The 57,671-nt window shown below is 58.0% G+C and carries 47 protein-coding genes (2 of these 47 only partly in view); 36 read left to right on the plus strand and 11 right to left on the minus strand.

Features of this window, described 5'->3' with window-relative positions; all coding sequences use genetic code 11:
* The 6 genes from ACYASS_RS05645 to ACYASS_RS05670 form a co-directional block, all read left to right on the plus strand.
* Positions 1–4,984 carry the 3' portion of a hemagglutinin repeat-containing protein gene (locus ACYASS_RS05645; RefSeq protein ID WP_463585387.1) on the plus strand. Its footprint begins 3,740 nt before the window's first position, so only the last 4,984 of its 8,724 coding nucleotides appear in the window; the start codon falls outside the window, past its left edge; its stop codon occupies positions 4,982–4,984.
* On the plus strand, positions 4,975–5,298 hold the full coding sequence (locus tag ACYASS_RS05650) for a hypothetical protein (protein ID WP_463585388.1): 324 nt from the start codon (positions 4,975–4,977) through the stop codon (positions 5,296–5,298). Before ACYASS_RS05645 ends, ACYASS_RS05650 begins: the two co-directional genes overlap by 10 nt.
* A 477-nt stretch (positions 5,299–5,775) precedes the next feature.
* Positions 5,776–6,270, plus strand: coding sequence for a hypothetical protein (locus ACYASS_RS05655; protein ID WP_463585389.1), 495 nt, complete (start codon positions 5,776–5,778; stop codon positions 6,268–6,270).
* Between the two features lie 762 nt (positions 6,271–7,032).
* Positions 7,033–7,461, plus strand: coding sequence for a hypothetical protein (locus ACYASS_RS05660; RefSeq protein ID WP_463585390.1), 429 nt, complete (start codon positions 7,033–7,035; stop codon positions 7,459–7,461).
* 134 nt (positions 7,462–7,595) lie between these two features.
* Entirely contained in the window at positions 7,596–7,907 is a 312-nt protein-coding gene (imm45, locus tag ACYASS_RS05665) for an Imm45 family immunity protein (protein ID WP_463585391.1), read from the plus strand.
* Positions 7,908–9,187: 1,280 nt separating this feature from the next.
* Positions 9,188–9,466 carry a DUF6124 family protein gene (locus tag ACYASS_RS05670; protein WP_463585392.1) on the plus strand — a complete coding sequence of 93 codons (279 nt, stop codon included), beginning with the start codon at positions 9,188–9,190 and terminating at the stop codon, positions 9,464–9,466.
* A 173-nt stretch (positions 9,467–9,639) separates the two neighbouring features.
* Here the strand turns inward: ACYASS_RS05670 and ACYASS_RS05675 are convergent, their stop codons facing one another.
* The 3 genes from ACYASS_RS05675 to ACYASS_RS05685 all read right to left on the minus strand — a co-directional run bounded on the left by ACYASS_RS05675 (position 9,640) and on the right by ACYASS_RS05685 (position 14,779).
* Positions 9,640–11,046, minus strand: coding sequence for an alginate export family protein (locus ACYASS_RS05675; RefSeq protein WP_463585393.1), 1,407 nt, complete (start codon positions 11,044–11,046; stop codon positions 9,640–9,642).
* Between the two features lie 24 nt (positions 11,047–11,070).
* Positions 11,071–11,970, minus strand: a complete 900-nt coding sequence (locus ACYASS_RS05680; RefSeq protein ID WP_463585394.1) for a glyoxalase — start codon at positions 11,968–11,970, stop codon at positions 11,071–11,073.
* A 385-nt stretch (positions 11,971–12,355) separates the two neighbouring features.
* Entirely contained in the window at positions 12,356–14,779 is a 2,424-nt protein-coding gene (locus tag ACYASS_RS05685) for a glucose/quinate/shikimate family membrane-bound PQQ-dependent dehydrogenase (protein ID WP_463585395.1), read from the minus strand.
* A gap of 65 nt (positions 14,780–14,844) precedes the next feature.
* Between ACYASS_RS05685 and ACYASS_RS05690 the strand changes: the two genes are divergently transcribed.
* Together ACYASS_RS05690 and ACYASS_RS05695 are read left to right on the plus strand one after the other, a co-directional pair.
* Positions 14,845–15,105: a hypothetical protein gene (locus tag ACYASS_RS05690; RefSeq protein ID WP_463585396.1), complete on the plus strand. Its 261-nt coding sequence runs from the start codon at positions 14,845–14,847 to the stop codon at positions 15,103–15,105.
* A gap of 86 nt (positions 15,106–15,191) precedes the next feature.
* On the plus strand, positions 15,192–16,205 hold the full coding sequence (locus tag ACYASS_RS05695) for a GlxA family transcriptional regulator (protein WP_122664239.1): 1,014 nt from the start codon (positions 15,192–15,194) through the stop codon (positions 16,203–16,205).
* A 426-nt stretch (positions 16,206–16,631) separates the two neighbouring features.
* Here the strand turns inward: ACYASS_RS05695 and ACYASS_RS05700 are convergent, their stop codons facing one another.
* The 7 genes from ACYASS_RS05700 to ACYASS_RS05730 all read right to left on the minus strand — a co-directional run bounded on the left by ACYASS_RS05700 (position 16,632) and on the right by ACYASS_RS05730 (position 25,539).
* A complete protein-coding gene (locus tag ACYASS_RS05700; RefSeq protein WP_463585397.1) occupies positions 16,632–17,927 on the minus strand; it encodes an NTP/NDP exchange transporter in 1,296 nt (431 codons plus the stop codon).
* 24 nt (positions 17,928–17,951) lie between these two features.
* Complete coding sequence (locus tag ACYASS_RS05705; protein ID WP_463585398.1) at positions 17,952–18,878, minus strand: aldo/keto reductase; 927 nt, start codon at positions 18,876–18,878, stop codon at positions 17,952–17,954.
* Positions 18,879–19,378: 500 nt separating this feature from the next.
* Entirely contained in the window at positions 19,379–20,200 is an 822-nt protein-coding gene (locus ACYASS_RS05710; protein WP_463585399.1) for a class I SAM-dependent methyltransferase, read from the minus strand.
* 201 nt (positions 20,201–20,401) lie between these two features.
* A complete protein-coding gene (locus ACYASS_RS05715) occupies positions 20,402–22,042 on the minus strand; it encodes a dipeptide ABC transporter ATP-binding protein (protein ID WP_463585400.1) in 1,641 nt (546 codons plus the stop codon).
* A complete protein-coding gene (locus ACYASS_RS05720) occupies positions 22,039–22,956 on the minus strand; it encodes an ABC transporter permease (protein ID WP_122664249.1) in 918 nt (305 codons plus the stop codon). Before ACYASS_RS05720 ends, ACYASS_RS05715 begins: the two co-directional genes overlap by 4 nt.
* Positions 22,957–22,960: 4 nt before the next feature.
* Positions 22,961–23,911, minus strand: coding sequence for an ABC transporter permease (locus tag ACYASS_RS05725; protein ID WP_243248834.1), 951 nt, complete (start codon positions 23,909–23,911; stop codon positions 22,961–22,963).
* A complete protein-coding gene (locus ACYASS_RS05730) occupies positions 23,908–25,539 on the minus strand; it encodes an ABC transporter substrate-binding protein (RefSeq protein ID WP_463585401.1) in 1,632 nt (543 codons plus the stop codon). Before ACYASS_RS05730 ends, ACYASS_RS05725 begins: the two co-directional genes overlap by 4 nt.
* A gap of 713 nt (positions 25,540–26,252) precedes the next feature.
* On the opposite strand from ACYASS_RS05730, the gene ACYASS_RS05735 reads away from it, so the two are divergent.
* The 22 genes from ACYASS_RS05735 to ggt all read left to right on the plus strand — a co-directional run bounded on the left by ACYASS_RS05735 (position 26,253) and on the right by ggt (position 50,825).
* Positions 26,253–27,083 (plus strand): class II aldolase/adducin family protein, encoded by an 831-nt coding sequence (locus ACYASS_RS05735; protein ID WP_463585402.1) that lies wholly within the window; start codon positions 26,253–26,255, stop codon positions 27,081–27,083.
* 4 nt (positions 27,084–27,087) lie between these two features.
* A complete protein-coding gene (locus ACYASS_RS05740) occupies positions 27,088–28,059 on the plus strand; it encodes an ABC transporter substrate-binding protein (protein ID WP_463585403.1) in 972 nt (323 codons plus the stop codon).
* A gap of 4 nt (positions 28,060–28,063) precedes the next feature.
* The gene (locus ACYASS_RS05745) at positions 28,064–30,517 is read left to right on the plus strand and encodes a TonB-dependent receptor plug domain-containing protein (protein ID WP_463585404.1); all 2,454 of its coding nucleotides are present in this window, start codon (positions 28,064–28,066) and stop codon (positions 30,515–30,517) included.
* A 14-nt stretch (positions 30,518–30,531) separates the two neighbouring features.
* Positions 30,532–31,866, plus strand: a complete 1,335-nt coding sequence (locus ACYASS_RS05750) for an LLM class flavin-dependent oxidoreductase (RefSeq protein WP_463585405.1) — start codon at positions 30,532–30,534, stop codon at positions 31,864–31,866.
* Positions 31,867–31,946: 80 nt separating this feature from the next.
* Positions 31,947–33,554, plus strand: a complete 1,608-nt coding sequence (locus ACYASS_RS05755) for an ABC transporter substrate-binding protein (RefSeq protein ID WP_463585406.1) — start codon at positions 31,947–31,949, stop codon at positions 33,552–33,554.
* A gap of 468 nt (positions 33,555–34,022) precedes the next feature.
* Positions 34,023–35,030 carry an ABC transporter permease gene (locus ACYASS_RS05760; protein WP_463585407.1) on the plus strand — a complete coding sequence of 336 codons (1,008 nt, stop codon included), beginning with the start codon at positions 34,023–34,025 and terminating at the stop codon, positions 35,028–35,030.
* Complete coding sequence (locus tag ACYASS_RS05765; RefSeq protein WP_463585408.1) at positions 35,027–35,923, plus strand: ABC transporter permease; 897 nt, start codon at positions 35,027–35,029, stop codon at positions 35,921–35,923. Before ACYASS_RS05760 ends, ACYASS_RS05765 begins: the two co-directional genes overlap by 4 nt.
* Positions 35,920–37,590: a dipeptide ABC transporter ATP-binding protein gene (locus tag ACYASS_RS05770; protein WP_463585409.1), complete on the plus strand. Its 1,671-nt coding sequence runs from the start codon at positions 35,920–35,922 to the stop codon at positions 37,588–37,590. The genes ACYASS_RS05765 and ACYASS_RS05770 overlap by 4 nt, the downstream gene beginning before the upstream one ends.
* Positions 37,591–37,917: 327 nt before the next feature.
* Entirely contained in the window at positions 37,918–38,643 is a 726-nt protein-coding gene (locus ACYASS_RS05775) for a GntR family transcriptional regulator (RefSeq protein ID WP_463585410.1), read from the plus strand.
* Complete coding sequence (locus ACYASS_RS05780) at positions 38,640–39,401, plus strand: ABC transporter ATP-binding protein (RefSeq protein WP_463585411.1); 762 nt, start codon at positions 38,640–38,642, stop codon at positions 39,399–39,401. Before ACYASS_RS05775 ends, ACYASS_RS05780 begins: the two co-directional genes overlap by 4 nt.
* Complete coding sequence (locus ACYASS_RS05785) at positions 39,398–40,174, plus strand: ABC transporter permease (RefSeq protein ID WP_463585412.1); 777 nt, start codon at positions 39,398–39,400, stop codon at positions 40,172–40,174. The genes ACYASS_RS05780 and ACYASS_RS05785 overlap by 4 nt, the downstream gene beginning before the upstream one ends.
* Positions 40,175–40,206: 32 nt before the next feature.
* Complete coding sequence (locus tag ACYASS_RS05790; RefSeq protein WP_463585413.1) at positions 40,207–41,190, plus strand: ABC transporter substrate-binding protein; 984 nt, start codon at positions 40,207–40,209, stop codon at positions 41,188–41,190.
* A 39-nt stretch (positions 41,191–41,229) separates the two neighbouring features.
* Positions 41,230–42,246, plus strand: coding sequence for a zinc-binding dehydrogenase (locus tag ACYASS_RS05795; protein ID WP_463585414.1), 1,017 nt, complete (start codon positions 41,230–41,232; stop codon positions 42,244–42,246).
* A gap of 220 nt (positions 42,247–42,466) precedes the next feature.
* Entirely contained in the window at positions 42,467–42,886 is a 420-nt protein-coding gene (locus ACYASS_RS05800) for a PaaI family thioesterase (protein WP_463585415.1), read from the plus strand.
* Positions 42,887–42,888: 2 nt separating this feature from the next.
* Entirely contained in the window at positions 42,889–43,677 is a 789-nt protein-coding gene (locus ACYASS_RS05805; RefSeq protein WP_463585416.1) for a VOC family protein, read from the plus strand.
* Positions 43,674–45,260, plus strand: a complete 1,587-nt coding sequence (locus ACYASS_RS05810) for a class I adenylate-forming enzyme family protein (protein WP_463585417.1) — start codon at positions 43,674–43,676, stop codon at positions 45,258–45,260. Before ACYASS_RS05805 ends, ACYASS_RS05810 begins: the two co-directional genes overlap by 4 nt.
* 9 nt (positions 45,261–45,269) lie before the next feature.
* Entirely contained in the window at positions 45,270–46,343 is a 1,074-nt protein-coding gene (locus ACYASS_RS05815) for an ABC transporter substrate-binding protein (protein WP_463585418.1), read from the plus strand.
* Complete coding sequence (locus ACYASS_RS05820; protein ID WP_463585419.1) at positions 46,340–47,350, plus strand: acyl-CoA thioesterase/BAAT N-terminal domain-containing protein; 1,011 nt, start codon at positions 46,340–46,342, stop codon at positions 47,348–47,350. The genes ACYASS_RS05815 and ACYASS_RS05820 overlap by 4 nt, the downstream gene beginning before the upstream one ends.
* The gene (locus ACYASS_RS05825; protein ID WP_463585420.1) at positions 47,299–47,649 is read left to right on the plus strand and encodes an acyl-CoA thioester hydrolase/BAAT C-terminal domain-containing protein; all 351 of its coding nucleotides are present in this window, start codon (positions 47,299–47,301) and stop codon (positions 47,647–47,649) included. The genes ACYASS_RS05820 and ACYASS_RS05825 overlap by 52 nt, the downstream gene beginning before the upstream one ends.
* Entirely contained in the window at positions 47,646–48,416 is a 771-nt protein-coding gene (locus ACYASS_RS05830; RefSeq protein ID WP_463585421.1) for an ABC transporter ATP-binding protein, read from the plus strand. Before ACYASS_RS05825 ends, ACYASS_RS05830 begins: the two co-directional genes overlap by 4 nt.
* Entirely contained in the window at positions 48,409–49,188 is a 780-nt protein-coding gene (locus ACYASS_RS05835; RefSeq protein WP_463585422.1) for an ABC transporter permease, read from the plus strand. Before ACYASS_RS05830 ends, ACYASS_RS05835 begins: the two co-directional genes overlap by 8 nt.
* Before the next feature lie 14 nt (positions 49,189–49,202).
* Positions 49,203–50,825 (plus strand): gamma-glutamyltransferase, encoded by a 1,623-nt coding sequence (gene ggt, locus ACYASS_RS05840; RefSeq protein ID WP_463585423.1) that lies wholly within the window; start codon positions 49,203–49,205, stop codon positions 50,823–50,825.
* 258 nt (positions 50,826–51,083) lie between these two features.
* On the opposite strand, the gene ACYASS_RS05845 is transcribed toward ggt, so the two are convergent.
* Complete coding sequence (locus tag ACYASS_RS05845; RefSeq protein WP_463585455.1) at positions 51,084–51,971, minus strand: helix-turn-helix transcriptional regulator; 888 nt, start codon at positions 51,969–51,971, stop codon at positions 51,084–51,086.
* A gap of 673 nt (positions 51,972–52,644) precedes the next feature.
* Here ACYASS_RS05845 and ACYASS_RS05850 point away from each other — a divergent pair.
* The 6 genes from ACYASS_RS05850 to ACYASS_RS05875 all read left to right on the plus strand — a co-directional run.
* Positions 52,645–53,994, plus strand: coding sequence for an MFS transporter (locus tag ACYASS_RS05850; RefSeq protein ID WP_243248841.1), 1,350 nt, complete (start codon positions 52,645–52,647; stop codon positions 53,992–53,994).
* Positions 53,995–54,101: 107 nt separating this feature from the next.
* Positions 54,102–54,803 (plus strand): fumarylacetoacetate hydrolase family protein, encoded by a 702-nt coding sequence (locus tag ACYASS_RS05855; protein ID WP_463585424.1) that lies wholly within the window; start codon positions 54,102–54,104, stop codon positions 54,801–54,803.
* Between the two features lie 170 nt (positions 54,804–54,973).
* Positions 54,974–55,738 carry an SDR family oxidoreductase gene (locus ACYASS_RS05860; protein ID WP_463585425.1) on the plus strand — a complete coding sequence of 255 codons (765 nt, stop codon included), beginning with the start codon at positions 54,974–54,976 and terminating at the stop codon, positions 55,736–55,738.
* A 31-nt stretch (positions 55,739–55,769) separates the two neighbouring features.
* A complete protein-coding gene (locus ACYASS_RS05865) occupies positions 55,770–56,726 on the plus strand; it encodes a 2-hydroxyacid dehydrogenase (RefSeq protein ID WP_463585426.1) in 957 nt (318 codons plus the stop codon).
* Positions 56,727–57,278: 552 nt separating this feature from the next.
* Complete coding sequence (locus ACYASS_RS05870) at positions 57,279–57,596, plus strand: antibiotic biosynthesis monooxygenase family protein (RefSeq protein ID WP_463585427.1); 318 nt, start codon at positions 57,279–57,281, stop codon at positions 57,594–57,596.
* Positions 57,586–57,671, plus strand: the 5' portion of a protein-coding gene (locus ACYASS_RS05875) for a LysR family transcriptional regulator (protein ID WP_243248850.1). Its footprint extends 199 nt past the window's final position; 86 of the gene's 285 nt are visible here — the first part of the coding sequence; the start codon lies at positions 57,586–57,588; the stop codon falls past the right edge of the window. The genes ACYASS_RS05870 and ACYASS_RS05875 overlap by 11 nt, the downstream gene beginning before the upstream one ends.

The following is a 57,671-nucleotide window of genomic DNA, read 5'->3' on the forward strand; positions in this document are numbered from 1 at the left end:
GTTCACCCAGAGCCGTAATCCCGCAGGGCAGTACCTGATTGAAAGCAATCCGTCGCTGACCGACACCGACCAGTTCATGAGTTCGGACTACCTGCTCAAGATCCTCGGTTACGACCCGACCGCCGCTGATCGCCGCCTGGGCGATGGCCGTTACGAGTCCCGCCTGATCGCCGATGCCGTGCGCGCCCAGACCGGCCAGCGCTTCCTGGCCGACAGCATCAGCAGCGACTACGAACAATTTCAGTACCTGATGGACAACGCCGTCGCCAGCAAAGACGCCCTTGGCCTGAGCTTCGGCGTCGGCCTGACATCGGAGCAGGTTGCAGCGCTGACCCACGACATCGTCTGGATGGAAGAACGCGTCGTCGAAGGCGAAACCGTGCTCACGCCGGTCCTCTATCTGGCCAAAGTCGACTCACGCAACCTGCGCGGCGGCAGCCTGGTGCAAGGCCGCAACATCGAAATGATCACCGGCGGCGACCTGAAAAACGTCGGCACCCTGCGCGCCAGCGAAGACATGACGCTGCTCAGCGGCGGCAGCATCTACCAGGGCGGCCTGACCCAGGCCAACAACAACCTGACGATGCTCGCCACCAACAGCATTCGTAACGCGCTGGCCGGTGAAATCCGTGGCGACAAAATCAACCTCACCACCCTGACCGGCGACATCACCAACGACCGTACCGCGACCCAACTGCAAGTCGGTGCCGGCAGTATCACCGCCGTCGACGCAGGCAGCAGCATCGCTGCCGGTTCAGAACTGACCATCAATTCTGCCAACGACCTGACCAACAAAGGCCAGATCAGCAGCGGGGGCAACGCCGCCCTGACCGCAGGCCACGACATCAACCTGCTGGCCGTACAAGACCGCACCGTCACCAACAACGCTCTGCGACGCGGCATGCGCACCGAAGAAACCATCACTCAGTTGGGCTCAAGTGTTACTGCAAAAGGCGACCTGACGCTCAAGGCGGGCAACGACATCAATGCGCTGGCGAGCAAGGCGAGTGCAGGGCAGGACTTGGCAGTGGATGCTGGGCGCAACTTGATACTGGCCTCCGCTGCGAACGAACAGCACTCGGATAGCAAGACCAAAAAAGTGACGACGCAGGAGGATCATATTCGTCAGGTGTCGAGCGCACTTACTGCGGGTGGCGACGTCAATCTCAAGGCGGGCTCAGATCTGGCAATCATTGCCAGTACTGTCAAAGCTGCTGGAGATGTAAATCTGGATGCTGGGCAAGATGTCTATATTGCTTCGGCACAAAACGAGGACCACTCTTATTACAAGAAAAAGAAGAAGGGGTCTTTTGGGCGCGGCAGCACGCTTGAGACCGAGAGCTATGACAGTACTAACGTCGCCTCAGTCATTGATGCCGGTCAAAACCTGACGATCAATGCCAGTCAGGACTCGTCCGGAACTTTAAGTATCAATGGTGGCCGCGACGTTATGGTTGTTGGCAGCCAACTCAGGGCCGGCAACGATATGTTGTTGGGCGCTACTGGTGATGTTTCGGTGGTGTCAGGTATCGAAGAGCATGGCACCTACAGCAAAAAGACCAAGTCAGGTCTGTTCGGCGCGAACAAAAGTGGCAAGAGTCAGTTGCAAACTTCTGAATCACAGGTCAGCAGTCAGCTTCTGGCAGGCAACGATGCGGTGATCGCCGCAGGTCGAGACGTGCAATTAAGCGCCAGTGCGCTACAGGCAAGCCAGGATGCCGAACTCCACGCAGGACTGCTAGACGACACAGGTGATATCAATCTCACTTACGCGAGCAATACCACTTACAGCCGCTCAGAGTCGTACAAAAATAAGTTGGGGCTTTCGTTCAGCGGGAACTCTGACGGCATAGGGATGAATGTCGGGTCAGCCAAGCGTGCTGGCAATGCAACTGCAACTTCCACGGCTGTCGGGAGCCAGGTGATTGCTGGAAACAACGCTACCATGGACTCCGCGCGTGACATCAATATTGTCGCCAGTTCGGTAGATGCCCAGCAGGCTACTTCACTGATTGCCGGGCGCGACGTTAACCTCCTTGCCGGTGTAGAAAGCAGTCAGACGGCGAACTGGCAATCGAAGAAAACGACGGGAGTATCCTTGACATGGGACCGTAACGGGTTTACCGGGTTTGCCGGTAATACCACCGTTCGTGATACCGAGGTACAGGGAAGCCAAACCGCAGCTGCCAGCTATGTTGCAGGCGCGAACGTCAACGTGGATGCCGTAAGGGACGTTAGCATCCAAGGTTCCGATATCTACGCCGACAGCAATATTTTGCTAAAAGCCGGTCGTGATATTCGAATTGACGCGGCGGCTGAAACCGATGTTCAAAGCAACAGCCACAGCGTAACCAGCAATGGGATTTCTTCTACCGTAAACCACAACTTCGGCGACACCGTGGATGCGGTTAAAAATATTGGCAAAGGTGATGACCTCGTCAGCAAGGTTTCAAGCGTTCTGAAGGCTGTTGACTCACTGGATCAGTTCTTCCGAGGTGCAACATTTGACGGTAGTGCGGGTAACAAGCAGCAGACCGAAGGCCTGACTAATTACGCAGTCAGTAGTAAGGGGTCAGCACTCAACGCTGGCAACGATGTTTCGATGGTGGCTGGTAATGATGTCAACGTGCGAGGCAGTTCGCTTCAGGCTGGTCGGGATATTAATGTCAGCGGGCGTGACATCACTCTAGACGTCGCCAAGGGCTCGCAAGTTTCTGTTGGTGAGCAGAAGCAAAGCAAAGGCGGCATTGTTGGCGGCACCAGTGGCGGATTTAAGGTTGGCATTGGCGCCAGCAATGGTATTGCCACTCAAGACTCTGACCAGGGCACTTCGGGCGAAACCCAGCTGTATGCCGGACGCAACGTTAATCTGGACGCCACTAACGATCTCAATCTGATTGGTACTCGGATTGAAGCCGAGCGCAATATCAATCTGAAGGCCGGTAATGATCTGACTATCCGGGCTGCTCAGAATGACTCCTCAAGTAATGACGACCGTCACAGTGGTGGTGGCGAAGTAGGGCTTGCGGTCGGACAAGGCGGCGTTGGTGTGTACGCCAGTGTAAATATAGGTCGCGGCAGTCTGGACCGCGATGCCGAGAAACAACAAGAAGCTTACCTCTACGCCGGAAATACGCTCGGCTTTGAAAGCGGCCGGGATACCACCATTGCGGGTGCCACATTGCGCGGTGATGACGTGACCGGAAAGGTCGGGCGTAACCTGACTGTTTCCTCTGTGCCAGATACCGGGGAGGTAAGTGGCAAAGAATTCGACGTCAGCGCGACCGTCACCGTGGGGCCTGCTGGAGGCAGTGCTAGCGGCTCGGCGGGATATGGGCGAACTAACGGCAGCACCAACTGGGTAGGCAATCAAACCTCGATCACTGCCAAGGACCGGCTGGACATTCGAACTGAGCAGCACACGCAGCTTGATGGTTCAGTGCTTGCCTCTGACAACGGAAACCTCAAGCTGGATACCGGCACGCTCGGTTTTAGCGACATTGCAGGGAAAGATAACGAGCACGGCTATTACCTGAATCTCGGTGGTACCTATGGTTGGGGAGGCGGCGGTACCACAACGCAGGATTCCACTCAGGTCGGAAAAGGTGAAGCCGGAAAGAACGGTTGGAGCGTTCAGGGTTATAACTACGAAAAAGATCGAGATCAGATCGTCCGCGCTACCGTTGGGAGCGGTGACATCGCTGTCCGTGATGACGCCAAGACCGGTAGTGATTCAACGGCAGGTCTCAACCGGGATTTAAGCAAAGCGTACGAGATCACCAGGGATGATGAGCACAGGACGGATTTGTACGTCACGGATTCATCTATCAACTCGGTGCTTCATCCACTTGCGACCGCGGAAGCTTGGGGGAAGGCCGCACTTAATTACGACGAAATCACAAAAAGCCGTGTTGTTGAAGTCAAGACGTCGGCCGAGAAAATCTGGAACGAGATACAAGCACAAGTAGTTAGTCTTGATGACATCCCCGCCTCTGCACGAAAAGCTATGGGGGATGAACGGGCGTTGGCGATTGGGAAAAATTTTGTACGTGCAGGACTGGATCCTGCCCTGATGGAAAAATTGCCAACTCAGGTTGCATCAGAACTCAACAGCTGGGCAGACGTCGCGAAGAAGTTTGATAGTAAGGCTACGGATTGCGGTGCAGGAGGGTGTGCGGCTGGCGGTTCTGGCCTGACGTCTCAAAGCACTCCATCCGCTGGCGGTTCTCAGGGGGCAGGCGATGGTGCAGCGACAGCAATAGATCCAACAAGCATCACTGCTCCACTGCCTTTGATTACGGAGATGCTGGATCACACCATCCAACTGAAAAAATACCTCAACACATTACCCGTGGAGCAAGCGCAGCTTGCGCTCTTGGCTGCGCAAGCGGTCATGGGGCCTTTCAAAGCAGTTCTCAGTGTCGCAATTAATGCCGCAGTATCAGCTTATGCGAAAGAAAAGGTTGATGCTCTCAAGGAAGAGTTGGCAATAGTCGTTACAGCTAAGCTGACCGAGTCGGAGCGAAGGGAAATTCAGGACGCCCATGACGCTGCCAAGACGGAGTATGCCAAGTCGGATTCGAGCGTCTTCCAGCTCAATGGTGATGCGCAGGTCTTGGCGGTTGAGTTTCTTATCGATGTTGCGAGTGGCGGGCTGCAGTCGCTCGGAGGTAAAGTAGCTGGGCGGATGGTGAGCGTTGTCGGTGCAAAAGGAATTTCAATTACGATTGAGCCAAAGATTGCCGAGCAAATGGGTAAGCGGGGTTGGACGGAAAGCTCCATACAGTCTGTAATCGATAAACCAATCAAAACGGTTGTGACGAAAGATACTCGTTTTGATACTGTGTCAGGAAGCCGCCTAAATGATCCCGCTACTGGGTATATCGCTAAGGACGGTTCTTATGTGGTGAGGAATGATCGCACGGGAGCGATTGTCCAAGTCTCCAATAAAAATGACCCTGGGTGGGTTGCGCCATGGGACTGATTGCAGTTGAAGTATCCGTAGAGGATTTACCTATCACTCCTACATTGATGTGGAGTGGCACTCCTTTGTTTGATGTTGGCGATGGAATTAGGCTGATCAACTACTGCAAAAATAACGATATTGCAGTTCTTGGTATTGAAGGTTTTGAAATCAAGGGAAGCAAGAGAATTCCAGACATGGATTGTATCGTTGACTTTTCCTCGTCATTAAATGAAATAAATTTCGCAGTGAAGTCGATAGAGGCGAGTCGGATAATTATTGAAAGTATGATTGGTAGTGGCATTTTTATGGAATTTGTGCTCGTTAGAGTTTAGATGGTGCAAAAGCGACAGGAAGCGGGGCGAAGTTTGCCGACCACGCCAAGCTTGATGACCATTTTGCACGTCATGGCAGCGACTTCAGTGCGAAAAACGCGCTTGAGTATCAAGCACGAGCTGATAAGTTCTTAACAGCGTCGAAGCGTGCGGGTGTGCTTGAAAAAGCAAGAGCTAATGGAGATATCGTACGTTACAACCCTAGCACCGATGAGTTTGGTGTCGTATCAAGTGGAGAAAACGGGGTCAGACCGCGATTGTCGTATTCGTTCTTTAATAGTTCGGCTTTCTGAAAAGATTGGTTTGTGCCTAATCGTGGTCTGACCCCAATTATTCTCCTCGCGAGGGGCTGTGATTTTCAGAGTCAAAGGAAGTGACGTTGTAATGACCAAACCTAATGGCGAATTCATTACAATTATGAAAGATGGGGTCAATAATCCTTCGGTAATGAGTGCGCTAAAATCAGCGGGGTTGTAGATGTCTTTATTTGTAATTGAGGATTGGGTGCAGTCAGCGATAGGGCACTGCTTAGTGTCTGTCACTGGTTTATTTCATATATATGAAGGGGTTCGTGATAGTCGGCCCCAGGACGTTTATCTTATTTTTGATGGCGTTGCGCCCATTAAGTTAACTGGAGGATCTGACTGTGTGTCTATAAATGTGTCGGGGACGCCACTTGTCGAAGTCAATATGTCCGAATATGGTACGCTATCCATGTGTGATATCTCTGGTGAGTCTGGCTTCGCAAGATTTATTGGGCTTAAGTTGGCTTCGGTTTTTGCCGTCATCTCTTCCTTTGAGAGCGCAACTATAGGCGTTCAATTTCGCTTCGAGGAGGGGAATATTTCTATACTGAATTTGGGTGACGAAATTTTTGTTTTTGATGCTGTTCCGGAGCACGTAATAAGTGATGAAGAAATTTATTTTGCCCTGATAAGCGAGAACAGAGACGCGGACTCAGATCACAATTGATTTACTAGGCGGATTTAAATCTGCTTCTCAGGCTGGGCTCGGGAGAAAACGGGTCAGACCTCTATTATTCATGTACTCCTTAGTAGTTTGATGTTTTATGAGATGCTTTGGTTGCGCCAACCCTGCATGGCTAGCAAGGAAAAAAACGGGGTCAGACCACGATTGTTTTCACGCATGAGAAACGGGGTCAGACCCCGATTGTCATATTGTCAGACCCCGATTTTTCCCCAATTTGGAGAATCAAAATCTAGTTAATGGGAGAGAAAACGGGGTCAGACCACTATTGTTCATGATTGCCGCCGATGGCCGTGGGCTTCGCCACGATTCGAATGGAAAATTATTGGTTTATTGGAGCCGCCGAAGCCATGAATCTTTTATCTACTGTGATAACAAGCCCCCCAGATCGATAGAATTGTGTATTCGAGATTTGGGCGGGGTCGAGTCAGTTGGCTGAGGTATCACATGAGCCAGGAAGACCAATTGAAATAGAGATTTATCCCCCCGTTGAGGGAGGTAAATGGAATTTCAATTTTGAGGACCTTATGGCTACTTTGCACCAGGCGACTAAGACTTTAGCTTCTCACGAATAAGTTGGTGCAAAAGCGCCTGTAATTCCAAAACGTTTTTCAAACACAGATGATTTTGTACGTTTTGGCACAGGTGTTCGGGATGGTTTGGCACGCGCTGGCTATGGAATGTTGAGCCAATTCTCAAAAAACGGGGTCAGACCACGATTGTTTTCCTTACTGGTGGGAAGCGATAATGAACTATCAAGATTTCCAATCTTATAATAAGCAAGCTTTAGAAAAAGACTTTGCTTCGAGGGATGCTAAGAGCATTTGTGAGGCACTTGTCTCCGTTGCTTTAAATGATTCTGATTGGAGATGGGCGCAGAATAAATGCTTAGAGTTCCTTAGCAACGAAAGCCCTGATGTTAGAGAGCTTGCAGCAACTTGTCTTGGACATATAGCAAGGATTAACCGCCAGCTTGATAAAGAAAAAGTACTCATTGCTCTTCGTGAACATCTAGATGACAACATCATCTCAGGGCAAATTGCGGATGCTCTAGACGATATCGATATGTTCTTGAGATGGTATCACATTCGTATTGTCGCGCTGATGTTGATTTATCTGGAGAAAACGGGGTCAGAAATTCGGGGTCAGACCACGATTGTCGTATTCGTTCTTTAATAGTTCGGTTTTCTGAAAAGATTGGTTTGTGCCTAATCGTGGTCTGACCCCAATTATTCATTGAGTTCAAACAAACAAAACCAGCCGATAAGACTGGCGGCCATGATCTGAAGATAAAATGACAGGAGATCAAAGTGAAATTGGTTGACTGCAAAAGTTGTTCTTTTTCTCGTGGAAATATATTTAGAGCTCATGGGAAATATCCATATGAAGAGTCAGTTGATTTTATGATTTTCGAGAGCCAAATCGAAGAGAGGCCATATGGGTTAATTGTCACTTCCGGCTACAAAGCTGGATTGATACTCATTAATTTGCCTAAAGAAAGCTCTTCCGTGGATGGTGGTCTCGATAAGGAATGGGTAGTGTCTAACTGGGAGAAATGGATCTATCCTGATTGTGATGTTGCGGATGTCTATTTTATTGATAGGTATGAGTCTGCACGGTGATTTGATGGTGCAAAAGGAATTCCAAAAAGCACAGTTGATTTTAACGCACAGGCCTCATTGTCTGTAAGCAACGTTAAGGCTTCGATTGATTTTGATGGTCATATACTGAGTGTTGAATTAAAACCAAGCGGGAATGTTGGAGGTGGGCATTCAACAGCGCCGGAAAAAAAACGGGGTCAGACCACGGTTAATTTATAAATAATATAGATGGCATTGTGGGTTGTGTGAAGTCAAAGGGGGGAGGAGAGAAGTGGGGTCAAAACACGAATGTTTTATTCGATCTTTTATAGTTTGGTTTTTTTTTGAAATGATTAGATTTGTGCTTAATCGTGGTCTGATCCCAGTTCCTTCTACCCCAGTTCCTTCTGATTTTAAAGTGAGCTGGATAAGTTAATGACATGCCATCAATAATGTATACGTGTGGTAGTAAGTTGGGGTTAGATGCGATATCCAGTTCTATTGAGTGGCTGATCGTTTCTGATGAGCGGTTTGGTAGCTTTCGACGGAATGATTCAGAGGAACTCTACAAGGATGAGTAGCTAAAAAATCTGATTTTTTGGAAGTGTTACGTCACCCCATTCGAGTGCTTAATCATGGTCTAACCCCGATTTTGTCAGATTCTCTGCCCCAATTTTCTTCCATTGCGAATACAATGTTCAGAAGTCAACTTAGGTATTTAAGGAGGGTTGGATGTTGAGAGCTCTGAAGATGTATTGCCATGTTGTCGGATTTACTTTGCTGATGGTCTCACTAATAGCGAGCTTTATTAGATTTGATGAAAGTTGGCATTGCTTTTTTTTCAATGCTGCTCGTTCAATTGTGGTTTGGTCAGGCTGTTTATAACTATCTCCGGGGAGGGCGCGTAGGTATCGGGCCAGGCAGTTTGGGTGTGGATGCCGATCCAGTAATGAGAGGGTGTCTTGCGGCTTTCTCCTTATTTGTATATTTTCTTGTATTTGCTTTGTTCTAAATCTTTTATGGTCTTCTACATAAGAACGACGTTATTCGCTTAATCGCGGTCTGCGCCCAATTCCCTCCGATGCTTTACGAGAGATGACTACACGGGAAAACTTCTCCTCTGTAGGGCGCTTCCGAAATTTCCCTATATCGCTCAGCGCTTGTTGCACCGCTCTCGAGCTCGGAATAATCTCCGCCCGTCGCTCGACCAGCGACCGGTTTTGACAGGCCGCCCGATCGAGGAGTAACAATCGCCAAGCAGCTGGCCGACATTAAGTCAGCAGGCTGTGTCATGGCGGTTCAATCCATTCGGGAGATTCCACATGATTAAATCCGCACCGCATTCGGCCACCTTTGCACCTTCGGCCCCGTCGCCCATCGCCAGTCCTTTCACAGTAAAACCTGATATCAGCGTTGAAGATGCGCTGGTGCTAGCTTGCGAGTATCTGCGCTGCGCTGCCGCGACGGCTTACGAATCTGCGGATAACCATGCGCCGGAGTTTCGGCCGCTGGGGCGTGCTGTTGTGCATCAGTTGGAGGCGGTTCGTGCTTTGATTGAGGCGTCTTTGGTGGGGTTGGAGAGGCAGCGCAAGGCGATTTAGGGGAAGTGGTGGACGTGCTGGAAAGTGGTATTTCAGGCCGGTACATGCTTTAGATGTACCGGCCTCTTCGCGAATGAATTCGCTCCCACAGGGCGGTGCTTGCGTGGCAACATCGCCGCAGGTTGTTATCCCGTGTGCTATGCAGGCCGCCTACAGAATTGGTGGCGTTTGCGCTACCAGCTCATTTTCAATTCAACCCCCAGGTAATTGCTGTCATGCCCGCCTGCGTCGCGCAGGGTCTGGCCGATGTCGTAGTGGACGGCTTCGATGGCGCCGGTCAGGTTTGGGGTGAAGGCGTAGTCGGTGCGCAACTGGCCGTAGGCGCCGGTCCAGCGGTCGCCGCGGTTTGCGGTTCCGGCTACCGCGATGTTGGGCTGGGTGTAGACGGCGTCGTCGGTGGTTTGCCGCCAGAGCAGGCCAACTGCGGTTTGTACGGTGAGCTTGTCGATGGGTTTGACGGTGATCGACGGCTTGATGTGGATCAGGTTGCTGTAGCCGGTGTAGCCCGCCAGGGAGAAGTAATAGCCATTGGGGAATAGCGGGTTGAAAGTGCCCACGGTGCCGTCGCCTGCTTTGCGATCACCTGAGGCTACGTCGGTTTGCAAGCCGATGCGCGGTTTCCAGGTCACGCTTTCGAAGGTGTAGCCGAGCCGGCTTCCCGCTGCCCAGGCCTTGATGTCCTTGCCGCCCACCGAGCCGTTTTGCAGCATGCCTTCGATGTCCCAGTCATAGCCTTGCGCCGCGCCGCCCAGTCTGGCATCGAAGATGTGCCGGGTTTCGTTGCCTGCGGCGTCGAGGTAGCGCGCATCGCTGCGTTCATACAGGCCGTAATACGCCGAAAGCTCATTCTTGCCTTCGATCAGGCGCTCGACGCGCAGCATGCGGAACTGCACGTCGGAATTGGATTTATCGTCGAAATGCCGGCCGTCCAGGTATTGCACCGGGCGGCTGGCGATGCCGATGAAGCGCCAGTTGCTGGTTTCCCAGTCAGCCCACAGCGCATCGAAGGACTGCCTCACGTTGGGGCCATCCCGCGAGGAGATGAAGCGCTGCAGGTCGAAGGCGAAATCCTGTCGGCCGACGCGGGTCTTCAAGGTCCCGGCGTCGAACGCGTTGATGTACTCGACAAACGCGAGGCGCAAGTCCACGCGGTTCTGGTCCGCGCCACCGATTGAGGTCTTGTCGTAGGCGTGGGCGTCTTCAAGCTCGGTAAACACCCGCCAGTTCTCATTGAGGTGCAGGTCGGCATGCACCTGGAAGCGTTGAATCCGGTAGGCGTCGCGCGACACGTTGTTGATGCCGAAGCCGCTGGCATCGTTCATCTCGAAGCGTTCGCGCAAGGTCGCGCCCAACGACAGGTAGGTGAACGGATTGGCGCTGGATAGCGGGATGTACTTCAGGTTGTCCAGCGGTTCGGTGCGCAGGGCCGGGTCCTTTAGTACAGACCAGTCCTCCTGCCAGCGGTTGGTTTTGATGACTGGCCGGGTTGGTTGTTCATCGGCGAATACACTGGCGCTCAACAGCGGCCAGAGGATTGCCAGGCTCCACCCGGGCACACGTACCCAATTGCTTCGGCTCATTGGTGACCTCGTTTTGACTGGCGCTTACTTGGCTGCAAGCAACTGGTGAATCTCAGCGACGTAGCCACCCGGGAATTCAACCATCGCCGAGCTGCGGCCCTGGCTGGTAAACGGTGCAACCAATATTTTTGCCCCGGAGCCAATGGCTTTGCTCAGGGTTGCCGTGAGGTCAGGCACCTCGTAGCCGGTGGTTTCGTGGCCGAACGGGTAGGGCAGTTGGCCGTTGCTGGCGAGTACGGTCATGCGCCCGAAATCAGACTGGATGCTGACGCGGCGATAAGTGTTTTTCGCCTGACCAATGTCGACGGCCGAGGCGTGTTTGTCGTCGCTGATGATCTTGCCGTGGGAGAAGCCCAGGAAAGATTTGATGAATGCATCAGCGCGGTCGTTGGAGACATAAACGCGGTTTTCCGGGACGGTCTGGAAGGCGGCGTAGTTTGGTGTGCTGGTGTGCCAGTAAAGCTGCATGTTCACGCCACCTGGCCACTGGACGACGACGTCGCGGCCGATAGGGTCGGGAAAGTCGCTGACGATCACATCAGCACCGTTTTCACGCGCTGCCTTGATGGCGAGGTCCATGTCCTTGACCAGATAGCCATTGCGCTCCTGTCCGAAAGGACGCGGGATCGGCGTGGTGAATCCAAACAGGGACACTGTGCCGTAGGGCGTCTGCAACAGTTGCGAGGTGGTGCTGCTGGGTGTCGGCAGGACGTTGACGACTACTTGTTTGGTGCTTTGTCCGCCAAAGGTCGCGGTGAAGCTTTGCACGAAGCGGTCCACGTCATTGGGCGCGACATAGACGTGGCTGGTGTCGTATTGCGGGGCAACGGCGACGGCTGCAGTTTCGGCCGCCTGTGCGCTGCCAGCCATCTGTGCTGCGAGCAGGGTCAGGACCAGTGACGCCCTTAAAAATCGATTGCGCATAGCTATCTCCACACCTCATGAATGGCACCGTTTCGGCCGCGCGGCTGAGCGCCGGAATGCGCGGCCATCGGTGTCATGGAAGTGGGCAGGGTAGGCAGGATGGGCAATCAGGAATTGCACTGCCGTGCTTTTGAGTACGCTTCAAGCGAGCACGTAGAGTACGTTTTTCATGTTGGCGGACCCTGTGGGACCTGTAGGGGCTGCCGAAGGCTGCGATAGCGGTGTGTCGGGATAAAAGCTTCGCAGCCTTCGGCAGCTCCTACAGAGAATGCAGTTCAATCCTGTCGCTTGCATGTTGTTTGATGAGCGTGGTTTTAGCCCGGAAAAAGACAATAAAAAACCCGCTGTCACCGTTGAGGTGGCAGCGGGTTTTTGCTTTTGGCGATTACTTGCTGTCAGGCAGCGCGTAAGCGATCACGTAGTCACCGCGATCCGGTGACTGACGGCCACCACCGGCGGTGATGACCACGTATTGCTTACCGGTTTTCGGCGACACAAAGGTCATTGGGCCGCCCTGGCTGCCGACGGGCAAACGGGCTTTCCAGGCTTCTTCACCGTTGGCGGAGTTGAAGGCGCGCAGGTAGTAGTCCTGCGTACCGGCGATGAAGATCAAGCCGCCCTGAGTAGACAGCGTGCCACCCAGTGTCGGCATGCCGATTGGCAGCGGCAGGTGCATTTTGATGCCCAGTGGGCCGGTGTCTTCAACGGTGCCGACCGGGACTTGCCAGGCGACTTTCTGGGTCTTCATGTCAATCGCGGTCAGGGTGCCGAACGGCGGGGCCTGGCACGGAATGCCGGCAATCGACAGGAAGCGGTTTTTGTTCACAGCATAAGGCGTGCCTTTGAGCGGCACTGCGCCCATGCCCGTGTTCAGCGCTTCGCCACCGGAAGACGCCTTGGCATCTTTCTGCTGCGGCACCATCTGGATCCACAGGCCCAGACGCATGTCGTTGACGAAGATGAAACCGTGTACCGGGTCAGTCGATAGGCTGCCCCAGTTCATGCCACCCAAGGAACCCGGGAAGCTCAGCGATTTGTCGGTGCCCGGCGCGGTGTACAGGCCGTCGTAGCGCATTTGCTTGAACGAGATACGGCACAGCATCTGATCAAACGGCGTCGCGCCCCACATGTCCGATTCGGTCATGTGCTTGGTACCGATTTGCGGCATACCGGTCGACAACGGCTGAGTTGGCGAGTAGGGCTCGTTGGGGATGTTTGCGGCTTTGACGGCGACATCTTCAACTTTGGTCAGCGGCTTGCCGGTAGCACGGTCGAGCACGAAGATCTGACCGGCCTTGGTGCCGATCACTACGGCCGGCACCTTGCTGCCATCGGCCTTGGTGAAGTCGATCAGGCTAGGCTGCATCGGCAGGTCGAAGTCCCACAGGTCGTTGTGGACGGTCTGATAGACCCACTTCTCTTCGCCTGTTGTTGCGTTCAAGGCCAGAATTGAAGCGCCGTATTTGTGGTCCAGCGCGGTACGTTCAACACCGTAGATGTCGGTGGACGAGCTGCCCATCGGCAAGAAGATGGTGTTCATGGCCGGATCATAAGACATCGGCGCCCAGCTGTTTGGCGTACTGCGCACGTAAGTGGCGTCGGCCGCTGGAGCTTTCTTTTCTTCTGGATTACCCGGGTCGAACGCCCAGCGCATGGCGCCGGTGATCACGTCAAAACCACGGATCACGCCGCCAGGCATGTCCGCCTGAACGTTGTCGGCAACACGACCGCCGACCACCACGGTCGAACCGGCCATCAGCGGCGCGGACGACAGTTGATAGTAGGAGTCCGGAACATTGCCCAGGCCTGCTTTCAGATCAACCTGACCGTTGGTGCCGAAACCCTGGCAGAACTCGCCAGTGTCGGCGTCCACGGCAATCAGGCGCGCATCGATGGTGTTGGTCAGCAAGCGACGCTGGCAATTGGCGCCAGCCGGTACCGATACCGCGGTGGCGGGCGTGCTGCCGTCAACCGGCTGAGCCAGTGCCGCTGTCGAATCGAAGTACGCCAGACCACGGCAGCGCTGCCAGACTTTGCTCTGCGCGTTGATTTCGTTCTTCCACAGCTGTTTGCCGGTGTCGGCATCCAGTGCGATGACGTTGTTGTGCGGGGTGCAGATGAACACTTTGTCGCCGACTTGCAGCGGGGTCATCTGGTCTTCGGCACCGTTGCCGTCGCTGATTGCAACGTCGCCGGTCTGGTAAGTCCAGGCGGGCACCAGGCTGCCGACGTTGCTGCGGTTGATCTGGTCCAGTGCAGCGAAGCGGCTGCCGCCTTCGTCGTTACCGTAGTGCGCCCAGTCTTTCTGTGCTTTGGCCGGGTCAACTTTGGTCAGGCCCGGGCCGTCGCCAGTCGGGGAAACCGAAGCGTGGGGGATGAACATGCCCCAGGCGCCGCCGACGATAGCCAGTGCCAGCAGGCCACTCAGCGCATAGCCGCCGCGACCGCTCACTAGGCCGTTGGCCTTGCGCAGGGTCGGGTAGACCAGTGCAACCACCAGGCTCAATACGCCCAGTGCGAACAGACGGGAGATCTGCGGCCAGAAGTTCAGACCGGCATCAACCAGCGCCCAGATGATGGACAGCACCATGACGGCTGCGAACAGCCAGGCACCCGTCAGGCGCTGTTTGAAGAGCAGCACGGCGGAGACCAGCATGCCGAGGCCGGCGAGCAGGAAATACCAGCTACCGCCCAGCGTGGCGAGGTAGCCGCCCAGTCCTGTGAAAAGTAATCCAAATACCAGCACACCGAGAGCCGCGACCCAGATGGGCCAGCGGCTGACGGACGCCGTAGGTTGAGACTTAGTCATGGTGCATGTCCTGATAACGCATGAGCGTTGATGTGAAAGGTTAAGCGTAGTGGAGGAATCAGCCGATGCAGCTGCTTCCGGAACAGCGGTCGCGCAGAGGCTTTTCAGGCTCTGCGCTGGCGACACGGCTCAGTTCAAAGGAACTCCGCAAACAATTAACTAACTGGTTACTTTTGCAACCTTATCAAAAAAAGCTCGGGCTGCGGCAAATTGTCCTGCGGCAATCTGAGCAAAACACTGTTACGGATTCGGAAATAATCAGTCTGAAAACACCCCACGCATGGACGGTTTTCAACGGTTTTGCGCAAGCACTACAGTCCCTGTGACACACAAGGTATTATCCGGCCTGAAAAAACTCCCGGCGTTGAGAGCCACTGGCACGGTGTTCGTGAGAGGGAGCAAAGAGGCGAACATGACTGAGCGACGTCAATTCAGCGGAGGCATGAAGGGCAAGAACCTTCGCTATTTGGAAGATAATCGTGGCGTGCCCACCCGGCAGGCACGAGCAGGCTTCCTGTTGCTTGAACACTTCTCGCTGCCTGCCTTCACCCAGGCGCTGGACACGATTGTTACCGCCAATCTCTTGCGGCCCGGATTGTTCACCACGCGAACCTTCGGATTGCATGACGGCGAAGTGGTCAGCGACCTGGGCTTGGTGATTCGCCCGGACGCGCAAATCACCTCTGCCGAGATCAGCGATCTGGACCTGCTGGTGGTGTGCGGCGGTTACCGGACCGAACTGAAAATCTACCCGGAGTTGAATCCTCTTCTCAAAGAAGCTGCGCAGCAGGGCAGTGCCCTGGCAGGCTTATGGAACGGGGCATGGTTTCTGGGGGTGGCGGGGCTTCTCGACAGTTACCGTTGCGCGATCCACCCGGAACATCGCCCGGCGCTGGCCGAGGTCTGCAAAATCACCCTGGTGACCAGCGAAGCGTTTGTCGTGGACCGGGATCGCCTCACCGCATCGAGCCCGACCGGTGCTTTCCATATGGCGCTGGAGTGGATCAAGACGCTGCACGACAAGGCTTTGGTGGAAGGGATCGAGGACATTCTTTCCTTCGAGGAGTCGCGTTATCGACGCATCAAGGCGTCGCCACATTTATCCGTGAGCGCTCCGCTGCGCGAAGTGGTGAAACTCATGGACGCCAACCTCGAAGAACCGCTGGAGATGGAGCAACTGGTGGCGTACTCCGGCCGCTCCAGACGCCAGGTCGAGCGATTGTTTCGCGAGCAGTTGGGCACCACACCGCAGCGCTACTATCTGGAACTGCGCATCACCGAAGCCCGCCGTCTGTTGCAACACACCGAGATGTCACAGGTAGAAGTACTCGTCGCCTGCGGCTTCGTTTCACCCAGCCACTTCAGCAAGTGCTACAGCTCATACTTCGGCTACCGCCCCTCGAAGGAAAAGCGCCTGGTTCGGTAGTGTGTGCCCCCGTTCATATCCGTGCCCTGTTGGCGATACGCTCATTCAGCCCTATGCGTTGAATCAGGCCTGACGCCTCGCGAACAAGTTCGCTCCTACCCGAGAAGATTTGATACGGTGATTCAGATGCGGGCAGCGACCCGTTGGCGACGCGGAAACCAGGCCTGCCGCCGGACCAGGTAGGAGGCAACTTGTTGGCGAGAGGGCTTGATGCGTTGAATCAGGTCTGATGCCTCGCGAACAAGTTCGCTCCTACCGGTTAGGGTTGTGTCGGCGATGCGCTCATTCAGCCCTCACGCGGACCAGGTAGGAGGCAACTTGTTGGCGAGAGGGCTTCACGCGGTGAATCAGGCCTGCCGCCTCGCGAACAAGTTCGCTCCTACCCGAGAGGGTTTGATGCGGTGATGCACACCTGACGCCTGGCTCCTACCGGGGTGCTTCCCGATCTGTGCGCTGTCCCAGATACCAACCTGTCACGGCCCACAGTGCTGCGCAGAGGGCTCCCACCAATGCCACCAGCACAGTGCCTTGCCCGAGCATGTCGAGCAGGCTTTTCGCCCAGCCGCTGACGGCATCGCCGCCTCGATAGACCACCGTGTCGATGAAGTTCTTGGCCTTGTATTTGGTCTCCGCATCCAGTGGCGCAAAGAGCATTTCCCGACCGGGACGGATGAAGGCGTATTCGCCAATGCGCCGGACGATCATCAGGCTGGCGAGCATGGCAAACGTCGGGGCCAGTGCCAGACCGATAAAGCCGATACACACCAGTGCTGGCACACCCGCCAGCAGCACGCGGACGCCAAAGCGCTGGGCGATCCGGCCGGTGATGAACACTTGCGAAACCAGCGCACCTGCCTGCACCGCAAAATCGATCAGCCCGAACACGCGGACCTGTTCCTCACGCGTCGCGAACAACTCTGAAACCAGTCGCGCCTGTTCGAAATACAGAAAGGTACTCGCCGTGGCGAGCAGCACCACGAACAGGCACACGCCCAGCAGATACGGCGAGCGCAGCACGCGCAGCATGCCACTGAACGGATTGCCTGCTACGGGCCGACGCGGGTTTTCAGCCGCAGGTGCACCAGGCCGCCCAGCGCCGCCGTACTCGCGCCAGGCCATAAGGTAACGCTTGAGTACCAACGCCAATAGCAACAACACCGCACTGACCAGGGCCAGACCACCCTGACCGAGCACGTCAATCGAGAAGGCGCTGATCAACGGGCCGAGCAAACCACCGACACTCGCGCCCGCTGCGATAAACGCAAATAGCCGCCGCGCCTGCCCGCCATCGAACGCATCGGCCATCAGACTCCAGGCAACTGAAACCACATACAGGTTGTAGACCGAGATCCACACGTAAAACGCACGCGCCAACCAGACGCTGTCGTCATGCAGGGCAAAGGTCAGGGCAAAAAACAGCAGGTTGATGGCGAAGAACCCATACACCCAGTCGACGAACTGAACGCGTGGCACCACCGAGTTAAGCCAGCCAAACAACGGGACCGCGATCAGCATCACCACGAAGGTCGCGGTAAACAACCACTGGAGGTTCTCGACACCGGCCTGGATGCCCATGGCTTCGCGGATCGGGCGCAGCATGAAGTAGCCGCAGAACAGACAGAAGAACAGGGCAAAACCTGCCAGTGCCGGACGCAGTTCGCCCGGCTGGGCATTGATGGCGCGGGCAACGCGATGGATCAGTGGGTGGTCAACAAAGGACACGGACACGCTCCCGATGGCAGGTGATCAGGCGAACAGTTCGGCGATCCGTTCGCGCAACCTGGCGTCTGGCAATCTACCTTGGCCGGCCAGCAGGTTGTCGGCAGCATAACGCGGGTTACTGGTGGCCGGAATCACTGCCGTGATAGCGGGGTTGGCGAGCACGAACTTGAGCATCAGTTGCGCCCATGAGCTGGCATCCAGTTCGGCAGCGGCCCAGTCGGGCACCGGCTTGCCTTTGACCTTGGCAAACAAACGTCCGGCTTCGAACGTGCGGTTGGCCAGAACCGCTACGCCATTGTCCGCGCACCACGGCAGCAGACGCTTTTCTGCGTTGCGTGCGCCGATGGAATAGTTGACCTGAACAAAGTCGACTTTCTCTTTTTGCAGCGTGGCCAGCAGTTCGTCATGGGCTGACTCGACGTAATGGGTCACGCCGATGTAGCGAATCCGACCTTGTTGCTTGAGCTCGCGCAACGTCTGCAACTGGGTCGTGGTGTCTTGCAGGTTGTGCACTTGAATCAGATCGATACGCTCGGTTTGCAGTTGTTTGAAAGCCTGTTCGATTTGCCGCAAACCCGCTTCACGTCCGGTGGAGGAAACCTTGGTGGCCACAAACGCCTGGCCATGGGCTTTGGCACGGGTCAGCAATTCCCCGGTGACGGCCTGGGAGTCTCCGTAGCTGGGCGCGGTATCGATCAATCTGGCGCCGCCGCTGAGTAGCGTCTTGAGCACCTCCAGCGCGGGATCCATCTCACTTGAGGTCACTGCAAAGTTGAAGGTGCGGGCGGTGCCCAGACCGATGACCGGCAGATCTTCACCTGACGAGGGAAGCTTGCGGGTTAGCAGTTGTGTTGCGGCAAATGCGGGAAGCAGGGGAGACAGTGCCGCCATGGCTGCCAGTGCTGAGCTGGCCTGAATGAAATGACGACGGCTGAACGAGTGGATAGGCATGCGCAGACTCCTGTCATTCTTGAAGGTGTCACAGAGGTGTCATGGATAGAAACATATCCAGCCCCGGTACAGAGCGCGCTCGTCGGTGAGATGACAGTGGATGTTTTACAAATCGTTACCCGGATTTGGTCGGGGTTGCTGGCGCAGTTAGTCTCGGCCGTCTATTGAGTGGCCGTGACCTAACGCTAATGACGGGCAGGTGGGACCGGCTTCAGCCGGGAAAGCTGTATTTCAGACGATACACAGGTTGCGGATGTACCGGCCCTTTCGCGAATGAATTCGCACACATGAGATCGCATTCTGCTGTAGGAGCCGAGCTTGCTTGCGATAAACGATAACGCGGTGTTGCATCCAGCTACGTCTGATGCATCGCAGGCAAGCCTGGCTCCCACAGGAACCGCGTCAGCTTGCATACAAACATAGAATCTCCCACGGGGATCGTGTTTGAAGCCAAAACAGCGTCTCCGGCAGCACGTTGCATTCCAAATCAAAAAATAACATTACTCACCCAACGGCTTCACAAACCGCAACGTGAACCGGTCTGACTCGCCAATCGCCGCGTATTTCGCCCGGTCCTGTTGACCCAGTTTGTACGAGGGCGGCAGTGTCCAGACGCCTGCTGAATAATCCTTGGTGTCCTTCGGGTTGGCGTTGACTTCGCTCTGCGCTTCCAGCCTGAAGCCTGCGTCTTTGGCCAGTTTCACCACGTAATCGGTGGGCAGGTAGCCGCTGGCTTTGATGCTGCTGACGTCGGCACCGGGCTTGGCACGATGATCCACCACGCCCAGCACACCGCCCGGTTTGAGCACCTTGAAAAACGCCGCGAACATCTGCGGCGCATCATCAGCCAGCACCCAGTTGTGAACGTTGCGGAAGGTCAGCACGCGGTCTGCTGTACCGGGTTTGCCGAACACCGGTGCCTGCGCGTCGAACTCGATGGTTTCGGCTTTGCTGTAACGGGCCGGGTCCGCCTTGAATTTCTGCGTCAGGCCGTCGGCGGCTTTCTTGTAATAGTCGCCGGAATAGGGGGCCTGAACCGCTGCGATGTAACGTCCGTGCCCCGCGAGCAAGGGCGCGAGAATTTCGCTGTACCAACCGCCACCAGGCGTAATTTCGATCACCGTCTGCTGAGCCTGCAAACCGAAGAACTTCAACGTTTCGCCTGGATGGCGATAACTGTCGCGAGCGCTGTTCTCTTTGGCGCGCCATGAGCCTTCAAGCACTTTTCGGTACTGCGCGTCGGTGATATTCGTTGTCGCAGCCTGGCTGAGGGCCGGTGCGAGAAGCGAGGCAAGAGTCAAAGCCAGAAAGGTGCGCGTCATGATCGTCCTTGTGGGATGTGTACCAACATTGAGCTGTAAACACAGTACCTGTAGGAGTGAGCTTGCTCGCGATTCGGTCTGTCAGTCGATGAATATGTTGCCTGTGCTGACGCTATCGCGAGCAAGCTCACTCCTACAGAAGAGCATTCCAAATCACGTGGTTATATTTTGTTTGATAAGAGCTGCCGAACGGATTTCAACTCAATACTGCGCCGCTACCTCCAGCCGTCGCCCCGGTATCGCATCAATCAGCTCGCGGGTATACGCCGCTTCCGGCTGGTGGAAGATTTCGCTGGCAGCGCCTTGTTCGACGGTCTTCCCCTGACGCAACACCAACACCTGATGAGCCACGCTGGCAACCACGGCCAGATCATGGGACACCAGCACGTAGGCAATGCCCAGCTCGCTTTGCAACTCCACGAGCAGATCCAGAATCTGCGCCTGAACCGAGACATCCAGTGCCGAAACCGGCTCGTCGAGCAACAACAAGTCCGGTTGCAACGCCAGCGCTCGTGCGATGGCGACCCGCTGCCGCTGACCACCAGAGAGCTCTCGCGGCAAACGATCCAGATACGCCACCGGTAGATGCACGCGCTCGATCAGCTTGCGCGCCGCCTGTTCCAGATCCCGGCCTTTGAGCAGGCCGAAAGACACCAGCGGTTCGATAATGCTCTCAAACAGGGTGAAGCGTGGGTCGAGGGCGGCGAACGGGTTCTGCTGAACCAGTTGCATGCGTCTGCGTAACGGGCGGAAGTCACGCCAGCCCAAGTGAGTGATGTCCTGATCTTCGAACAACACGCGGCCCTGACTCGGTTTTTCCAGACCCAGCGCAATGCGCAACGCAGTACTTTTACCCGAGCCGGACTCGCCGACGATGGCCAGCGTTTGCCCCGGATATACCTTGAAGCTCACATCCTCCAAGGCCTGAAAATCGGCGTTTTCGCCTTTCACATAAGGCAGGCGGAACGACTTGCCGACGTTCTCCAGCGTGAGGATCGGTGCCTTGCCGTTCGTGGAGGGCCGCGGTACTGCGGGTGTCTTGCGCTGGCCAAAGGCGGGCGCAGCGGCAAGCAGTGCCTGAGTGTAGGAATGGCTCGGGTTGATCAGGATCTGCTGGGGCGGACCTTGTTCGACCAGTTCGCCGCTTTTCATCACCAATACCCGATCCGCGCGATCTGCGGCCACGCCCAGATCGTGGGTGATGATCAGTAACGAAATGCCGCGCTCGGCCACCAATCGTTGCAGGTGGTCGAGAATCTTGCGTTGTACGGTCACGTCCAGCGCGCTGGTGGGCTCGTCAGCGATGATCAGCCTTGGATTGCCCGCCAGTGCAATGGCAATCAGCACCCGCTGGCGCATGCCGCCGGACAGCTCGTGGGGGTATTGCCGGGCGCGCAGCAGCGGCTTGTCCAGACCCACCTGTTGCAGCAACTCCAGCACATCGGCGTCTACCGCCGGATAACGACGGCCGTGCGCCTGAATCAGCGCCTCGGCGATTTGTTTGCCGATGCGCAGCGTCGGGTTCAGCCCCACCATGGGGTCCTGTGGCACCAACCCGATCGTGCTGCCGCGAATCTGCCGTTTCTGCCGTTCGGTGGCGTGGGTCAGGTCGGTGCCGCCAACCCACAGTTGGCCACCGGTGACCACGGCGTTGTCCGGCAGCAGCCCAAGGATGGCATTGGCCATGGTCGATTTGCCGGAGCCGGATTCGCCGACAATGGCCAGGGTTTCGCCCTTGGCCACCTGAAATGAAACGCCGCGTACGGCCTGATTGATCTGTCCGCCAAAACGGTAGGCAACAGCCAGTTGGCGCACGTCGATCAGTGCATCCGTGATGCTCATCGTTGAGTCTCCTCAAGGGTGCGGGCGATATGGTTAAAGCTGAATACGACGGCGACCACGAACAGCCCCGGTAGCAGCGACACCCAGGGTGCGGTCATCAGAAAGTGGCGTCCGTTGGCGATCAGCGTTCCCCATTCCGCAGCAGGCGGCTCCGCACCGAAACCGAGAAAACTCAAACCTGCAGTGGCGAGAATGGCCGCGCCGAAATCCAGCGTCGCCAGCACGGCCACCGGGCCCCAGGCGTTGGGCAGGATGTGCCGCAGCAAGGTCCGGGTCCAACTGGCGCCGCCCAGACGCGCCGCTTCGACGTAGGGCAGGGTTTTGATGCGCAGCACTTCGGCCCGTGTCGTCCGGGCGAAACCGGGAATGATCCCTACGCCCACGGCGATGGCCACCGGGATGGTGCCGAAACCGATGGCGGTGACGATGGCCAGCGCCAGCAACAAGCCGGGCAGGGCCAGCAGCACATCGATGAAACGCATGATCACGGCGTCAATCCGGCCGCCAGCGAAACCGGAGACGATGCCCAGGCTCAAGCCACCTGCCAGTGCAATGCCCACGGCCAGCAGGGCGGCCTGCACCGAGAGGCTTGAGCCGTGCACGACCCGGGTATACAAATCGCGGCCCAGTTCATCGGTGCCGAACCAGTGCACGGCATTGGGCGCGGTGAGTTTGTCGGTCGGCGAGGTGGCGTAAGGCGCAAAGCTGGTGAGCAGGTTTGGCGCGACAGCGGCGAGCAAGGCAAAAGCGATGATCGCAACCGCCAGCAGAAAGCCCGGTCGGCGCAGCAGTGGCTGTGTCGCTTCCAGGGCCCGGCTGAAGCGGCTGCGGCGACGCCATAAGGCCGGCGGCGCTGGCTGCGTGGTGGTGAAACTGCGAGCCAGACGTTCAAGGCGATTATCAAAAATAGTCATGGCGTCAGGAGACCTTTGGTGTGTGGGCGATTCGTGGGTCGAGGGCGGGGTAGAGCAGGTCAACGATCAGATTGATCAGAACAAAGGCCGCCGCCGAAACTGCGACGATTGCCAGCACCACGGGGATGTCCTGGCGCAGCACGGCTTCTTGCGCAAGCCGACCCACGCCGGAGCGTGCAAATATCGTCTCGACCAGCACGGCTCCGGACACCGTATTGCCCACTTGCAGGCCGATCAGGGTCAGCAACGGCAAGGCTGCGTTCTTGAAAGCATGCCGGGCCTGAACCTGCGCGCGGCTGAGGCCTTTGGCGTAGGCGGTAATAATGTAGGGTTCTTTCCAGACACCCTGGAAGCCGCGTTGCAGAACCTGCGCATACACTGCAGCGCTGGGAATCGCCAAAGTGACGGCGGGCAGGATCAGGCTGGAGAAACCCTGATTGCCGGTGGCCGGAAACCAGCCCAGGGTAAAGGCAAATAACTGAATCAGCAGCAGCCCCATCCAGAACACCGGCACCGAAAAGCCCAAAGAAGGCAGTCGGGCCAGTGCGACCTTGAGCGGCTGCCAGCGCACATAGGCGGTGAGGTACGCCAGTCCGATGCCGCCAATCAGCGAAAACACGATGGCCAGACCGGCCAGCGCCAGGGTCTGCGGCAAGCGCTCGACGAGCAATTCTGCCACCGGACGGTTGAGGGTCAGCGAGCTGCCGAAATCACCCTGCACCGCGCCCCACAGCAAGTGAAAGTACTGCTGGAAAATCCCGCCATCCAGACCGTAATAGGCTTGTGCCTTGGCGATTTCTTCAGGCGACAGCGCGTCGATTTCGACACCCGACGCACTGAGCATGATCGACAGCGTGTCACCCGGCAGTAAATACAGGATGAAGTACGTCACGCTGTACGCGCCCCACAACACCAGCAGCGCCTGGGCGATCCGGCCGATCACGTAGCGGCTCATGGCGCGACGATCTCGATGTCGTTGAGCAGGGCAAAGCCTTCGGCGGTCCAGTAGAAGTTGTGTACCTTCTTGGCCGTCGCGGCCTGCCAGACACGCTCATAGATCGGGAACGCCGAGCCTTCTTCGATCAGCAGATCCTGTAGATCGCCATAGGCTTTTGCGCGTTGCTCGCTTTGTGTGGCGGTCAGGCCTGCGTCATACAGCTCGAGGGCTTTGGGCAGCGTTTCCGGTGCATACAGGTTGGTGGCCAGGGTTGAACTGTTGGCGGTGCGCGGGTCGATGATCGTTTGCAGGATGATCGGGTCGGCACGGGTCATGTAGGTGGAGGTCAGGTCATAGTTGCCCGAGGCGTTGGCAGCGGCCCATTCGGCAGTGGTCAGCACGTTGAGCTTGAGCTCGATGCCGATCTTGCGCAGTTGGTCCTGAATCAGCACATCGCCTGCGGTTTCCGCTGGCGACAAGTTGTAGACCAGCTTGAGTCGTTTGCCGTCCTTGCTGCGATAGCCGTCCTGACCTTTTTGCCAGCCAGCTTCATCCAGCAGTTTTTCCGCGCCTTGCGGGTCATAGCCGAGCGTGTCGGCCTTGTTCTTGTAGTACGGCGTGGTGACGTCATAGATGCTGGTCACCACCGGGAACTGCGGGTTGTACACGGTCGCGGCATAGGTCTTGCGGTCGATGCCTTTTTGCAGCGCAAGGCGCACATTGCGATCCGCGAGGATGCGCGTGCCACGGGTGTTGGGGTAGAAGTTCAGCGCCGGGCCAGGCAGCGACCGGCTCTGAATCGTGGCGCCCTTGGACTTGAACAGGTTCAGGTCGACTTCGGAGAAGGGCGCGCGTGGCCAGAGAATGTCCACCTGGCCCTGCACGAACTGGCCATTGCGCACGCTTTCTTCCGGCACGTAGCTGACCTCGACGGTATTAAGGTGCGCCTCGCCTTTGTTTTTCACATTGGCGGAAGGCCACGCATAACCCTTGCGCTTGACCAGCTTCAGGCCGCTTTCCGGGGTGTAGCGCTCCAGCACGAACGGGCCGGTGCCAATAATGGCGCCCAGCGAACGTTCCTTGACGCTGAGCTTGTAGGATTCCGGCGCCAGAATCGCAAGGTTGGTGGTGGAGGTGGCCTGGAGGAAACCGGCATTAGGCGTGGCCAACACCAGCTTCACGGTAAAGTCATCGACCACTTCGGCGTGGTCGTAGCCCTTCAGATAGGTCGCGCCAAAGGTCGTTGGCAGTTGCGCGGCAAAGGCCTTGTTGGCGTCATAGGCGGTTTTGACCGCCTGAGCGTCGAAGCGCGTGCCGTTGCTGAAGGTGACGTCTTTGCGCAAATGGAAAGTGTATTCCAGCGCGTTGTCGCTGACCTGCCAGCTTTCAGCCAGCCAGGGGATGAGCTTGCCGGTCTGCGGATCCTGATCGGTCAGCGACTCGGCGACGTTGCGCAGCACCACGCGGTGTTCAAGCCAGTAGACCTGGAAGGGGTCGAGGCTGACCAGCGTTGTGTTGTCGCGAAAGAACGCAATTTTCAGTGTCTTGTTGGCTTCAAGGTCCTGAGCGGACGGTGAGCAGCCCAGTAGTGTGGCGACGGTGGCGCAGGCGGCCAGCAAGCGTAGTAACGGGAAACGTTTACTCATCGCGCAATCCTCGACCCTTGCCCCATGAAACTGTGTATTGCGACGCCAGTGGCGCGGTTGGGTATTGCCAAGGAATGTCTCAGATGCATGGATGGATCCTTTACACAGCGGGAGTGGGGTGCATGGGAAGGCTGACCGGAACGCAGGGTCAGGCTGTCTTTCTAAGACCGTATTCTTATGGTTGGCTGCTGTAAAAGGCTTTTTGCTTCTAAGCTAATATGTATTCTATTGATTTGTTCTATATTTGATTATGCTCAATATTTATTTTCAGCTCGTTAGGTCATGTCAGTCGCCCGGCGGGATCTTGCGAGCCCGGACTGGCTGATGGTCTAAGCGGCTTATATGCCTAAAATGAATGCTAGGTGTGGTTATAAATAATCAGATTAAATATTACGTTAGACGAATAAGGAATTTCACAAGGCTGTTTCCTTGCTTTAGGTTCTTAAGCGTCAGCCGTAAAAACGGCAACAACACCATGACTCGACCCGACCCCTCGCACGGTGGAGGAGAGCAGCAGCCAGCCTTTATGCGAGGGACCCTGATCATGACCATCTAGCGTTACTGCCCATTTCTCCGACCCGCCGCCGACCCTCGCTGCGGGGGCCGGAACTCCCAAAATGCTGACCTGTCACCGCGCGCTCCAATGTGCGCAGCGATGGCGTTCGCCTGAAGAAAAAAGCTCGGCAACACGAGCACTGGTTGAGTAGAACCGAATGAGCCATGCACCTGTCATCACCAAAAGCATTTACAGCCTGCCCAACAGCAACAACCGTCTGACCCTTGAGAGCGTCCCGCGCCACGACGACCTGCTGCAAGAGCGGCTGCATCGCAAGCAACGTCTGGCGGCGGCTTATCGCCTGTTTTCACGTCATGGATTCGAAGTCGGCCTGGCCGGGCATTTCACAGCTCGCGATCCGATTGAAACCGATCACTACTGGATCAACCCGCTGGGCGTGCCGTTTTCGCAGATCAGTGTTTCGCAACTGCTGCGCGTCGATGCCCAAGGGCAAGTCGTCGAAGGTGACGGGCTGCTCAATACCAGCGCACTGGATTTGCATTACGGCTTGCAGCAAGCCCGTCCGGAAGTCGTCGGCATCGCCCACTTGCACGGTTTTTATGGGCGGACATGGTCATCGCTGGCGCAGCTTTTTGATCCGATCACGGCCGAAGCCGGGGCCTTTGTCGGCGATCAGGCAATCTTCCCGCGTCATGCGTTACGCAAAGCCGACGGCAGTCTGGAGCAGGACCGCGACATCGTGACCGGCGCGTTCGTCGACAGCTTTGCAGGTAACAATCTTTTGTTCTGGCAAAACCACGGTGTCTGGACGGTGGGAGAAACGGTCGAGAGCGCGGCCTGGCGTTTCATCCTTGCTGAAGACGTTGCGCGCTCGCACCTGTTGGCACGTGCTGCCGGGGTGCCGGTGATCCCGCAAGTGGAGCCGCCAAGTGCCCAGAGCAGGGCGCGCAGCGAGCTGTTTGCCTGGCTCAATTTCCAGCCGCTGTGGGACGAGATCATCACCCAGCAACCTGATCTGTTGGCCTGAGGTCATGGTTGCTATTACTCGACGTCAACTGCTGACCGGCAGTGCGACTGCAGCGGCCGGTGGCTTGCTGGCTTCTATAACTCCGCCAGTGTTCGGCGCTGAGCAGGCGCCACTGCGGGTCTGGCGCTACAAAGGCTCGGCAGCCTCGTTCATGGGGCTGGCCGGACAACTCGATATGCCTTACCCCGTCGAGTGGATCGACATAGGCGGCGGCAATCTGGTCCTCGAAGCCCTGAACAGTGACAGTCTCGACTACGTGTACATGAGCGAGATCCCGCCGATCTTCGCGTCCATTGCCAAAGTGCCGATTGCCCTGGTGGCGACCATTCCCGGAGACGTCAGCGACATTGGCATCGTAGTGCGCAATGACGCCGGTGTTCATCAGGTTGCGGACCTGAAGGGCAAGAAGATCAGCTATGTGCGGGTCACCAACACCCATTACTTCCTGCTGCGCCTGCTCAATCAGCACGGCCTGTCTCTGAAGGATGTGCAGCCGATTCCCATGCCGATCCAGGAAGCCTTGATCGCGTTTCGCAGCGGGCATCTGGATGCCGTGATCGGCGGCGGTATTTCTGTGCTTCAGGCCGTGCAGTCCGGCGGCACCCGTTTGCACAACGTCAGCGATTACCGGGGCAACACGCTGATCGCCACGACGCAACGCGCGTTACAGGATCCGGCACGCAGCGCGCAGGTCGCTGATTTTCTTCTGCGTGAGCGCGCCACCTGGGCCTGGGTGCAAAACAACCCTGAAGCCTGGGCGCGGCGTAATCAGGAGATTACGGGCATTGATGCGCAGCTGTATCTGGATCAGTTCCGCCTGCGTGGCGAAGCGCAGCGCATGGTGCCGGTCTCCGAGCAGTCCATCGCCTCCCAGCAGCAAGTAGCCGATGCCTTTTTTGAACATCAGTTGATTCGCCAGCAGGTCGACGTGCGACCGCTGTGGCGTAACGACTTCAAGCAGATTCTGGAAAGTTGACCTTATGAAAATGAATTCCTTCGCCGTTGCACCGTCGTTGGCGCCGTTGTTCCTTGCCGGTTTCAGCTTGCTGCCGGGCATGGCATTTGCCGCTGACAGCAGCACCGATACCCTGGATACAGTGATTGTCACCGGCTCCCGGGGCAGTGAGGCACGTACCGTCACCAGCAGCCCGGCCCCGATTGACGTGATCAGTGCCCAGCAACTGGAAAAAACCGGCTCCGGGAGTTTGCGCGGGGCATTGGAAAAGTCCTTGCCGTCCTTCAGTCAGCGACCATCAGGCAGCTCCAACGACAGCATTGCCCGGCCTTACAGCCTGCGCGGCCTGAATGGTTCCAACGTGCTGGTGCTGGTCAACGGCAAGCGTCGCCATAACAGCGCAGTGATCAACCTGGATTCGACGGCTGCTTATGGCACCAATCCGGTGGATCTGGACATGATCCCGATCAGCGCCATCGACCACATCGAGGTGCTGCGCGACGGTGCGTCAGCCCAATACGGGTCGGACGCCATTGCCGGGGTGATCAATATCATCCTCAAGCAAAACGACAATGGCGGCACGGCCAGCACTCAGTTTGGCGAGTATTACAAGGGCGACGGCGAGATTATCAAGCAGGCGCTCAACGCCGGGTTTGCGCTGCCCAACGATGGTTTCTTCAATTTTTCCCTGGACGCCAAATCCCAGCAGACCGCCGTCCGTTCGCGGGATGCCACAGGCTCGCTGTATTACCCGCAAGCCGATGGCTCGGCCGATCCCCGAGAAGCAAGCACTAACCGTGAACTGCAGAAGAACGGTTTGCCGAAAATCAAAGCCATCAACGTAGGCTATAACGCCGAGTTGCCGCTCAATGACGACCTGAGCCTGTATTCCTTTTCCACCCTGAGCAAGCGCGATGCACGGGGCGGGCAGAACTACCGACGGCCGAACTCAACCAACATCATCCCCGAGATCTACCCCGACGGGACGGCACCGTTCTATACCCTTGAGGAGATCGACTATCAGGTCGCCGCAGGTGCCAAGGGGCTGGTCAAGGAGTGGAATTGGGATCTGAGTTCGACCTTCGGACGCGACAAAGGGCAGGCCGGTACCGACGAAACACTCAATGCGTCTTTAGGTCCGTCCAGCCCGACGCATTTCGATACCTACTCCAACACCTTCGATCAGTGGACCAATAACCTCGACCTGACCCGTGCTTTCGAGGTCGGTCTGGCCAAACCCTTGCAGGTTTCCTGGGGCGCCGAGCACCGCCATGAGCGCTACAAGACCGAGTCCGATGATCCGCTCTCGTATATCAATGGCGGTTATGTTTACCCGAGTGGGCCGCTGGTCGGAAGACCAGCAGCCATCGGTGCACAAGGCGCAATTACCCTCACGCCTGAAGACGAAGGGCAGAACAGCCGTAACAGCTACGCGACCTATCTGGACCTGGGCATCAACCCCACCGAAAAGCTTTACGTGGGAGTTGCCGGGCGTTTCGAAAAGTATGACGACAGCTCTGGCAACACTGCCAGCGGCAAGCTCGCGCTGCGCTACGATTTCACTCCCGAGTTTGCGGTTCGCGGCACGCTGAGCAACGGCTTCCGGGCGCCTTCTCTGTCGCAGTCCACCTACGCGCAGACCTCCAACCAATACACCTCGGTCAACGGCGTGCTGCAGTTCGTTGAGGCCAAGACCGCCCGGGTCGATTCGGCGCTGGCCAAGGCATTGGGGGCCAGCGATCTGGACCCTGAAAAGTCACGCAACATCAGCGTCGGCTTCACCTACAAACCTGTGCCCGCAGCCAACCTGACGCTCGATGCTTACCAGATCGAAATCAAGGACCGTATCGGGCTGACCGGCTTTCTGTCCGGTAACAGCGTCGATCAGATTCTTCAGCAACAGGGCTATCGACCGGGCTACCGGGTGAAGTACTTCACCAACGCGGCTGATACGACAACTCGCGGTGTTGATCTGGTCACGGACTACAAGATCGATTATGGCCGCTACGGCAGCGTCAAATATGGCCTGGCGTTCAACTACAACAAGACCGAAATAGACAGCATCAAATCCACTCCGTCGGCGCTGGCGTCCACCGGCCTTGAGCTGTTCGACCGGGTTGCCCAGGGCTATCTGACGGTGGCCAACCCCAAGACCAAGCTGATCCTCAGCGGCAACTGGCAGGTCGATAAACTCAACATCAACCTGGCACTCAATCGCTACGACAAAGTCATCTCCCGGGACGTCAATCCTGACTTTGACGTGACCTTTGGTGCCAAGTGGATCACCGATCTGGAGGTCGCTTACGCGGTGACCGACAGCCTCGGTGTGGCGGTCGGCGCCAACAACCTGTTCGACGTGCGTGCCGACAACAACGCTTACCCGGCTGGCGACGTCAACGGCTTCCCGAAGTTCGGCAGCATCTCGCCTTTCGATCCCTACGGTGGCCTCTGGTACACCCGCGTGAGTTATACCTTCTGACAGGGGCATCAAGCATGAGCACTGCAAAACCACAGATCATCCTTGGCGCGTTTATTCCCAGCGCCGGGATTTTAGGTTCCAGCTGGCGGCATCCACAGGCCGCTGCTGGTTCGTTCAAGGATTTCAGTCACTTTCGCTGGATCGCCGAGACGCTGGAAAAAGCCCGTTTTCACACCCTGTTTTTCAATGACAGCCTTAACGTCGAGCTGGACCTTGAGGCGTTGGCGCGTGGCCCGAACAGCGTGCGCTGGGACCCATTAGTGCTGATGCCAGCGCTGGCGCTGGTCACCCGCGACATCGGCCTGATCGGCACCGCGAGTACCACTTACAACGAGCCGTACAACATTGCCCGCAAGCTGGCCAACATTGACCATTTGAGTGGCGGCCGGGCAGGCTGGAATCTGGTCACCTCTTTGGGCGGTGGGGAGAACTTCAACCTTGATGCTCACGTTCAGCACGCCGACCGTTATGAGCGCGCCGAAGAGTTTTATGACGTGGTCACCGGCCTCTGGGACAGCTGGGAAGATGACGCGTTTGTTCAGGACAAGGCCAGCGGCACCTGGCTCGATGTGGAAAAGATGCACGTGCTCGATCACCACGGCAAATCGTTCCAGGTCAAAGGCCCGCTCAACGCAGCGCGGCCGATTCAGGGTTATCCGGTGATTGCCCAGGCGGGCTCCTCCGATGCCGGTCGTGCGTTGGCGTCGAGGGCCGGTGAACTGGTGTTCACGGCGCAGCATACGGTGGAGCAGGGCCAGGCGTTCTACACCGAAATCAAGCAACGTGCGGCCGCGTTGGGACGTAACCCCGATCACCTGAAAGTGCTGCCGGGTGTCTCGCCGGTGGTAGGGCGCACCCAGGCCGAGGCTCAGGCCAAGTACGACCGTCTGCAGGAGCTGCTCAATGCGAAGACTTTCCTGCGCACCATTTCGCGGTTTACCAGCCTCGGGTTTGATCTCTCCGAGTTGCCCTTCGACGAAGTGGTGCCGTTACCGCCGGAACAGTTCGACACCAACACCCATAAAAGTCGCCAGAAGCTAGTCTTCGATCTGATTCGCCGTGAGCGGCCGACGGTGCGGCAGTTGTTCAACAAGCTGACGTCGGGCGGGCACCGCATTTTGATCGGGACGCCTGAAAGTATTGCCGACGACTTCCAGCAATGGTTCGAAGCGGGAGCAGCAGACGGTTTCAATGTGATGTTCAGCGGCCTGCATGAAGGCATCAGTGATTTTGCCGAAGGCGTCGTGCCCGAACTGCAACGTCGCGGTCTGTTCCAGCGTGAATACCAGGGCAAAAGCCTGCGGGAAAACCTCGGCTTGCCGTATGTCGCGAATCGGCATGCGCGGTGAGCCCCACAAAAGATTGCATTGCCCTATTAGAGCTCAGCTCCCACAGGGTCCAAGCCAGACTTCAGAGAAAGTTGTTTCTTATGACCTTGAACACTTCGTTAAAAATTGCCACGGGTGCCCGACTGGCGCTGCTTTTCCTTGCCGTATCCCTCGCCGGGTGCGGCGATAAATCCAGCGCGCCGACCGCCAGTACCAACGCCAGCCCGGTTGCTGGCGGCACTCTCAAAGTCGCGCTGGACGGCGACCCTAACTGCATCGATCCGCAACAGGCGGGGAACAATACCGCGTTGAATGTCGGCCGTCAGGTAGTGGATTCACTGACCGATCAGGACCCGAAAACCGGTGAAATCGTGCCTTGGCTGGCGAGCCGCTGGGAGGTGGATGGCGAATCACGCCGCTTCACTTTTCACCTGCGCGAAGGCGTCAGCTTCAGCGACGGCACTGCGCTGAATGCAGCGTCGGTGAAAGCCAATTTCGAAAACATAGTCGCGTTGGGCGCTCGCTCGGTGCTGGGTTCTACTTATCTGGCAGGCCTGAAAAGCATCGAGACGCCTGACCAGAACACGGTGGTCATCGAGTTCGGGCAGGCCAACGCGCAGTTTCTGCAAGCCACGTCGACCATGAGCCTGGGGCTGCTGTCGCCGTCGACGCTGGCTTTGCCTCCTGCCGAGCGTTGCCAGGGCAACCTGATTGGCAGCGGGCCGTTTGTGATCAAATCTTTCGTGCATAACCAGAAGGTGGTGCTTGCACGTCATGAAGCGTATTCCGGGGAATCGTCACTGGCGACGCACAAAGGCAAAGCCTGGCTGGACGGCATCGAGTTCGTCATCGTGCCGGAATCCGGCGTGCGTCTGGGCAGTCTGTTGTCGGGCCAGATCGATGTCGACACGGCGGTGGTGCCGCAGAACGAAACGGTGCTGGAAAACCAGGGTGTGCCGCTATTGACTCGGGCCAATCCGGGTGTGGTTTATAACCTGACACCGGATGAAACCGACCCGTTGTACAGCGATATAAAGGTCCGTCAGGCCCTGATCAAAGCGATTGATCGCGAGCAGTTGCGCAGCATCATTTCCCGCTATCAAAAACCGGCAACGGCTTTACTCGCCAGTAGCACGCCGTTCTATCGTGACTTTTCTTCTTTGCTGAAATACGACCCGGAGGGCGCAAAACAGCTGCTGGATGAGGCGGGCTGGACAGTGGGCGCAGACGGTATCCGCGTCCGGGAAGGCAAGCGTCTGGCCCTGCAACTCAGTTACTGGCAAAACGCACCGATCCTGGAACTGGTGCAGCAGCAGTTACGGCTGGTTGGCATCGAACTGCGCCTGAACAAATCCACCATTAGCCAAATCGCTGCCTTGCAGTCTGCCGGTGACATGCACCTGACATTTTTCAACCTGACCCGCGCCGATCCGGACGTGGTGCGCACGGTGTATGAGGTGAACGGCCGCAATTACAACCGTCGTCAGCCAGCACAGGTCGATCAGATTCTGCAGCAGGCTGCAGCCACGCTGGACAACGCCCAACGCCAGCAGCTGACCGATGAGGCCAGTGAAATTCTGCTGCGTGAAGGGCATGCCATCCCCCTGATCGAGCTGTCCTCGGTGCTGGCCCACGGCAAACAGGTGCAAGGGCTGCATTACGAAGCGTCATCCCGGTTGCAGTTTTTCGATACGTGGTTGCAGCGGTAGAAGAGCGGCTAACACGGACGGGTAGGAGGCAACTTGTTGGCGAGGCGGTGTGCCTGATTCACCGCTTCGGCAACAAGTTACCTCCTACCGGAAAGCGCCATGTGCAAGGGCTGCATTACGAGGCGTCATCGCGGCTGCAATTTTTCAATACGTGGTTGCAGCGTTAGAAGAGCGGCTAACACGGACGGTAGGAGGCAACTTGTTGGCGAGGCGGTGTGCCTGATTCACCGCTTCGGCAACCAGTTGCCTCCTACCGGAAAGCGCCAGGTGCAAGGGCTGCATTACGAGGCGTCATCCCGGTTGCAGTTTTTCGATACGTGGTTGCAGCGGTAGAAGAGCGGCTAACACGGACGGGTAGGAGGCAACTTGTTGGCGAGGCGGTGTGCCTGATTCACCGTTTCGGCAACAAGTTACCTCCTACCGGGAGCTGCATCTCCATAGGGTTATGTGTTGTTTGAGAGAAAAGCCATGAGCAATAGTTTACTGACCACCCCCGGCAACGAAGTGGCGACACGTTTGCCGCTCCGGCAGGCATCCATCTATTTACTAAGCCGCATTGGCCAGGCGTTGCTGGTGCTGTGGGCGGCGTTCAGCGTGTCGTTTGTAATTTTGTACGCGCTACCCAGCGATCCGGTGAGCATCATGCTCAATCAACAGGGCGAACCTTCAGCCGTCGACCAATTGCAAGTCGATGCCTTGCGCGCTGAATACCATCTGGATCAGCCCTTGCCCGTGCAATACGGCATTGCCCTGTGGAAGGCGCTGCAGCTGGATTTCGGTCACTCGATACAGAGCGGCGAACCGGTTGTTCAGGCCTTGGCTCAGGCAATGCCAGCCACTGCCGCGTTGACCTTTCTGGCGCTGGGCCTTGCCTTGCTGGCGGGTATCGCGCTGGCGCTGACGGCCAATCTGGTCAAGCGCGACGGGTTGCGCAACGCGCTGCTGGGCATTCCTTCGGTGGCCGTGTCACTGCCTACATTCTGGATCGGATTGCTCTTGCTACAGGGCTTTTCGTTTTCGTGGCACTGGTTTCCGGCCATGGGCAATCAGGGCTTCAGTGCCTTGGTTTTGCCCGCGCTGACGCTCGCGATCCCTACGGCAGCGGTGATTGCCCAGGTACTGACGCGCTCGTTGCAGGCGGTGCGTGCGCAACCCTTTGTCGAAGTGCTGATTGCCAAAGGGCTCAGTCCGGGCCGCTTGCTGTTCGTGCATTTGCTGCATAACGCCGCCATTCCGCTGCTGAGTCTGTCCGGGGTGATCGTTGGCAATTTGCTGGCCGGTTCGGTGGTGACTGAAACGGTGTTCTCGCGTGAAGGTGTCGGGCGTCTTGCTCAAGGCGCCGTCAGCGGTCAGGACATCCCGCTAGTGCAAGGCGTGGTGGTGTTGGCAGCGTTGATTTTCATTAGCGTCAACTTGCTGGTGGACGTGCTGTACCCATTGCTTGATCCGCGTATTCAGGGAAGGAGCGGCAAATGAGCAGCGTACTCAACGACGATCTGGCTCTGAACAGCCTATCCAGTGCGCCGGTCAGCAAACCGCACTGGAGCCGAACACTCGCTGCGCTGTTGCGCAGCAGGCCGTTACTGCCCTTGGGTATTGCGGTGCTGTTAACCGTGTTGGCCTGTGCGCTGTGGCCGACTGCGTTCAGCCATTACGACCCCTTGCTGGGCGTACCCAGCGAAGCGTTGCAAAGCCCAAGTACCCGACACTGGTTTGGTACCGACCAACTGGGCCGTGACCTGTACAGCCGAGCGGTGCACGGCTCGGCGATTTCGTTGCAGGCCACGGCGCTGGCTGTGGCGATCGCCTTGCTGGTGGGCATCCTCCTGGGCGTCATCGCCGGTTACTTCGGCGGTCTGGTGGATGCGTTTCTGATGCGCGGGGTGGAAGTGCTGATGGCGATTCCGTCGTTGTTACTGGCGATGGCAATCATCACGGTGCTGGGCTTTGGCACCCTGAACATTGCCCTGGCGGTGGGACTGTCGTCCGTAGCGACCTTCGCCCGATTGGTGCGCGGCGAAGTGTTGCGTTGGCGTACCTCGGTGTTTGTCGAAGCGGCTGTCTCCTGTGGTGTGGGGCCATGGACGATCATCCGTCGGCACATTCTGGTGCACGCCGCAGGCCCGGTGCTGGCGTTAGCTGCACTGGAGTTCGGCAGCGCAGTGCTGGCCGTTTCTGCCTTGAGCTTCCTCGGTTTTGGCGCACCTCCGCCGCAACCGGAGTGGGGGCTACTGATTTCGGAAGGACGCAATTACATGGTCGCGGCCTGGTGGTACACAACGTTGCCGGGGCTGGTGGTTGCGTCGGTGGTGCTGGCGGCCAATCAGCTCGCGCGCGCGGTGCAGGATCTACAGGGAAACAAGTCATGAGTACCGCAAACGCTGTTTTACAGGTCAGCGACCTGAGCATTGGTTATCAGACCCGTGAAGGCCGGGTGGATGGCGTCAGTCAGATCAGCTTCGCCCTGTACCCCGGCGAGATTTTGGCTGTGGTGGGTGAGTCCGGCTCCGGCAAGTCCACCACGGCGGCGGCATTGGTCGGCTTGTTGGCGGGCAATGGCCGGATCGAATCCGGGAGCATTTTGCTTAACGGTACGGAGCAGGTCGCCGCCAGCGAAAGGCAATGGCGAAACTTGCGCGGCAATGTGCTGGGCTTTGTGCCGCAGGACCCGGGTCTGTCGCTGGACCCTGTCAAGCGCATTGGCGCTCAGTTGCAGGAAGCCATGACGATTCACGGCGTGCCGAGGGCCGCTGCCAGGCTGCGTACCACCCGATTGCTGGAAGAGGTCGGCCTGAAGAACGTCGAGCGAGTGCAGCGCAGCTTCCCGCATCAGCTGTCCGGGGGCATGCGTCAGCGGGTATTGATCGCAATCGCGCTGGCGAACAATCCGGCGCTGATCATTGCCGACGAGCCCACCAGTGCGTTGGATGTGGGGGTGCAGCGGCAGATTCTCGACCGTTTGCAGGAGTTGGCCCGAGAGCGCGGCACAGCGGTGCTGCTGATCACCCATGATCTGGGGGTTGCGCTGGATCGGGCCGACCGGGTGTTGGTGATGTACCGTGGCCGCGTCGTCGAAAGCGGTGATACCCGGCAGATGTTCCAGCGACCGCAGCACGCTTACACCCGACAATTGCTGAAAACCGTTCCGGTGCTGTCGGCTGCGGCTCTGCCGGTGGTGTCCGAACGCCGCCGTGCGGCTTTCGACAACGAGCGGCCATTGCTGGTGGTCGAGCGGTTGGGCAAGGATTTTTCCAGCTGGCGTAATCCGGGTTTGCCGGCCGTGGATGATGTGTCGTTTACGCTGTTGCGCCGGGGTACCACCAGCCTGGTGGGGGAGTCGGGATCGGGTAAATCCACCACGGCTCGATTGATCCTTGGCCTGGAAAAACTGGACAGCGGGCGTGTGCTGTTCGACGGTGCAGAAATCAGCCAATACACACGCCGCGACTGGCAGGCGTTGCGTCGCAGGATTCAGGTGGTTTATCAGAACCCTTATGCGTCGCTGGACCCCGGTTTTACCCTGGAGCAAATCATCACCGAGCCGTTGCAGGCCTATGCCATCGGCGACAAAGCCTGGCGTTCTGCCCGTGCTGCGCAACTGCTGGAGCAGGTTGAGTTGCCGTCCCGTTTATTGCATTGCCGACCGGGGCAGCTTTCCGGTGGTCAACGCCAGCGTGTCGCCATCGCTCGTGCGCTGGCCCTTGAGCCGGAACTGGTGGTGCTGGACGAGCCGCTTTCGGCGCTGGATGCCTCGGTGCAGACGCAGATACTGGCGCTGCTGGCTGATCTGCAGCAGCGACTAGGTTTGAGTTACCTGTTCATTTCCCATGATCTGGCGGTGGTGCGGCAGATCTCCGATCAGGTGGTAGTGATGCAGTCAGGCAAGGTGGTGGAGCGCGGCGATACCGAGCAGGTGTTCGAATCACCGGCCCATCCCTACACCCGTGGTTTACTCGCGGATGTACCCGGCAGGCGTTATCTGGACCTGCTCGACGAGTTTTCCCGGGCTCTTGTGCTGCGCCGGATCGCGATTTGAGCGAAGGCGGTATTGGCTGTGATGAGTCTTTGTGGGAGCCGAGCTTGCTCGCGATGCAGTCTCCGCGGTCTATCAGACAAACCGCGCTGTCCCTCTCGCGAACAAGTTCGCTCCTACCAGTGGTTCATCCCGCTCCTACCGCTGGGGCATTCCGCGGAATTTGAGGTTTCTTTCAGTGCTGTGAGCAGCCCACGTTATGCTCCCGATGCATATTCTTAGCCGAAAGCGTTCGTTCGGATTTATGAAGTTTTAGATTAGCGTAGTGGCCCTTGGTAAGCCTCACAGAATCAATCTGTGAGCTGCTCACAGATTGGATTGAGCCGCTAGATGACTACTCCCGCCACGCCGTTTGCCAGACCCGAGGTCGCCAGTTTTGGCGATGATGCCTACGGCCGCATCCGTCGCGACATTCTTTCCTGCCGGTTAATGCCGGGCATGAAAATCACCGAGCCTGACCTGATGGCGGACTACGGCATCGGTAAAAGCAGTTGCCGCATCGCGCTGACCCGTTTGTGCCACGAAAACCTGCTGCGCTCGATTCCGCGCAAGGGTTATCAGGTCGCGCCGATCACCTTGAAAGACGTCGAAGAAATCTTCGCCCTGCGGGTACAACTCGAACCCATGGCCGCACGACTGGCGGTCGGGCGCGTTGATCTTGAGCATCTACGGGCTCTCGAAGCAGCTTGCCGGGTTCGCCATCTGGTGCCGCTGTCGGAGCAGATTGACGTGTTTATGGACGCTAACAAGGCGTTCCACATGGCGATCATCGAAGCCTCGGGCAATGAACGACTGGTGCGTACTTTGTCCGGCCTGATGGATGAAATGACCCGTCTGGTGGCGCTGGGTTTCAACGTGCAAGGCACCAAACCCGAGATCAAGCACGATCACAACGCCATGATCAACGCCTTCGAAGAAGGCGATGGCAAGCGGGCCGAACTGATTGCCCGCCGTCACATCGAAACCTTTCAGGCCATGACGCTGGAGAAGGTTTACGACAGCCTCAGCGAATCCGGCGCATCGCTACCGATGCTTGCCGCGAGGTTTGCCCGATGACCGCGCAGGCCGTTTTTCCGCTCACGGCTCCGGCGCTGAGCCTGCAAGGCATCTCCAAATACTTTGGCGAGCTGGAAGTGCTACGCGATATCTCGGTACAAGTCGCTCAGGGCGAAATTCTTGCCTTGTTGGGCACCTCCGGCTGCGGCAAAAGCACGCTGTTGAATATCCTGTCCGGTCTGCTCAAGGCTGATCAGGGCAGCCTGCAACTGGAAGGCATGGCCGCCGAAGATTTCGACGGCTGGCGCCGCGTCGCCTACATGTTCCAGGAAGATCGCTTGCTGCCTTGGCGCACTGTGCGCAGCAACGTTGCTTTTGGCCTGGAAGGATCGGGTCTGAACAAGGCCGAGCGCCTGGCTCGTGCCGACGCCGCGCTGAAACTGGTGGAGCTGGAGGCGTTCGCCAAGGCCTGGCCACATCAGCTGTCGGGCGGGATGCGCAGTCGCGTGGCACTGGCGCGCAGCCTGGTGGTGGAGCCCAGTGTGTTGTTGATGGACGAGCCGTTTTCCAAGCTCGATCCGCAAACCCGCAGCCAGATGCATGATGAATTGCTGCACCTGCAAGCGCTCAAGGGCATGACCATCGTCTTTGTCACCCACGACGTGGAAGAAGCCGTGGTGCTGGCCGATCGCGTGGTGGTTCTGGAGCCGAGACCCGGCCGGGTACGGGACATCGTTGCGATTGACTTGCAGCGTCCACGCACACCGACCGCCGCTGACGTCAGCGAGCAGGTTCGTCAACTGCGGTTGAAGTTATGAACAGCATGCTTGCCAACCGGTTCGTGATTCTTTTTGCCCAGCGTTTGCTGTTAGTGGCGGTGTTTGCTGTCGCCTGGTGGTATGCCGCCGGACGCGTTCCATCCTTCGTGTTGCCTGGACCGGAAAAGGTCTTCACCGCACTGAATACGCTCTGGCACAGCGCGACCTTCGCTCATGATCTGGGCGCGACTATGGGCCGGGTGTTCAGTGGTTTTGCTCTGGCGGCACTGATCGGTACGCCGCTTGGACTGGCTTTGGGTTCAAGCCGCACCCTGGCGCAATTCTTTGAGCCAATACTTGCGGTGTTCAACACGGTTTCTTCAGCGATCTGGGCGATTTTCGCGATTATCTGGTTCGGCATTTCCGATGCCACCACCGTGTTTGTGGTGTTCATGACGTCAATGCCGTTGATCCTGACCAATGTCTGGCAGGGCGCGCAGACCGTGGAGCGCCAGCACATCGATCTGGCGCGCTCATTTCGCATGTCCCGCGGCCAGATCCTGCTCAAGATCTACTTGCCGACCATCCTCCCGTATTTCTTTTCCGGTGCCCGCCTGGCGTTCGGTTTCGGCTGGCGAGTGTCGCTGGTCGCGGAGACCCTCGGCGCGTCCGACGGTATCGGTTACCGCCTGCGTCAGGCGGCTGATCTGGTGCAGAGCGATCAAGTGTTCGCCTGGACCATCTTGCTGGTCACGTTGATGTTGCTGCTTGAGGCGGGTGTGCTCAAGCCCCTCGAACGGCGTTTGTTTCGCTGGAAAACCTCCAATCAATAACCCTTTGAATTATTCCTTCAGGAGCTGCACCCATGCGCAAGCTTTTTGCCGCCGCAGCGTTGGCGACGACTGTTTTTGTTTCTATCTCCAGCCAGGCGGCCGAAGCCGTCCGCATTGGTTACTGGACCAGCGGAGTCAGCCTGGGCTATGGCTCGGTGCTTGAAGCCAAGGACTTTCTGGCCAAGCGCGGTATCGAGGCGACCTTTGTGCATTTTCCGGATGTAAATGCGCCGATCCGCGCACTGGCGGCTGGCTCCATTGACCTGGCATTTGGCGCACCGGTGGCAGGCGTGTTCAGTGCCGCCGCCGAAGGCGTGCCGATCAGAATCTTTGCCGCCACTCAGCCGGCTGATGTGCAGTTTGTGGTGGCTGCCGATTCGCCGATCAAGTCGGTGGCCGAGTTCAAGGGCAAGAAGATCGGCATGTCGCCCACCGGCTCTTCGGTGGCGGTGATCGCTGGCACGGTATTGGCGGGTAACTACGGCATTCAGCCCACGGACTTCTCGCTGATTGGTGGCAACGAATCGCGACTGGCGCAGTTCCTTGCACAAGAGCAGGTGGATGGTGCGGCCTTGCGTTCGTTGACCATCGACCAACTGGATGACGAACTGAAGGTTAAACGTCTGGGCAGCTTCGCGGATGAGTGGAAGAAGCTGACCAAAACCGATGCCGTGCCGTACATCGGTGTTGGCGCAGTGAACGCCAAACTGGTGGATGAGCACCCGGAGACAGTGGCCAAAGTCATTGCTGCATTGCGCGACACCTTGGCCTGGGGCGCGAGCCACCATGACGAAGTGGTCGGCATTCTGGAAAAGAGCGCCAACCTGCCCACCAGGGACGCCAGGGTTTACGTCGGCCTGTGGAATGCCATGAACCGCGTGTCCTTCGAGCCTGCCGACATCGAGACCCTGAAGTTGCAGCACAAAGTCTTTATTGAAGGCGGTCTGGTCAAGGGCGCGCTCAAGGATGACCTGTTCGCTACCAAGCCTTACGCCGAATCAAAAAACCTCAAGTAATCCATCCCCGATTGATCACCAACTCAGGAGAAATCCCCAGTGAGTAAAACCATGAAAGCCCTGGTACTCGATGCACACGGCGACCTTGACCGTCTGCGTGTGGTACGCGACAAGCCGGTACCGGCAGTCACCCAGGGTCACGTCGTGATCCGTGTTGGCGCGTCTTCTTTCAACTACCACGATGTGTTTACCGTCAAAGGCATGCCGGGCATCAAGGTGCCGCTGCCGGTGGTGATCGGCCTCGATCTGGCGGGCACCATTACTGAACTGGGCGAGGGCGTCAGCGGCTGGAACGTCGGCGACCGTGTACTGGTCAACCCGTTGAAACCCGATGTCGGCCTGATGGGCGAAATGGTTGACGGCGGCATGGCTGAGTATGCGCTGGTGGATGCCCGTCAGTTGATCAGCCTGCCGTCGGCAGTGAGCTTCGAGCAGGCCGCGGCGTTGCCGGTGGCTTATGGCACCGCGCACCGCATGTTGATCACTCACAACACCGTCAAACCTGGCGACCGGGTGTTGATTCTGGGCGCCAGCGGCGGTGTGGGCACGGCCAGTGTGATTCTTGCCAAACTACTTGGCGCGGAGGTGATCGCTTGTGCGGGCAGTGACGCCAAGGGCGAGCGGCTCAAGGAAATCGGCGCCGATCACGTGCTCAATTATCGCGAGACCGATTTCTCCAAGTGGGCGATTGCCCAGTATGGCAAGCCGCAACGCCGCACCCATGAAGGCGGCGTGGATGTAGTGATCAACTTCACCGGCGGCGACACCTGGGTGCCATCGCTCAAATGCCTGAAGCGCGGCGGCACCTTGCTGGTCTGTGGCGCGACTGCGGGTCACGATCCGGCCGAGGATTTGCGTTACGTGTGGAGCTTCGAGCTGAACATCAAGGGCTCCAACAGCTTCTACGAGGAAAACCTTGTGGGCCTGCTGGACCTGATTGCCGAAGGCAAGATCGATCCGCTGATCGACCGTGTCCTGCCGTTGGAACAGGCCGCCGAAGGCCTGGCCCTGATCCGCGACCGTGAAGTGTTGGGCAAGGTTGTCGTCACGCCGTAAGCCCTTTTTAACCTGTTAACGCTGTACCGCTGCCGGAGTTTTGCATTCGGCGGCACGGGCTCTGCACGTTCAATTCAGCGACTAAACCGAATTGAGATGCATTTTTTCTGTAGGAGCGCACGAGCACCGCGAGGCCGCGATGGCGGTGGCTCAGGCAGAACGCTATCGCTGCCTCGGTGCTCGTGAGCTCCTACCAAACTCAACAACCAGGAAATTGAACATGACCGATACATTGCCAACTGCAGCTGACATTCAGGCCCGCTTGCTCAAAGGGCCTTACCACCAATGGCTGGGCCTTGAAGTGATCGAGGTGGGTGAGGGCAGCATCGAGCTCACCGCCAAATGGCGCGAAGAGTGGGTGGTCAACATCGAAGGTGGCTATACCCACGGCGGCATTCTCGCGGCACTGGTTGACCTGACTGCCGACTGGGCGCTGGTCTCGAAAACCGGCAAGGGCGTGCCTACCGTTGACTTGCGCGTTGACTACCATCGTGCGGCGAAAGGTGATTTGCGCGCCACTGGCCGGGTGATCAAGTTCGGCAAGCAGTTCTCGGTGGCCGAAGCGCAGGTATTCGATGCCGAGGGACATCTGGTCGCCAGTGGCCGTGGTCTTTATTCGACTCCTGCTGCCAAGGCCTGATCATGCAAACCGCTCTGGATCATCTGGTCATCAATACTCGTTTCGAGACCGACACCGCAGCTCAAGTGTTCGCTGCGCTGGGTTTCACCCTCACGCCGCGTGGTTATCACTCGCTGGGTTCTCTCAATCATTTGATGATGTTCCCGGGCGGTTACCTTGAACTCATCGGCCTGCCGCTGGGCACGCGCAAGTTACGCCAGGAGGTGCTGGACAGCCCTTTGGGCATTGACGGTCTGGTGCTGAGCACCCGTAACGCCCATGCCACGCACAGCGAACTGGTCAGCGCCGGTTTTCTGGTGCAGCCGGTGCAGCGCTTCTCCCGCGCCGTGGAGCATCAGGGGCGGGAGTTGACGGCGCGTTTCACCACCGTGCGGCTGCAAGCCAACCAGTTTGCCGCCGGGCGGGTTTACTACTGCCATCACGAAACCCCCGAGTTGGTCTGGCAGCCGCAGTGGCTGACGCATGCCAATGGTGTCAGCGCGATCGTCAAATTGACGGTGCTCAGCGCAGATCCGGAAGAAGCACGCGAGCGCTACGCCGCATTGGGGCAACTGGGCGATGGCTTTGCGCTGGACATTCTTGATCAAGCCACTCTTGAGCAGCGGTTCGGTGCGTCCGCCAGTCAATTGAGCCAACGGGGCGAGCGCTTTGCGGCGATTACCCTGCGTTGCGCTGATCCTGCCGAACTGGCGCGCCTGGCCGAGCAGGCCGGTTTGCCCTATCGGCTAGAAGCGGAGCGTGTACTGATCGAGATCGGTGAGTTCGAAACCCTGCTGGAGTTTGTCTCGTGATCGACGGCATTAAAAACCTCGGCCGGTTGATAGACCGCCAGGCTGACCGGGAGAGGGTGGCGTTTGTTGGAATAGACGATACAGCCTCGACCGGTAGGAGCGAACTTGTTTGCGAGGCGGCGCGCCTGACACAACGCCTCGCGAACAAGTTCGCTCCTACCGGGAGGGTGGCTGCAGAAAGAGTCATCACCTACGGCGAACTCGATGACCTTGCCGATGGCGTTGCCCGTGCGTTGGCCGCACGAGACTTCGTTCAGGGTGATCGGGTCGCCGTGTTGGGCGCTAACTCCGTGGAATACCTGGCGGTGGTGCTGGGCATCATGCGTGCTGGGCTGGTAGCGGTGCCGGTCAATTACAAATTCCCTGATGCCACGGTGCATTACGTGATTGCCGACAGCGGTGCACGGTTGCTGTTTTGTGATCCACGTCGTTTGTCGTCAGCACCCGTCGGGCTTGAGCGCATCGAGTTGAGTAGCGAGGGGCTTCATGCTTTCGCCAATCCGGGCCCGTACGAGGCATTTACGCCCCTGGCAGATGAACCCGCGCTTATCCTTTATACCTCGGGCTCCACCGGCAAACCCAAGGGCGTGGTGCTCAGCCATGCAGCGCATTTGTGGGTGGTGCGAACCCGTTTGCAGGCGACCCGCCTGGCCGACGAAAAACCACTGATTGCCGCACCGTTCTATCACATGAATGCCTTGGCGCTGGCCTTCCTCAGCCTGGCCTCTCACACGACAACAGTATTGCTGCCGCAGTTTACTGCGGCGGGTTACATCGCTGCGATTCAGCGCCACCGCTGCACCTGGTTGACCGCCGTGCCGCCGATGATCGCCATGATGCTCAGTGAGAAGACCTTGCTGGCTGAGGCTGACCTGTCGCCGGTGCGGGTCGTGCGCATGGGCTCGGCACCGGTAAGCGCAAGCCTGCTGGAGCAAATCCACCGCCTGTTGCCCGAGGCAAAAGTCATCAATGCCTATGGCACCACCGAAGGCGGGCCGGTGGTCTTTGCGCCGCATCCGGCTGGCTTACCCACCCCAGCGATGTCTCTGGGCTGTGCTCACCCCAAAGTACAGGTGCGATTGCGCGATGAAGCCGGTGCGCTCGGTGATCAGGGCGTACTGGAACTGAGCAGTCCCGGCTTGATGAGCGGATACCACAATCGCCCGGACCTGCCGCTGCCTTTTACCGCTGACGGTTATTACATCACCGGCGATGTTTTCGCCCGCGACTCGCAAGGTTTCTACACCTTCATCGGCCGCCGTGACGACATGTTTGTCAGTGGCGGGGAGAACATTTACCCCGGTGAAATCGAGAAATTGCTGGAGCGTCATCCCGCGGTACAGCAGGCCTGCGTCGTGCCGGTGGAAGACGCCATCAAAGGCCACAAACCCGTGGCCTTTGTGGTCCTGCGCGAAGGTTTTAACGCCAGTGAAGATCAGCTCAAACGCTTTGTGCTGGAGCACGCCGCTGCTTACCAGCATCCGCGACGGGTCTGGTTCCTTGCCGTATTGCCACTCGCCACGACTAACAAGATCGACCGTCGCGCCCTGATTGATCAGGCGCAATCAGTTTTGACTCCATAAGGACCGCTCATGACCTTTGCAAAGTTGTTGCTGCCGCTGTCTGTACCCTTGATGTTCGCCGCCACCCAGGCCTGGGCGCTGGATGATGTAACCGTGGCGCTGGCGATTCCGCCCGCCGTGCATGACGGCGCGGCCTACGCCGCCGCTGAAGAACTGGGCCTGTTCAAAGAGCAGGGGCTGAAGGTCAACGTGGTGGTGTTTCAGGGGGCGGGTGCCTTGCTGCCTCAGTTGGCAAGCAAGCGCGTGACCTTTGGTTTTCCGGTCGCCGAGCCGATTATCTCCAGCTACTTCAACGGTAAAGACCCGTTGCCGGTGCGCTACTTCTATAACGGCGTGCCGAGCCAGACCATGGAGTACGCGGTGTTGGCGGACTCGCCGATCAAGTCCCTGGCCGATCTGAAAGGTAAGCAGATCGGCGTGGGAGCTTTGACTTGGGGCACCTTGCCCAACAGCCGCGCCGCGTTGCGAATTGCTGGGCTGGAGCCGGGTAAGAACGTCGAGTTTGTTGCAGTTGGCGCATTGGGTGCGGGCTTTCAGGCGCTGAAAACCGGACGTGTCGATGCGCTCAATTTCAACAGCAGTTGGGATGACATGCTGGAGCTGTCCGGTACGCCGATTCGCCGGATTGCCTACCCACCGGTTTTTCAGGAAAACCCCGGCAATGGCTTCGTCGCCCATGTGGACACGTTCAAGGAAAATCCGGACCTGATCCGTCGTTTTGGCCGTGCTTATACCCAGGGGCAACTGGTCTGTGAGGCTAACCCGACGTATTGCGTGCAGGCGTTCTGGCGCCAACATCCGGAAAGCAAACCGGCTGACGCCGACGGCAAAGGTTTGGCCGATGCCCGCGAGCTGCTGGTTCGCCGTTTGCGCAACACCTTGCATCACCCGGATGGCAGCGCCCGCGTGCCGGGTGAATACAACCTGCAGATCATCAAGGATGCGATTGCAGCCATGGCGAAAACCGGGGAGTTCCCGACCGCCGATGTGCCGGTAGACACGATTTTCTCCAACGAATTTGTTCCCGCCTTTAGTGAGTTCGACCGCGCCGCATTGCTCAAGCGTGCTGAGGAGGCGCAATGAGTGTGCAGTACTGGATTGACGCTGATGAAGGGCTGATCGACCAGCCCCGGCACATCCGTTTCACCGGGCTGGCAGCGGGCGAAGCGAAGTTGCGCGCATGGATGGACGGTGCTGACGGCAGCCGCTGGGAGAGTCAGGCGCAATTTCTGATCGGCGCACAGGGTGAGCTTGATCTGACCAGAGACGCACCGTTCGCCGGCGACTGGTCAAGCGCCGATGCCATGGGATTGGTGTGGTCGATGCGACAGGTTGCGCCGCCAGTCACCGTACCTCTTCAGGAAAGTCTCGCGGCGCAGCGTGTTCAATTGCAATTGACCGATGCTCAGGGCCAGCAAGTTAACACGGGGTTTACACAGCACTATCTGGCACCTGGCGTGCAACGCAGCGAGATCAGGGAGGGCGGAATCAGCGCCACGCTGTTTCAACCCGCCGGTGATCAGCCTCGTGCGGCCGTGGTGGTGCTCAATGGTTCTGGCGGCGGCACACCGGAGCAGCGTGCTGCGCTCTATGCCGCTCACGGCTATACCGCGTTGGCGCTGGGCTATTTCAAGGCGCGAAATCGCCCTGAACACATCAGCGATACGCCGCTGGAATATTTTCAGCAGACGCTGGAGTGGGTGGCTGCCACGCTCAAGCCCAGGAACGGCTTTATCGCTGTCGCAGGTTTGTCCCGTGGCGGCGAACTGGCGCTGCTGTTGGGGGCGCGCTTTCCGGCATTGGTCAGCGCTGTCATTGGTTACGTACCCAGTTCGGTGGTACATGGCACCTTGCGCGCCGGTCGACCGGATCAACCCCGGGACGCCGATGCCTGGACCTGGCAAGGGCAGCCGCTGGTCAATGTCTGGCAGGGCAACCCGCTGGTGGACTGGCGTCCGTTCGATGTGTGGCTGAGCCTGCGGGCGCGCCGATTCGTCAGGCACCTGCCTTTGTGGCGGTGCAACAGGATGCGCCGTCGGTGGCGCGGGCGCGTATCCCGGTGGAGAACATCAACGGTCCGCTGTTGCTGATCTCGGGTGACGATGACGGTTTCTGGCCTTCGACGGCCTATTGCGCAGAAATCGAATCGGACCTGAAGGCGCGTGGTCATGCCTGGCCGGTGGAGCACGTGCTGAATCAGGGCGCCGGACATGCCATCGGTTTTCCGTATGTGCCCACCACGGTCATTGCGCGTCTGCATCCGGTGGCCAAGGTGTTGATCAGCGGCGGCGGTACGCCTGCGGCCAACGCGCTGGCCAACCAGCACAGCTGGAGCAGGGTGTTGAGCTTTCTTGAGCAGGCTGTTGCGGCGAAAGGCTTTCTGCAATGAGCGCCACGATGAGAGCCGCGCTGAGTTTGCAAAAGGTAGGGCTTACCTACGAAACCCGTCGTGGCCATATTCAGGCGTTGAGCAATATCGACCTGAAGGTTGCCGAGGGTGAGTTCGTTGCATTGTTGGGGCCGTCCGGCTGTGGCAAGTCCACGTTGCTGAAACTCGCGGCAGGTTTGTTGCCGGTCTCCAGCGGTCGCATCGAGCTGGCGGGCAATGAGGTGCAGGGGCCCAGTCGGCAAAGCGGGGTAGTGTTTCAGAAACCCAATATGCTGCCTTGGAAGTCAGTGCTGGATAACGTACTGCTGCCCGCGAAAACCCTGGGGCTGCCCATGGTCGAAGCGCGGCAGAGGGCGCTGCAGTTACTGGAGCTGGTGGGCCTGCAGGCATTTGCCAATGACTATCCTTTCGAACTGTCAGGTGGCATGCAGCAGCGAGTCGGTATTGCCCGAATGTTACTGCATGACCCGCGCATGCTGCTGATGGATGAGCCGTTTGCCGCGCTGGATGCCATGTCCCGGGAGGCATTGACCCTGGAGTTGCAGCGCATCTGGAGCTTGCATCGCAAGTCGGTGCTGTTCATTACTCACAGTATTCAGGAAGCCGTTTTCCTCGCTGACAGGGTGCTGGTGATGTCGCCGTCGCCGGGCACCATCATTGATGAACTGCCTATCCCGCTGCCCCGCCCAAGAACTCTCGATACCCTCAACGACCCGCAATTCACCGCGCTGTGTCATCACCTGCGGAGGCATTTCAGCCATGCGTAAATTAGTGCCGTTGTTGTATCCACTCACCAGTCTGGCAGTGCTGATTCTGCTCTGGGACCAGAGCGTACGCTGGCTGGGGATTTCCGATTATCTGCTGCCACCGCCTCTGGCGGTCTACCACGCGTTGGCCAACGGCTTCGCTGACGGGACTTTGTGGCCGCACATTGCGTCGACCGTCATCGAGACGTTGAGTGGTTATGTGCTCGGCTCGGTACTGGCCATTGTCCTCGGTGCAGTGCTGGCTGAATCGCGGACCTTCGAACGCTTTGTCTACCCGCTGCTGATCGGCCTGCAAGCCACGCCGAAAGTTGCGCTGGGGCCGATCATCCTGGTCTGGTTCGGCTTTGGCATCGCGTCAAAGATCGTCCTCGTGACTCTGGTGTGCTTCTTCCCGCTGTTCGTCAATACCGTGAATGGCATCCGCCGTACCGACCCTGAACTGCTGGACGCTTGCCGGGCGTTTTCGGCATCGCGGTTATATCTGCTGCTGCATGTGAAGTTCCCGGCTGCGGCGGGGGAAGTCTTCGCCGGTTTGCAGATCGGTATCTCGCTGGCGCTGATCGGCGCGGTCGTCGGCGAATTTCTCTCGTCGCAAAGCGGGCTGGGTTACCTGATCGCTTCAAGCTCAGTGAGCATGAACATGGCGACGATGTTCAGCGGCCTGATCCTGCTGGCGCTGATTGGCCTGTGCGGCGCGCAAAGCGTGCGGGCAATCCAGCGTCGCGTGATTTTCTGGGAGCCGGGTGCCGCCCGGCGACAACGTCAAGACTGAATCAAGGAGTGCTCATGGCTTTCGATTGGCAAAACCCTTATCCGACTACGCGGATCCCGTTGTTCGCCCGTAACGTGGTGTCGACGTCTCACCCGCTGGCCGCTCAGGCAGGGCTGAATATCCTGCTTGCTGGCGGTAACGCGGTAGACGCAGCAATTGCTGCTGCCGCGATGCTCACGGTAGTGGAGCCTGTGTCCAATGGACTGGGCAGCGACGCGTTTGCGATCCTTTGGGACGGTAAACAATTGCATGGCCTGAACGCTTCTGGTCCGGCGCCGCACGCCTGGGATCTGGAGTACTTTCGCGGGCGTTATGGCGAAGATGGCTCGGGTCATGCCAAACGCCCGGTACGAGGCTGGGATTCAGTGACGGTGCCGGGTGCCGTGGCGGGTTGGGCTGCGTTGCATGAGCGTTTCGGCAAGCTGCCATTTGCCGACATTCTGGAGCCCGCTGCACAGGTTGCCGAGCGCGGTGTGACCCTGGCACCGACCGTAGCCCACAAATGGTCGGGCGCTGTGCCATTGCTGAATACGCAGCCCGGCTTTGCCGAGACCTTCATGCCCGGCGGGCGTGCGCCGCGCATCGGTGAGAAGTTTGTGTTCAAGGACGCTGCGCGGACTTTGCGCCTGCTCGGCCAGCAGGGTGGCCGGGCGTTTTATGAAGGCCGGATCGCTGAAGCCATTGTCGGTTTTGCCCGGCAGACTGACGGCTCTTTAACGCTGGATGATTTGCGCAATTATCAGCCGGAGTGGGTCAAACCGATCTCGAAATCCTACCGGGGTTATGACGTGCATGAGATCCCGCCAAACGGGCAGGGTATTGCGGCGTTGATCGCACTGGGGATTCTGGAGCGCTTCGACGTCGGCTCGCTGCCGCTGGATTCGGCGCAGTCTCAGCATGTGCAGATTGAAGCCATGAAGCTGGCGTTTGCCGACATCTATCAGTACGTCGCTGATCCTTCGAGCATGGACGTCACGCCGGAGCAGATGCTCGATGACGCTTACCTGGACAGTCGCGCCAGGCTCATCAATCTCGATAAGGCCAGCGATCCGGGCTTCGGCATGCCGCGCAGCGGGGGCACGGTGTACCTGAGTGCGGCGGATGAAAACGGCATGATGATTTCGTTCATTCAGTCCAATTACATGGGCTTTGGTTCGGGCATTGTCGTGCCTGAGTACGGGATCAGTCTGCAGAACCGTGGTGCTGGTTTTTCCAGTGATCCGAAGTCGGCCAATGTCGTTGCGCCGGGCAAGCGGCCGTTCCATACGATTATTCCGGCGTTCCTGACCAAAGACGGCAAGCCGCAGATGAGTTTCGGGGTGATGGGCGGGGACATGCAGCCGCAGGGGCATGTGCAGACGCTGGTGCGAATGCTCGATTACAACCAGCAGCCTCAGGCCGCCTGTGATGCGCCACGCTGGAAGGTGAATCGGGATTTTTCGGTGGATCTGGAAGATACCCTGGCGGCTGCTACGGTGGAGGGTTTGCGGGATTTGGGGCATCGGCTGAAATCCGTTGAAGACCCGTACATGGACTTCGGTTCAGGGCAGTTTATCTGGCGGCTGTCGGAGGATGCCGACCACGGTTATGTGGCAGCGAGTGACAGCCGTCGGGATGGGCATGCGGCGGGGTTTTAGTCTTGCCGACCTTTGCAGGAGTCGCCCCGGTACCGCACATCGACCGTGCTATCCCGCAGAACCGGCCGGCGCGGGATCAGTGCTTGCAGGCAAGCATAGAATCTCCCGCATAAAAATCGCATCTATTCAGGGATGTATATTTTTGGTTTGACAGGAGCTAATTTGTTGGCGGGACGGAAGGCCTGATCAGGCCGGTCCAATGCCTCGCGAACAAGTTCGCTCCTACCATGAAATTGCATTCGCGCATTGCCTTGTGCGTTATGACCCGACACCACCCGGCTCAAGCTGTTGCCTTCTGAATTGCCCCGGCGGTAGGCCGTGTATCTGACGGAAGCGCCGTGAGAAGTAGGCTTCATCGGCAAAACCGCACAATCGCGCCACTTCGCCTACCGGTTTTGTGCCGTTGAGCAGGTGGTTGCGTGCGGCGTGCATGCGTCTTTCGAGTACCAGTTCGCTGAAGGTTTTACCGATTTCCTTGCGCAGCCAGTGAGTCAGGTAGGTGGGCGAGAGGTAGGTGGCGGCGGCGACTTTTTTCAGGCTCAGGTCGGGGTCGGCCAGGTGTTTGCGCACGTACTCCGACATGCGCGTCAGTGCATCGCGGCGGCTCAGTTGTGCGGCATTGCCGTCGGCCAATTGCATCAATGGTTCGCCATACAAGGTGCAAACCGTGCTGATCAACTGCAACAGCAAGCCCTTGAGCATTTCCCGGGTGCCGAACTGGCGGTTGCGATCCAGCTCACGCATGTGTTCGAGAAGGGCGCAGATTTTGTCGAACTCATTCTGCTCAAGAATGAAGTCCAGATGCTCCTGAAAGCGGAACGGTGAGAGTTCCGGCGCGAGCAGGATTGATACGTCTTCCAGGTCCAGCGGGTCGCACTCCAGGTGCGGTAGCAGGAAGGTCTGGGAAAAGTTGATCACCATGAAATTGCTGTCTGCAGGGTGCGGGATCATGTGCATGCGGTGCGGCAGGATGAACGCCAGGGCGTTGCGCGGGAAAGGTCGTTCGACGTTGCCGATATGCTGAATGGTGTCGCCGCCCAGGTTGATCTGGATCTGAAAGTACTCGTGGCGGTGCGGGCTCGTTTCCGCACTTCGCGCCGTTTTATCGCGGATATAAAAATCAGCGCGTTCGCTGCGCTGCTGCATGCCGTATGTGGGGACACGATTAGCGGCGTTGCTGCTGGTGTGGCTGCTCGTGTGATGCGCTGCGTGCATGGACGACATCTCCTGCTGGTCTTTGCTGAACACCCGGGATTTTATGGCGAAATCCTCTAGTTGTTAGGTCTTTGTATGATGACCCAAGCATGCGCGGTTTGCGGCAATGCAGGCAACCGCTTTGCTTTGATGTCCAAAAAATACCGGTGATGGCACAAATGTTTCGAAGGCTCTGGATCAGTGGTTACATGGCTGTATTCGAGTTTTTCATGGGGGTCGGCAGGCGGCGAATTTTTTTGGACTTCTTTGATCTGCGCCGGTTTGATCTGAAAAAACGATCTAACCGGCGCATTGATTTTCCTTGGTTGTACGATAACTTGAAGGCCGTTGCAGACCGACATCTATCAAAAATAATTAGAAGGTGCTCGTACCATGAAATCTGATCCTCGCTGCTTTGCCTCCCCGATCTGTGCGCGTCCTCGCGCCTGCGCCTCAAACTCCGACCCCTCTCACGGTTAACCCTGCTGCGCGCCCGATCGTGCTGATCACTCTGTACTGATCAAAAGCGCCTGAATCTGCTGGCAGTTGATTTCGCTCTCAGTCGAGGGTGATGGCTTCGCTTTGTCTGAAAACCGCTCAATCACAACAATAATGAGGCTACTTCATGTCAAGTACCCAAACCTCCCAGGCCGCAGTGGCCAGTGCCGATACGGCTCCTCAGGACGCCGTTACCTCCCAGCGGCTGCCGACTCGGCGACGCTGGTTCATGCTTTCCCTGTTGCTGATCGCGACCATCATCAACTACGTCGACCGGGTGAACATCTCCATCGCCGCGCCATTCATGGCCAAGGATCTGGGACTGGATAAGGTCGAGATGGGCCTGATCTTCTCCGCATTTGCCTGGACCTATGCATTGGCACTGGTGCCGGCCGGGTTTGTCGCGGACCGGTTCGGCTCGCGTATCACTTACGGGGTGTCGCTGATCAGTTGGTCGGCAGTCACCGTATGCCAGGGGCTGGCAGGGGGCTTTGCTTCGCTGTTCGGGCTGCGGCTTGCCGTGGGCGCGATGGAAGCTCCGGCATTTCCGGCCAACAGCCGTGCGGTAACGGTCTGGTTCCCGGCCCGGGAGCGGGGCCTGGCCAGCAGTATCTACGTGTGTGGTCAGTACCTGGGCACGGCACTGTTTACCGGCGTGCTGTTGTGGCTGGCGACGACTTATGACTGGCGCCACGTGTTTTACAGCACCGGTATCGTCGGCATTGTCTTTGGCGTGATCTGGTTGTTTGTCTATCGCGATCCGTTGAACTGCAAGAAAGTCAGCAAGGAAGAACTCAAGTACATCGAAGACGGCGGCGGGTTGGTCAAAAGCAGCAAAGAGCGCACCCGATTTAACTGGCGACAAATTGCCGAGCTGTTTCGCTATCGGCAGATATGGGCGATCTGCATCGGCAAATTCGCCAGCACTTCAGCGCTGTATTTCTTCCTGACCTGGTTCCCGACGTACCTGATCGAAGAGCGTCATCTGACCATGATCAAAGTGGGCATCTTCGCCGTGCTGCCGTTCATTGGCGCCACTGTGGGAATTTTGCTCGCGGGGATCGTTTCCGACCTGTTGATTCGCCGTGGCTACTCCATGTCGTTCGCGCGCAAATTGCCGCTGGTGGTGGGCTCGATGCTGGGCATGTCGATCGTGCTGGTCAACTTCACTGACTCCAACGTGCTCTGTATCGCTGTGTTGACCACGGCATTTTTTGCGCAGGGCATTGCTTCGGCGTCCTGGGCGGCGGTGTCGGAAGTGGCGCCAAAAGAGTTGATCGGCCTGACCGGTGGCGTTACCAGCCTTGCGGCGAATATTGGCGGGATCGTCACGCCGATCGTGATTGGCGGCATCGTTCACGCCACCGGCTCCTTCGCGATGGCCTTCTGGTTCATCGGCGGGGTAGCGCTGATTGGCACGTTGTCTTACTCGCTGCTGCTGGGGCGCCTGTACCGCATCGAATTGCAGACCCGTTAAGGGAAATACCCCTGTTTAATCCAGGACAAAGCCGCTTTCGTCCAACTTTGCAGCGCTTCAGCGTCGTAGGCTGAACGCTCTGGATAGGACGTTGCACGAGGACAACAATGAATAACTACGTATTTACGCCTGCCACTCAGAACACCTTACCCGTTGAAGGCAGCACGGCCCGGTTCCCGGTCGGTCGCGTGTTTTGCCTGGGGCGCAATTACCCGTGGGGTGATGCAACCGGCCAGCAGCGTGAAGCCCCGGTGTTCTTCATGAAGCCCGCCAGTTCGGTAATCGATGCCTTAGGCGAAATCGCCTTTCCGCCACTGACGGAGGAGTTCTGTCATGAGATCGAGCTGGTCGTCGCCATCGGTGAGGGAGGGGCGAACATTTCCGAAGACAACGCGCTGGAGCACGTCTGGGGCTACGCGGCCGGGCTGGACCTGACCCGCCGTGACCTGCAGAAAGTCGCCAAGGTCGCCGGAATGCCCTGGGATGGCGCCAAGGCATTTGATGGTTCTGCGCCCATTACCACGATCATGCCGGTGAGTCAGATTGGCCATCCGGGCGAAGGTGCCGTGTGGCTCGCAGTGAATGGCGAAGAGCGTCAGCGCTCAACACTGGAAAACCAGATCTGGTCGGTGCGTGAGGTGATCAGTCGCTTGTCCCAATCCATCACGCTCAGGCCAGGCGACCTGATCATGACCGGTACGCCACCGGGTGTGGATGCGCTCCAGCCGGGCGATGTGATCAGTGCCGGTATTGATGGGGTAGGCCAGTTTGAAGTGCGGGTCGGTGCACGGCGTGTGGCGATCCAGTAACCCTGTAGGCGCAGTCCTCTGGATCTGTTGGAGCGAGGCTTGCCCGCGAAGAACGCTAATTCGGTGTACCTGACTTACCGAGCAGGCTGGTTCACGGGCAAACCTCGCTCCAACAGATGCAGATGATTTTTTTGCAGCGCATCACCTAATTCGAAACAAGGAGAACAACAATGTCCAATAACTCTTCCTCCAAAATCGCCTTGGTCACCGGTGCCGGTAGTGGTGTCGGTCAGGCCGTCGCCCGGACTCTGCTTGCCGAAGGTTACAAGGTTGTGGTGGTGGGGCGTCGTCTCGAACCGCTGCAAGCCCTGGTCGACGAAGCTCATGCACAAGGTCGCGAAGCGCTGGCGGTGTCGGTTGATGTGCGTGATCCGGCCAGCATTGATGCAATGTTCGCCACGGTCGAAGAGGTCTATGGTCGTCTAGACGTGATCTTCAACAATGCCGGGATCAACGCCCCAGCGGTGCCGATGGATGAGCTGCCGGTTGAGAAATGGCTGGACGTGATCAACACCAACCTGACCGGTGTGTTTCTGTGCTCGCGAGGGGCGTTTGCCCTGATGCGTCGGCAGCAGCCGCAAGGTGGACGAATCATTAACAACGGTTCGATTTCCGCGCATACGCCACGGCCGTTCACGGCGCCGTATACCGCCAGCAAACACGCTGTATTGGGGCTTACCAAGTCCCTCGCGCTGGATGGTCGTGAGTTCAATATCGCCTGCAGCCAGATCGATATCGGCAACGCGCTGACCGAGCTGTCGGTGCGCATGACCAAAGGCGTGCGCCAGGCCAATGGCGAAATCGCCGTGGAGCCCATGGTCGACGTCAAGCATATCGCCGACGCCGTGGCGTACATGGCCAGCCTGCCGTTGTCTGCCAACGTACTGAACATGACCGTCATGGCCACCAACATGCCCTTCGTTGGTCGCGGCTGAAACCCGTCTTGTCATCTATTCAGAGGTTCTCATGAAGCCAGAAGTCCTGTTGCTCAGCCCCATCCTGATCCCCCATATTCGTGCGCAGCTCGATGAACTGTTCACGGTCTGGCCCTACCATTTGCAGACCGACAAAGCGGCGTATCTGAAGGAGCACGGCGCTAATATTCGCGGGGTGATTACCGGTGGTCACACCGGGATTACCCACGCGGTGATGGAGCAGTTGCCCAGGCTGGAAGTGATCGCCGTCAATGGCGTTGGCACTGACGCGGTGGACCTGGCCTATGCCCGGGATCGCGGGATTCATGTCACCGCCACGATTGGCGCGCTGACTGAAGACGTTGCCGACCTGGCCATCGGCCTGTTGATTTCAGCCTGTCGCGGTTTGTGCACCGGCGACCGCTATGTGCGCGCCGGTGAGTGGGTGAAAAGTGCTACGCCATTGGTACCGTTGCCCCTGGCGCGGCAGGTCAGTGGCATGCGCATCGGTATTGTCGGCATGGGTCGGGTTGGGCGCGCTGTCGCCGTGCGTGCTGCGGCGTTTGGCTGTCCGGTCAGTTACACCGATCTGCAACCCATGAGCGATGTCAGCCATACGTTTGTCGCGGACCTCACCGAGTTGGCCCGTGACAGCGATGCGCTGATTCTCGCGGCAGCCGCCGACAAGGCTGAAGGGATCATCAATGCGCAGGTTCTGCAGGCACTGGGCAGTGACGGTTATCTGATCAATGTGGCACGCGGCAAACTGGTCAATGAACCTGACTTGATCGCTGCACTGGAAGCCGGACAAATCGCCGGTGCCGGGCTGGATGTGTTTGTCGATGAACCGAACGTGCCTGAGACATTGTTTGCCCAGGAACAGGTGGTGCTGCAACCCCACCGGGCCAGCGCCACGGTGCAGACTCGCACGCGCATGGCCGAAATGGTGGTGTCCAGTCTGGTCGACACCTTCGCCGGAAAGAAACCGCAGCGCTGTGTGACGGGCTGAGGCTAGCAGCGATCCTGCTTTCCTGTAGGAGCCGAGCTTGCTCGCGATAAGGCTGGACGCAATTCACTTTAGATTGCATGAACCTCATGGCGAGCAGGCTCGGCTCCCACAACCAGATTTTCGCGAATAGAGCGATGCCAGCCCGGCCGACGCCTGAGAAGGAGGATCATGAATCATTGCAGAATGTATCCCGTCCGCTAAAACGGTCATTTGCTGACAACGACTCAGGTGCCTGATACAGGCACCACAACACCGTATCTCCAAGGCCTTTACTTTTTGTGATCCGGCCTCACCTGTTTTTTACGCGGGCTTTGCTACAGCTCTTACTCCCCAAGGGCTGTAGCTTTTTTTATATCATCTGACCCATGCCGTTTTATCTTCCTGATAACTGATTCCCCGTTGGCAGAACCTGACTGGAAATTTCCTCTCCTGCCACGATGGTTCACGCATTGATGAATCAGGCTCATGAGGCTAATTAGATTTAGCCCTATAGTCGCGACTAAGCCTGCTGGTTAAGTTCCAACCGCAGACATCAGCGGGCAGGCAGGAATCATGACCATAGCAGCCGTCAATACCCTGGAAATCCGTATCAACCCAGAGGCTGACCCACAACTTGAACAGCAACTGCAAAGCTGTACAGCGCGTATTGAAAACATGCCGGGTTGCCTCGGTTATTCGCTGATACGCAGTACGGGCGAGGACGGTTTGTGGATCCTCAGTGGTTACTGGTCAAGCAGCGAAGCCATGACAGGGCATTTTTCAAGTGAGCCAATGACCGAGATTGTCAGCGCGTTGATCGATTCCTGCGCACAGCTGACCTTCAGCCGCCTCGCGCCGGTATTGGCCGAGGCACAGAGCGATGGAGTTTGACGAGAGCCTGTTTCGCAACATCGACCTCAACAGCCTGTTCACACTGTTGCTGATCTATCGCGAGCAAGGCGTCAG

The sequence above is a fragment of the Pseudomonas sp. HP_14 genome (assembly GCF_055283875.1).

Bases quoted from the DNA above. Each gene is read 5' to 3' on its own strand.
- ACYASS_RS05650 (WP_463585388.1), top strand. From the start codon at position 4,975: ATGGGACTGATTGCAGTTGAAGTATCCGTAGAGGATTTACCTATCACT.
- ACYASS_RS05655 (WP_463585389.1), top strand. From the start codon at position 5,776: ATGTCTTTATTTGTAATTGAGGATTGGGTGCAGTCAGCGATAGGGCAC.
- ACYASS_RS05660 (WP_463585390.1), top strand. From the start codon at position 7,033: ATGAACTATCAAGATTTCCAATCTTATAATAAGCAAGCTTTAGAAAAA.
- ACYASS_RS05670 (WP_463585392.1), top strand. From the start codon at position 9,188: ATGATTAAATCCGCACCGCATTCGGCCACCTTTGCACCTTCGGCCCCG.
- ACYASS_RS05675 (WP_463585393.1), bottom strand. From the start codon at position 11,046: ATGAGCCGAAGCAATTGGGTACGTGTGCCCGGGTGGAGCCTGGCAATC.
- ACYASS_RS05680 (WP_463585394.1), bottom strand. From the start codon at position 11,970: ATGCGCAATCGATTTTTAAGGGCGTCACTGGTCCTGACCCTGCTCGCA.
- ACYASS_RS05685 (WP_463585395.1), bottom strand. From the start codon at position 14,779: ATGACTAAGTCTCAACCTACGGCGTCCGTCAGCCGCTGGCCCATCTGG.
- ACYASS_RS05690 (WP_463585396.1), top strand. From the start codon at position 14,845: ATGCAGCTGCTTCCGGAACAGCGGTCGCGCAGAGGCTTTTCAGGCTCT.
- ACYASS_RS05695 (WP_122664239.1), top strand. From the start codon at position 15,192: ATGACTGAGCGACGTCAATTCAGCGGAGGCATGAAGGGCAAGAACCTT.
- ACYASS_RS05705 (WP_463585398.1), bottom strand. From the start codon at position 18,878: ATGCCTATCCACTCGTTCAGCCGTCGTCATTTCATTCAGGCCAGCTCA.
- ACYASS_RS05710 (WP_463585399.1), bottom strand. From the start codon at position 20,200: ATGACGCGCACCTTTCTGGCTTTGACTCTTGCCTCGCTTCTCGCACCG.
- ACYASS_RS05715 (WP_463585400.1), bottom strand. From the start codon at position 22,042: ATGAGCATCACGGATGCACTGATCGACGTGCGCCAACTGGCTGTTGCC.
- ACYASS_RS05720 (WP_122664249.1), bottom strand. From the start codon at position 22,956: ATGACTATTTTTGATAATCGCCTTGAACGTCTGGCTCGCAGTTTCACC.
- ACYASS_RS05725 (WP_243248834.1), bottom strand. From the start codon at position 23,911: ATGAGCCGCTACGTGATCGGCCGGATCGCCCAGGCGCTGCTGGTGTTG.
- ACYASS_RS05730 (WP_463585401.1), bottom strand. From the start codon at position 25,539: ATGAGTAAACGTTTCCCGTTACTACGCTTGCTGGCCGCCTGCGCCACC.
- ACYASS_RS05735 (WP_463585402.1), top strand. From the start codon at position 26,253: ATGAGCCATGCACCTGTCATCACCAAAAGCATTTACAGCCTGCCCAAC.
- ACYASS_RS05740 (WP_463585403.1), top strand. From the start codon at position 27,088: ATGGTTGCTATTACTCGACGTCAACTGCTGACCGGCAGTGCGACTGCA.
- ACYASS_RS05745 (WP_463585404.1), top strand. From the start codon at position 28,064: ATGAAAATGAATTCCTTCGCCGTTGCACCGTCGTTGGCGCCGTTGTTC.
- ACYASS_RS05750 (WP_463585405.1), top strand. From the start codon at position 30,532: ATGAGCACTGCAAAACCACAGATCATCCTTGGCGCGTTTATTCCCAGC.
- ACYASS_RS05755 (WP_463585406.1), top strand. From the start codon at position 31,947: ATGACCTTGAACACTTCGTTAAAAATTGCCACGGGTGCCCGACTGGCG.
- ACYASS_RS05760 (WP_463585407.1), top strand. From the start codon at position 34,023: ATGAGCAATAGTTTACTGACCACCCCCGGCAACGAAGTGGCGACACGT.
- ACYASS_RS05765 (WP_463585408.1), top strand. From the start codon at position 35,027: ATGAGCAGCGTACTCAACGACGATCTGGCTCTGAACAGCCTATCCAGT.
- ACYASS_RS05770 (WP_463585409.1), top strand. From the start codon at position 35,920: ATGAGTACCGCAAACGCTGTTTTACAGGTCAGCGACCTGAGCATTGGT.
- ACYASS_RS05775 (WP_463585410.1), top strand. From the start codon at position 37,918: ATGACTACTCCCGCCACGCCGTTTGCCAGACCCGAGGTCGCCAGTTTT.
- ACYASS_RS05780 (WP_463585411.1), top strand. From the start codon at position 38,640: ATGACCGCGCAGGCCGTTTTTCCGCTCACGGCTCCGGCGCTGAGCCTG.
- ACYASS_RS05785 (WP_463585412.1), top strand. From the start codon at position 39,398: ATGAACAGCATGCTTGCCAACCGGTTCGTGATTCTTTTTGCCCAGCGT.
- ACYASS_RS05790 (WP_463585413.1), top strand. From the start codon at position 40,207: ATGCGCAAGCTTTTTGCCGCCGCAGCGTTGGCGACGACTGTTTTTGTT.
- ACYASS_RS05800 (WP_463585415.1), top strand. From the start codon at position 42,467: ATGACCGATACATTGCCAACTGCAGCTGACATTCAGGCCCGCTTGCTC.
- ACYASS_RS05805 (WP_463585416.1), top strand. From the start codon at position 42,889: ATGCAAACCGCTCTGGATCATCTGGTCATCAATACTCGTTTCGAGACC.
- ACYASS_RS05815 (WP_463585418.1), top strand. From the start codon at position 45,270: ATGACCTTTGCAAAGTTGTTGCTGCCGCTGTCTGTACCCTTGATGTTC.
- ACYASS_RS05820 (WP_463585419.1), top strand. From the start codon at position 46,340: ATGAGTGTGCAGTACTGGATTGACGCTGATGAAGGGCTGATCGACCAG.
- ACYASS_RS05830 (WP_463585421.1), top strand. From the start codon at position 47,646: ATGAGCGCCACGATGAGAGCCGCGCTGAGTTTGCAAAAGGTAGGGCTT.
- ACYASS_RS05835 (WP_463585422.1), top strand. From the start codon at position 48,409: ATGCGTAAATTAGTGCCGTTGTTGTATCCACTCACCAGTCTGGCAGTG.
- ggt (WP_463585423.1), top strand. From the start codon at position 49,203: ATGGCTTTCGATTGGCAAAACCCTTATCCGACTACGCGGATCCCGTTG.
- ACYASS_RS05845 (WP_463585455.1), bottom strand. From the start codon at position 51,971: ATGCAGCAGCGCAGCGAACGCGCTGATTTTTATATCCGCGATAAAACG.
- ACYASS_RS05850 (WP_243248841.1), top strand. From the start codon at position 52,645: ATGTCAAGTACCCAAACCTCCCAGGCCGCAGTGGCCAGTGCCGATACG.
- ACYASS_RS05855 (WP_463585424.1), top strand. From the start codon at position 54,102: ATGAATAACTACGTATTTACGCCTGCCACTCAGAACACCTTACCCGTT.
- ACYASS_RS05860 (WP_463585425.1), top strand. From the start codon at position 54,974: ATGTCCAATAACTCTTCCTCCAAAATCGCCTTGGTCACCGGTGCCGGT.
- ACYASS_RS05865 (WP_463585426.1), top strand. From the start codon at position 55,770: ATGAAGCCAGAAGTCCTGTTGCTCAGCCCCATCCTGATCCCCCATATT.
- ACYASS_RS05870 (WP_463585427.1), top strand. From the start codon at position 57,279: ATGACCATAGCAGCCGTCAATACCCTGGAAATCCGTATCAACCCAGAG.